53 protein-coding genes (1 of these 53 running past the window's edge) are annotated in these 57,004 nt (G+C 72.9%); 12 read left to right on the forward strand and 41 right to left on the reverse strand.

Going from position 1 to position 57,004, the window contains the following annotated elements; translation table 11 throughout:
- Positions 1-7: 7 nt before the first annotated feature.
- The 3 genes from QUG98_RS12730 to QUG98_RS12740 form a co-directional block, all read right to left on the reverse strand.
- The gene (locus QUG98_RS12730) at positions 8-748 is read right to left on the reverse strand and encodes an efflux RND transporter periplasmic adaptor subunit (RefSeq protein WP_224441912.1); all 741 of its coding nucleotides are present in this window, start codon (positions 746-748) and stop codon (positions 8-10) included.
- Positions 745-2,679, reverse strand: a complete 1,935-nt coding sequence (locus tag QUG98_RS12735) for a glycosyltransferase family 2 protein (protein WP_289470890.1) — start codon at positions 2,677-2,679, stop codon at positions 745-747. The genes QUG98_RS12730 and QUG98_RS12735 overlap by 4 nt, the downstream gene beginning before the upstream one ends.
- Before the next feature lie 419 nt (positions 2,680-3,098).
- Positions 3,099-4,133: an aldo/keto reductase gene (locus QUG98_RS12740; RefSeq protein WP_289470892.1), complete on the reverse strand. Its 1,035-nt coding sequence runs from the start codon at positions 4,131-4,133 to the stop codon at positions 3,099-3,101.
- A 133-nt stretch (positions 4,134-4,266) separates the two neighbouring features.
- Here QUG98_RS12740 and QUG98_RS12745 point away from each other — a divergent pair, with 133 nt between their 5' ends.
- Positions 4,267-4,812 carry a TetR/AcrR family transcriptional regulator gene (locus QUG98_RS12745; RefSeq protein ID WP_289470893.1) on the forward strand — a complete coding sequence of 182 codons (546 nt, stop codon included), beginning with the start codon at positions 4,267-4,269 and terminating at the stop codon, positions 4,810-4,812.
- A 60-nt stretch (positions 4,813-4,872) separates the two neighbouring features.
- Here the strand turns inward: QUG98_RS12745 and QUG98_RS12750 are convergent, their stop codons facing one another.
- Positions 4,873-5,793: a LysR family transcriptional regulator ArgP gene (locus QUG98_RS12750; protein WP_289470894.1), complete on the reverse strand. Its 921-nt coding sequence runs from the start codon at positions 5,791-5,793 to the stop codon at positions 4,873-4,875.
- Positions 5,794-5,863: 70 nt separating this feature from the next.
- Between QUG98_RS12750 and QUG98_RS12755 the strand changes: the two genes are divergently transcribed.
- A complete protein-coding gene (locus tag QUG98_RS12755; RefSeq protein WP_289470895.1) occupies positions 5,864-6,646 on the forward strand; it encodes a LysE/ArgO family amino acid transporter in 783 nt (260 codons plus the stop codon).
- Positions 6,647-6,750: 104 nt separating this feature from the next.
- Here the strand turns inward: QUG98_RS12755 and QUG98_RS12760 are convergent, their stop codons facing one another.
- The 5 genes from QUG98_RS12760 to QUG98_RS12780 form a co-directional block, all read right to left on the reverse strand.
- A complete protein-coding gene (locus QUG98_RS12760; RefSeq protein ID WP_289470896.1) occupies positions 6,751-8,226 on the reverse strand; it encodes an APC family permease in 1,476 nt (491 codons plus the stop codon).
- Between the two features lie 265 nt (positions 8,227-8,491).
- Complete coding sequence (locus QUG98_RS12765) at positions 8,492-9,364, reverse strand: hypothetical protein (protein ID WP_289470897.1); 873 nt, start codon at positions 9,362-9,364, stop codon at positions 8,492-8,494.
- 97 nt (positions 9,365-9,461) lie between these two features.
- Entirely contained in the window at positions 9,462-10,319 is an 858-nt protein-coding gene (locus tag QUG98_RS12770; protein WP_289470898.1) for an alpha/beta fold hydrolase, read from the reverse strand.
- A 199-nt stretch (positions 10,320-10,518) separates the two neighbouring features.
- A complete protein-coding gene (locus QUG98_RS12775; protein ID WP_289470899.1) occupies positions 10,519-11,067 on the reverse strand; it encodes a methylated-DNA--[protein]-cysteine S-methyltransferase in 549 nt (182 codons plus the stop codon).
- Positions 11,064-12,662, reverse strand: coding sequence for a DNA-3-methyladenine glycosylase 2 family protein (locus tag QUG98_RS12780; RefSeq protein WP_289470900.1), 1,599 nt, complete (start codon positions 12,660-12,662; stop codon positions 11,064-11,066). The genes QUG98_RS12775 and QUG98_RS12780 overlap by 4 nt, the downstream gene beginning before the upstream one ends.
- Before the next feature lie 287 nt (positions 12,663-12,949).
- Between QUG98_RS12780 and QUG98_RS12785 the strand changes: the two genes are divergently transcribed.
- Positions 12,950-13,513 carry a molybdenum cofactor biosysynthesis protein gene (locus QUG98_RS12785; protein WP_289470901.1) on the forward strand — a complete coding sequence of 188 codons (564 nt, stop codon included), beginning with the start codon at positions 12,950-12,952 and terminating at the stop codon, positions 13,511-13,513.
- Between the two features lie 120 nt (positions 13,514-13,633).
- Here QUG98_RS12785 and QUG98_RS12790 read toward each other — a convergent pair whose 3' ends face one another.
- From QUG98_RS12790 to folE, 6 genes are all read right to left on the reverse strand, one after another.
- Positions 13,634-14,179, reverse strand: coding sequence for a type 1 glutamine amidotransferase domain-containing protein (locus QUG98_RS12790; RefSeq protein WP_066657169.1), 546 nt, complete (start codon positions 14,177-14,179; stop codon positions 13,634-13,636).
- An 89-nt stretch (positions 14,180-14,268) separates the two neighbouring features.
- Complete coding sequence (locus tag QUG98_RS12795; RefSeq protein ID WP_289470902.1) at positions 14,269-14,922, reverse strand: HAD-IA family hydrolase; 654 nt, start codon at positions 14,920-14,922, stop codon at positions 14,269-14,271.
- A 208-nt stretch (positions 14,923-15,130) separates the two neighbouring features.
- Positions 15,131-15,835 carry a hypothetical protein gene (locus QUG98_RS12800; RefSeq protein WP_289470904.1) on the reverse strand — a complete coding sequence of 235 codons (705 nt, stop codon included), beginning with the start codon at positions 15,833-15,835 and terminating at the stop codon, positions 15,131-15,133.
- A 43-nt stretch (positions 15,836-15,878) separates the two neighbouring features.
- Complete coding sequence (locus QUG98_RS12805; protein WP_289470905.1) at positions 15,879-16,628, reverse strand: pyrimidine reductase family protein; 750 nt, start codon at positions 16,626-16,628, stop codon at positions 15,879-15,881.
- Positions 16,625-17,563 (reverse strand): dihydropteroate synthase, encoded by a 939-nt coding sequence (folP, locus tag QUG98_RS12810; RefSeq protein WP_289470906.1) that lies wholly within the window; start codon positions 17,561-17,563, stop codon positions 16,625-16,627. The genes QUG98_RS12805 and folP overlap by 4 nt, the downstream gene beginning before the upstream one ends.
- A complete protein-coding gene (gene folE, locus QUG98_RS12815; RefSeq protein ID WP_289470907.1) occupies positions 17,560-18,189 on the reverse strand; it encodes a GTP cyclohydrolase I in 630 nt (209 codons plus the stop codon). The genes folP and folE overlap by 4 nt, the downstream gene beginning before the upstream one ends.
- Before the next feature lie 148 nt (positions 18,190-18,337).
- On the opposite strand from folE, the gene QUG98_RS12820 reads away from it, so the two are divergent.
- Positions 18,338-19,810 carry an NCS2 family permease gene (locus QUG98_RS12820; protein WP_289470908.1) on the forward strand — a complete coding sequence of 491 codons (1,473 nt, stop codon included), beginning with the start codon at positions 18,338-18,340 and terminating at the stop codon, positions 19,808-19,810.
- 161 nt (positions 19,811-19,971) lie between these two features.
- On the opposite strand, the gene QUG98_RS12825 is transcribed toward QUG98_RS12820, so the two are convergent.
- The 5 genes from QUG98_RS12825 to QUG98_RS12845 form a co-directional block, all read right to left on the reverse strand.
- Entirely contained in the window at positions 19,972-20,448 is a 477-nt protein-coding gene (locus QUG98_RS12825) for a hypothetical protein (protein WP_289470910.1), read from the reverse strand.
- Between the two features lie 64 nt (positions 20,449-20,512).
- Positions 20,513-20,737, reverse strand: coding sequence for a hypothetical protein (locus QUG98_RS12830; protein WP_289470911.1), 225 nt, complete (start codon positions 20,735-20,737; stop codon positions 20,513-20,515).
- Positions 20,738-20,861: 124 nt separating this feature from the next.
- A complete protein-coding gene (locus tag QUG98_RS12835; RefSeq protein WP_289470912.1) occupies positions 20,862-21,326 on the reverse strand; it encodes a prevent-host-death protein in 465 nt (154 codons plus the stop codon).
- Between the two features lie 39 nt (positions 21,327-21,365).
- Positions 21,366-22,643, reverse strand: a complete 1,278-nt coding sequence (locus QUG98_RS12840) for an MFS transporter (protein ID WP_289470913.1) — start codon at positions 22,641-22,643, stop codon at positions 21,366-21,368.
- Entirely contained in the window at positions 22,640-23,212 is a 573-nt protein-coding gene (locus QUG98_RS12845) for an ArsR/SmtB family transcription factor (RefSeq protein ID WP_289470915.1), read from the reverse strand. The genes QUG98_RS12840 and QUG98_RS12845 overlap by 4 nt, the downstream gene beginning before the upstream one ends.
- Before the next feature lie 115 nt (positions 23,213-23,327).
- Here QUG98_RS12845 and QUG98_RS12850 point away from each other — a divergent pair, with 115 nt between their 5' ends.
- Complete coding sequence (locus tag QUG98_RS12850; RefSeq protein ID WP_289470916.1) at positions 23,328-23,843, forward strand: DUF1697 domain-containing protein; 516 nt, start codon at positions 23,328-23,330, stop codon at positions 23,841-23,843.
- Between the two features lie 16 nt (positions 23,844-23,859).
- On the opposite strand, the gene budC is transcribed toward QUG98_RS12850, so the two are convergent.
- The 3 genes from budC to QUG98_RS12865 form a co-directional block, all read right to left on the reverse strand.
- Positions 23,860-24,627, reverse strand: coding sequence for a meso-2,3-butanediol dehydrogenase (gene budC / locus QUG98_RS12855; protein ID WP_289470917.1), 768 nt, complete (start codon positions 24,625-24,627; stop codon positions 23,860-23,862).
- Positions 24,628-24,856: 229 nt separating this feature from the next.
- Positions 24,857-27,367 (reverse strand): glycoside hydrolase family 65 protein, encoded by a 2,511-nt coding sequence (locus QUG98_RS12860; protein WP_289470918.1) that lies wholly within the window; start codon positions 27,365-27,367, stop codon positions 24,857-24,859.
- An 87-nt stretch (positions 27,368-27,454) separates the two neighbouring features.
- Positions 27,455-28,216 (reverse strand): HAD family hydrolase, encoded by a 762-nt coding sequence (locus QUG98_RS12865; RefSeq protein ID WP_289470919.1) that lies wholly within the window; start codon positions 28,214-28,216, stop codon positions 27,455-27,457.
- 217 nt (positions 28,217-28,433) lie between these two features.
- Between QUG98_RS12865 and QUG98_RS12870 the strand changes: the two genes are divergently transcribed.
- Positions 28,434-29,804, forward strand: a complete 1,371-nt coding sequence (locus QUG98_RS12870; RefSeq protein ID WP_289470920.1) for an APC family permease — start codon at positions 28,434-28,436, stop codon at positions 29,802-29,804.
- 75 nt (positions 29,805-29,879) lie between these two features.
- Here the strand turns inward: QUG98_RS12870 and QUG98_RS12875 are convergent, their stop codons facing one another.
- From QUG98_RS12875 to QUG98_RS12925, 11 genes are all read right to left on the reverse strand, one after another.
- A complete protein-coding gene (locus tag QUG98_RS12875; RefSeq protein ID WP_289470921.1) occupies positions 29,880-30,602 on the reverse strand; it encodes an alpha/beta hydrolase in 723 nt (240 codons plus the stop codon).
- Complete coding sequence (locus tag QUG98_RS12880) at positions 30,599-31,714, reverse strand: bifunctional GNAT family N-acetyltransferase/class I SAM-dependent methyltransferase (protein WP_289470922.1); 1,116 nt, start codon at positions 31,712-31,714, stop codon at positions 30,599-30,601. The genes QUG98_RS12875 and QUG98_RS12880 overlap by 4 nt, the downstream gene beginning before the upstream one ends.
- A 61-nt stretch (positions 31,715-31,775) precedes the next feature.
- Positions 31,776-33,875, reverse strand: a complete 2,100-nt coding sequence (locus QUG98_RS12885) for a glycosyltransferase family 39 protein (RefSeq protein WP_289470923.1) — start codon at positions 33,873-33,875, stop codon at positions 31,776-31,778.
- Positions 33,876-33,952: 77 nt separating this feature from the next.
- Positions 33,953-34,474, reverse strand: coding sequence for a helix-turn-helix domain-containing protein (locus QUG98_RS12890; RefSeq protein ID WP_289470924.1), 522 nt, complete (start codon positions 34,472-34,474; stop codon positions 33,953-33,955).
- An 82-nt stretch (positions 34,475-34,556) separates the two neighbouring features.
- Positions 34,557-35,258 (reverse strand): response regulator, encoded by a 702-nt coding sequence (locus QUG98_RS12895; RefSeq protein WP_289470925.1) that lies wholly within the window; start codon positions 35,256-35,258, stop codon positions 34,557-34,559.
- Positions 35,255-37,747 carry an ATP-binding protein gene (locus tag QUG98_RS12900; protein WP_289470926.1) on the reverse strand — a complete coding sequence of 831 codons (2,493 nt, stop codon included), beginning with the start codon at positions 37,745-37,747 and terminating at the stop codon, positions 35,255-35,257. Before QUG98_RS12900 ends, QUG98_RS12895 begins: the two co-directional genes overlap by 4 nt.
- A 113-nt stretch (positions 37,748-37,860) precedes the next feature.
- A complete protein-coding gene (gene kdpC, locus QUG98_RS12905; protein ID WP_289470927.1) occupies positions 37,861-38,466 on the reverse strand; it encodes a potassium-transporting ATPase subunit KdpC in 606 nt (201 codons plus the stop codon).
- A 3-nt stretch (positions 38,467-38,469) separates the two neighbouring features.
- Positions 38,470-40,581, reverse strand: coding sequence for a potassium-transporting ATPase subunit KdpB (gene kdpB / locus QUG98_RS12910; RefSeq protein WP_289470928.1), 2,112 nt, complete (start codon positions 40,579-40,581; stop codon positions 38,470-38,472).
- A gap of 11 nt (positions 40,582-40,592) precedes the next feature.
- A complete protein-coding gene (gene kdpA, locus QUG98_RS12915) occupies positions 40,593-42,284 on the reverse strand; it encodes a potassium-transporting ATPase subunit KdpA (RefSeq protein WP_289470929.1) in 1,692 nt (563 codons plus the stop codon).
- Positions 42,284-42,373 carry a potassium-transporting ATPase subunit F gene (locus QUG98_RS12920; protein ID WP_058729515.1) on the reverse strand — a complete coding sequence of 30 codons (90 nt, stop codon included), beginning with the start codon at positions 42,371-42,373 and terminating at the stop codon, positions 42,284-42,286. Before QUG98_RS12920 ends, kdpA begins: the two co-directional genes overlap by 1 nt.
- Positions 42,374-42,604: 231 nt before the next feature.
- Positions 42,605-43,552, reverse strand: a complete 948-nt coding sequence (locus tag QUG98_RS12925; RefSeq protein WP_289470930.1) for a helix-turn-helix transcriptional regulator — start codon at positions 43,550-43,552, stop codon at positions 42,605-42,607.
- Positions 43,553-43,614: 62 nt separating this feature from the next.
- On the opposite strand from QUG98_RS12925, the gene QUG98_RS12930 reads away from it, so the two are divergent.
- The gene (locus QUG98_RS12930) at positions 43,615-44,034 is read left to right on the forward strand and encodes a VOC family protein (protein WP_289470932.1); all 420 of its coding nucleotides are present in this window, start codon (positions 43,615-43,617) and stop codon (positions 44,032-44,034) included.
- A gap of 19 nt (positions 44,035-44,053) precedes the next feature.
- On the opposite strand, the gene QUG98_RS12935 is transcribed toward QUG98_RS12930, so the two are convergent.
- Positions 44,054-44,980 carry a putative RNA methyltransferase gene (locus QUG98_RS12935; protein WP_289470933.1) on the reverse strand — a complete coding sequence of 309 codons (927 nt, stop codon included), beginning with the start codon at positions 44,978-44,980 and terminating at the stop codon, positions 44,054-44,056.
- Positions 44,981-45,014: 34 nt separating this feature from the next.
- On the opposite strand from QUG98_RS12935, the gene QUG98_RS12940 reads away from it, so the two are divergent.
- From QUG98_RS12940 to QUG98_RS12960, 5 genes are all read left to right on the forward strand, one after another.
- On the forward strand, positions 45,015-45,770 hold the full coding sequence (locus QUG98_RS12940; protein WP_289470934.1) for an SDR family NAD(P)-dependent oxidoreductase: 756 nt from the start codon (positions 45,015-45,017) through the stop codon (positions 45,768-45,770).
- 82 nt (positions 45,771-45,852) lie between these two features.
- On the forward strand, positions 45,853-46,464 hold the full coding sequence (locus tag QUG98_RS12945) for a CG0192-related protein (RefSeq protein WP_289470935.1): 612 nt from the start codon (positions 45,853-45,855) through the stop codon (positions 46,462-46,464).
- 89 nt (positions 46,465-46,553) lie between these two features.
- A complete protein-coding gene (locus QUG98_RS12950; protein WP_289470936.1) occupies positions 46,554-47,213 on the forward strand; it encodes a 4'-phosphopantetheinyl transferase family protein in 660 nt (219 codons plus the stop codon).
- Between the two features lie 46 nt (positions 47,214-47,259).
- A complete protein-coding gene (locus tag QUG98_RS12955; protein WP_289470937.1) occupies positions 47,260-50,610 on the forward strand; it encodes a thioester reductase domain-containing protein in 3,351 nt (1,116 codons plus the stop codon).
- A 143-nt stretch (positions 50,611-50,753) separates the two neighbouring features.
- On the forward strand, positions 50,754-51,692 hold the full coding sequence (locus QUG98_RS12960; protein ID WP_289470939.1) for an aldo/keto reductase: 939 nt from the start codon (positions 50,754-50,756) through the stop codon (positions 51,690-51,692).
- Between the two features lie 112 nt (positions 51,693-51,804).
- On the opposite strand, the gene QUG98_RS12965 is transcribed toward QUG98_RS12960, so the two are convergent.
- The 6 genes in view from QUG98_RS12965 to QUG98_RS12990 are tightly spaced (at most 57 nt apart) and all read right to left on the reverse strand, a layout consistent with a single transcriptional unit that may run on beyond the window.
- The gene (locus tag QUG98_RS12965; protein ID WP_289470940.1) at positions 51,805-52,008 is read right to left on the reverse strand and encodes a hypothetical protein; all 204 of its coding nucleotides are present in this window, start codon (positions 52,006-52,008) and stop codon (positions 51,805-51,807) included.
- A 57-nt stretch (positions 52,009-52,065) separates the two neighbouring features.
- Positions 52,066-52,311 (reverse strand): hypothetical protein, encoded by a 246-nt coding sequence (locus tag QUG98_RS12970; RefSeq protein WP_289470941.1) that lies wholly within the window; start codon positions 52,309-52,311, stop codon positions 52,066-52,068.
- Positions 52,312-52,367: 56 nt separating this feature from the next.
- Positions 52,368-54,071: a serine/threonine-protein kinase gene (locus QUG98_RS12975; protein ID WP_289470942.1), complete on the reverse strand. Its 1,704-nt coding sequence runs from the start codon at positions 54,069-54,071 to the stop codon at positions 52,368-52,370.
- A 10-nt stretch (positions 54,072-54,081) separates the two neighbouring features.
- Positions 54,082-54,981 carry a phosphatase PAP2 family protein gene (locus QUG98_RS12980; RefSeq protein WP_289470944.1) on the reverse strand — a complete coding sequence of 300 codons (900 nt, stop codon included), beginning with the start codon at positions 54,979-54,981 and terminating at the stop codon, positions 54,082-54,084.
- A gap of 52 nt (positions 54,982-55,033) precedes the next feature.
- Positions 55,034-56,719 (reverse strand): bifunctional 3'-5' exonuclease/DNA polymerase, encoded by a 1,686-nt coding sequence (locus tag QUG98_RS12985; RefSeq protein ID WP_289470945.1) that lies wholly within the window; start codon positions 56,717-56,719, stop codon positions 55,034-55,036.
- A 47-nt stretch (positions 56,720-56,766) separates the two neighbouring features.
- A protein-coding gene (locus tag QUG98_RS12990; RefSeq protein WP_289470946.1) for a hypothetical protein crosses the window boundary here: on the reverse strand, positions 56,767-57,004 show its 3' portion. The gene runs 11 nt beyond the window's last position; only the last 238 of its 249 coding nucleotides appear in the window; its start codon lies beyond the right edge, outside the window — the gene reads right to left on this strand; it ends in the stop codon at positions 56,767-56,769.

The raw sequence follows: 57,004 nt of genomic DNA on the forward strand, positions 1-57,004 counted from the left end.
GCACCGCCTAGAGCCCGATCTGGCGCGAGAAGTCGCGGACGGCGTCGGTGACGCCCGCCAGCGTGCCGTCGTCGCGCAGGTGCAGGGTCGCGTCGACCGGCGTCCCGGGGCTCGTGATGCCCGTGGACGGCGAGGCCGACAGCTCGGGGCTCTCGACGTCGACGGTGGTCTTCGCCCGACCGGCGTCGTTCGTCTCCACGCTCACGTTCTTCACGGTGCCGGTGATGGTGCGGTCGTCGGGCAGGCGGAGCTCGACCTCGGCGCCGTTCTGGATCCGGCCGTAGTCGCGGGGCGTCACGGTGAAGTTCGAGGTGACGAAGAGGCTGTCCGCCTTGTGGATCGTGCCGAGCTCGGAGCCCGCCTGCACGTACCCGCCGGTCTTCACGTCGATCTTGGCGACGGTGCCGGACACCTCGGCCTTGAACGTGATGAACCCGTCCTCGCCGATGTCGTACGCGCTCGTCTGCGTGTCGGCGCCGACGACGCCCTTGCGGATGTCCTGAGCGAGCTGCAGGCTCTGCACCTGCAGGAGCTTCTCGCCCTTCTCCACGGAGTCGCCCTCCTGGACGTACTCCTCGGTGACGGTGCCGCCGTAGTCGGTGCCCACGGCGTACTCCTGCGCGGCGATCGCGGCCGAGGTGCTGGCCACGGCGCTCTGCCGCTGGTTGAAGACGAGCGTGCACGCGGCGACGATCACCAGGACGACGACGAGGCCGCCGAACAGTCGGAGTCGGTTGGTCCAGGTCATGCGCGGGGTCCGTCCTGCATCTGCATCGCGACGCCGGCGATCGCGGCGCGCTGGGGTTCGAGGGTGTCGGGTCGGACGACGGTCGTCCGGACGGGGCTGGCGGGCGCCTGCGCGAGCAGCACGGCCGGACGGACCGGCTCGACGCGGCCGCGCTGGCGGTCGGCGACGCGGTTCCGGGCCTGCTCGCGGAAGGCCGCCACGATGAACGCGGCGAACACCAGGGTGTTCGTGATGTTCCAGGCCGTCGCGAGGGTGAACTGGCCGTTGCCGGTGTCCCGCCAGACCGCGACGACGCTCGTCAGGGCGAGGAACACGAAGACGAGCACCTGCGGGACGATGAAGTTGAACGGCGACGGCGTCCTGCCGCGGTCCGCACCGGTGACGTGCCAGGCCTGCTCCTTGCCGCACAGGACGTTCCAGAGCGCGCTCGCGTAGATCGGGAACGACACGGCGGCGAGCAGGAGCGTCTCGTAGCGGAACGAGCCGAGGGCGTAGAAGGCCAGGACGACCTGCATGAGGTAGAAGCCGAGGTAGAACAGCACCCACTCGCCGGCACCGATCGACAGGTTCATCGGGCGCAGGTCGAAGAAGATCTCGAGCGGGGGCACCAGGAGCAGCAGGCCGGGGACGATGCCCGTCAGGTAGAAGCTCGCGGTGACGAGGTACTGCAGGCGCTGGTCCATCGTCAGGCGGTGCTTCGGGTTGAACGGGAAGTGCGTCAGCAGGATCTCGAACCCGCCGGTCGCCCAGCGCAGCTGCTGCTTCGTGAAGCCCTCGATGGTCTCCGGGGCGTCGCCGACGGCCAGGGTCATCGGGATGAACACCGACTTCCACCCGCGCTCGTGCAGCATCAGGCTGGTCCAGACGTCCTCGGACTTCGAGTCCGTGTGCATGCCGCCGACGTCGTCGATCGCGCTGCGGCGGAAGATGACGTTCGTGCCGACGCAGAACGCCGCGTTGAAGCGGTTCCGGCCGGGCTGGATGAACTTGTAGAACACCGTCTGCATGTAGCCGGCGCCGCGCGACACCAGGTTGTGCAGGTTGCCGTACGTCTGCGGCGTCTGCACGAACGCGATCGTGTCGTCCGCGAAGAACGGCACGGTCTCGAACAGGAACTCCGGCTCGGGGACGAAGTCGGCGTCGAACACGGCGTAGTAGTCGCCCTTGGCCAGGGTGAGCGCGTGGTTGATGTTCCCGGCCTTGGCGCCGTGCGACGACAGGCGACGGACGTACCGTGCGCCGAGCTGGGCGGCGAGCGCCTGCACCTCGTCGCTCCGACCGTCGTCGAGCACCCAAGTGCGGTGCTCGCCGCGCATCGCCACCGCGGCGCGGACGGTCGCGGCGATCTTGGACAGCTCCTCGCCGTAGACCGTGATGAACACGTCGACCACCACCCGGCGTCCGCGCACGTGCATCGGCCAGCGGTGCGGCTGGTCGGTGAGGCCGTCGCGCTCGATCGTGTCCCGGTCGAACAGCGTGTCCTGCGTGTGGTGGAACGCGAAGTCCCGCGGGTCGGCACCACCGGACAGGATCGTCCACATCGACAGCAGCGCCTGGCCGACGAGCACGCTCTCCGCGACGATCACCAGGCCGTAGGGCAGGAAGTCGCCGCGGTTCGCCGGGTCGAGGAGGAACACCGCGTAGGCCATCACGCCGAGGGTCGCGACGAGCACGATGAGCACCATGACCGGGCTGTGCGCGCGGCTCTCGGAACGGGGCCGCACGTGCGGGACCTGCTCGGTCGGCCGACGACGGCGGGCACGCTCGCGGTCCCGCGGGGTGAGCGGCTGCGGGAGCTGCTGCGGGAACGGCTGCTGGAGCGGCTGCTGGACGAGCTGCGCCACGTCGGGTGACTGCGGTGGAGCGCTCCGGTGGTACTGCGGAGCACTGGCGTCCGGGCGCGAGCGACGGACGTCCGTGGGTGCGGACATGAGGGTCTCCTGTCGGGTCGGGAGAGACTCACGGCCCGCAGGCATGGACGCCGACGGGTCGAGAGACGGGCGTCGGCGACTGTGGCGACATGGGTCCGGATCCTTCGGGGTCCGGCTCGGCGGGGGACCAGGGATCCTCTGCCGGGAGGTCGCAACCGAGGGTGCGGTCGCGGTGTTCGGTGTGTCGAGAGCGGTCGTGCGGCGACGGCCCGTGCCGTCGGTCGTCTGCGACACTACGACCCGCTCTGCTCGCTCGTGTGTCCGTCCTGTGAATCGCGCAGGACCCCGCCGCTTCTTGCGGTTTCCCGCAACGCCGCGGTGCGGGATGCGGGTGGGCCGGTCCACTTCCGGTTCTGGTCCTGGTCCTGGTTCCGATTCCGGTTCCGGTTCCGCGGGACGGGCGTTCCGCGGGCAGGAGGTCAGGCGGCGGAACGCTCGGCGACGGGGCGACGACGGAGCTCGGGTCGCAGGAGCGCGGGCGGCTGGTACTGCTGGTCGAGCCGGGTGACGTCGGTGCCCGGCGGCACGATCGCGTCGATCCGGTCGAGCACCTCGTCGGAGAGCGCGACGTCGGCCGCGGCCAGCAGGTCGTCGAGCTGTTCCACCGACCGCGGTCCGATCAGGGCGCTGGTGACGCCCGGGTGCGCGATGGCGAACGCGAGGGCGAGGTGGGTCGTGGGGATGCCGGTCTCCTCGGCGAGGGCGACGACCTGCTCCACCGCGTCGATCCGCCGGTCGTCCTGGTCGTGGCGGAACATGCCCGCCCGCGACAGGTCGTTCTGCTGGCCACGACGGAAGCGCCCGGTCAGCATGCCGCCCGCGAGGGGGCTCCACACGAGTGCGCCCATGCCGTACCGCTGGGCGACCGGCAGGACCTCGCGCTCGATGCCCCGGCTGAGGATCGAGTAGGTCGGCTGCTCGGAGCGGAAGCGCTCGAGCCCGCGGCGCTCGGACGTCCACTGCGCCTCGACCTGCATCGAGGCCGGGAAGTCCGAGGACCCGATGGCGCGGACCTTGCCGCTCCGGACGAGGTCGGTCAGGGCGGACAGGGTCTCCTCGAGGTCGACCGTGTCGTCGGGGCGGTGCGCCTGGTACAGGTCGATGTGGTCCGTCTGCAGGCGGCGGAGCGAGTCCTCGACTGCCGTGGTGATCCACCGACGGGAGTTCCCGCGCCGGTTCGGGTCGTCGCCCATCGGGCCGTTGAACTTGGTGGCGAGGACGACGTCGTCGCGCCGCCCCTTGATCGCCTTCCCGACGAGCACCTCGGACCCGCCCTGCGAGTAGCGGTCCGCGGTGTCGACGAGGTTGATGCCGGCGTCGAGCGCACGGTGGACGATGCGGATCGAGTCCTGCTCGTCGCCGTTGCCGATGCGGCCGTCGGTGCCGAGCATCATGGCGCCGAGCGCGAAGGGGCTGACCTGGATGCCGGTGCGGCCGAGGGTGCGGTACTGCATGGTGGTGCCTCCTGTCGGTGGCGCTCCGGTACCGGCTGTCGTAGGCTGACGTGAAGCGGAACGCTCTTCCGGAAGCATACGGAACGGCTTTCCGTTTCTGCAAGCCCATCTCGCGACCCCGAGCGGAGACACCGTGCGCGCCGACGCCCGCCGCAACCTCGACGCCCTCGTCGACGCCGCTCGGCAGGTCTTCGCCGACCACGGCGTGGACGCTCCCGCCAAGGTGGTCGCCGATCGCGCCGGTGTCGGCGTCGGCACGCTGTACCGGCACTTCCCGCAGCGCTCCGACCTCGTGGTCGCGGTGTTCCAGCAGGCCGTCGAGGAGTGTGCGGACGCCGCCGCGGAGCTCGCCGCCCACCACGCTCCCGACGAGGCCCTCGCACGCTGGCTCCAGCGGTTCACGGGGTTCGTCGCCACGAAGCGTGGCCTGGCCGCCGCACTGCAGTCCGGCGACCCGGCGTTCGAGGGACTGCACCCGTGGTTCATCGGCCGGCTCGGCGGCGCGCTGACCGGGCTGCTCGACGCCGCCTCGGCCGCGGGGACGATCCGCAGCGACCTCGACGCCACGCAGCTGCTCCGCGCGGTCGCGGACCTGTGCCACGGGGCGCCGACGACCGAGCAGAGCCAGCAGCTGGTCGGGGTGCTCGTCGACGGGCTGCGCTGGCGGGCGACCGTCTGACCCGCAACCGCCGGAGGCTCCGGGTGCGCCCGGAACCGTGGCCGTCCGCCGCTCCGGCGTTCAGCCCGGCTGGTGCAGCCGCTCGCGCGCGGTCGTCCGCACGGCCTCGGTCACGCGCTCGAGCAGGGGTGACGCCAGGTTCCACCGCTGCCACCACAGCGCCACGTCGGCCCGTCGCCCCGGCGTGAGTTCGACGAGCGCACCGCTGCGCAGGCCGTCGAGGCACTGGGCCTCCGGCAGCATCCCCCACCCGAAGCCGAGCGACACCGCGCGTGCGAAGTCCGCCGAGGTCGGGACGAAGTGCCGCGGCCCACGCGGGGCGTGCCCGAGGACCCGGCGGAGGTACCCCTGCTGCAGGTCGTCGTCGCGGTCGTAGTCGACCAGCGGGACGGCGTCCAGCCGCGTCGTCATCTGCCTCTCGGACACCGCTCCGGCGAGGTACCGGTCGACGAACGCGGGCGACGCCACGGCCCGGTAGCGGTCGACGCCGAGCGGCACCGACGAGCAGCCCTGCACCGGGTCGGCCTCGGCGGTGACCGCGGCCATCACCGTGCCGGCGCGCAGGAGTTCAGCGGTGCGGTCCTGGTCCTCGCGGTGCAGGTCGAACACGACCTCGGTGTCGACCCACACGAGGGCGAGGGCATCGAGGAACCAGGTGCCGAGCGTGTCCGCGTTGACGGCGAGCGGGATCGACGGCACGGCCGGACCGTCGACGTCGCCGACCGCGCCGAGCGCCCTGGCGGTCTCGTCCTCGAGCAGCCGGGCCTGGCGTGCGTGCCGGAGGACGACCTCGCCGTCGGCGGTGGGCACGACCGGGGTCGTGCGCTGGAGCAGCACCCGACCGAGCTGCTGCTCCATCGCCTTGATCCGCTGCGACACGGCCGACGGCGTGATCGCGAGGGCGCGGGCCGCGGCGTCGAGCGTGCCGTGGTCGACCGCGGCGAGGAGTGTCTCGAGGTGGTCGCGCTGGAGACGGAGCATGCAGGGGAGCTTACGGCGCTGCAGGAACGTGAGCTGGACTGAAGCGCCGGGCGCTCCTAGCGTCGGGGTCGTGACCGCACTCGTCCCCCTGCTCGCCGGCCTCGGCACCGGCCTGGCCCTGATCGTCGCGATCGGTGTGCAGAACGCGTACCTGCTCCGGCTCGCCGTCAGCGCTCCCGTGCGCGTCGTCGCCGCCGCGGTCGCCGTCTGTGCCGTGTCCGACGCGGTGCTCATCATCGCCGGGGTCCTCGGCGTCGGTGTGGTGATCGAACGGTTCCCCGTCGCGCTCGTGGTGGTGCGGTTCGTCGGCGCGGCGTTCCTCGTCGTGTACGGGGTGCTCGCGGCCAGACGGGCGTTGCGTCCCACCGGGCAGGCGATGGCGGTCGAGCAAGAGGCTGCGGACGACGGGGTGGCGGTGCCGACGGTCGCTGCGCGGACGACGGTCGCCCGGGCGAGAGCCGCGCACGGGACCGCCGGAGCGGCGGGGCGGGGTGCGGAGGAGCCTCCCGGCCGGAGCTCGGCTCCCGTGAGCCGGACCGCCGCCGCAGCACGCGCGGTCCCGACGCTGGGTGCGGCGGTCGCGACCATGCTCGTCTTCACGTGGGCGAACCCGCACGTGTACCTCGACACGCTCGTGTTCCTCGGCTCGGTGGCGAACCAGCAGGGCGTCGACGACCGCTGGTGGTGGACCGTGGGGGCCGTCGCCGCGAGCTGCCTGTGGTTCGGCGCGCTCGGGTTCGGCGGACGACTGCTCCGTCCACTGTTCGCGAAGCCGCTCACCTGGCGGGTCTTCGACGGGCTCGTCGCCGTCGTGATGCTGTCGTTCGGCGTCGCGCTCGCCGTCGGCGCGTAGGCGCGCGACGGCACGACGGCGATACTGCACCGTGGAACGGACACAGCACCACGGAAGATCGTGGTGCCGTGTCCGGAACCTGGTTCCGCGGGAGACGGGTACCGCTACTGCAGGCCCTTGCCCACCCGGCTGTGCCGACGGCTGTAGCCGAAGTAGATCGCGAACCCGATCGCCAGCCACGCGATGAAGCGCAGCCAGGTCTCGACCTCGAGGTTGAGCATGAGCCAGAAGCACAGCACCGCCGAGAGGATCGGCAGCACCGGCACCCACGGCACCCGGAAGGCCCGGGGTGCGTCCGGACGGGTCTTGCGCAGCACCACGATGCCGATCGACACGAGCACGAAGGCGGAGAGCGTCCCGATGTTGATCATGCCCTCGAGGCGCTCGACCGCGGTGAACCCGGCGATGAATGCCACGACGACGCCGGCGACGACCTGCACCCGGACGGGCGTCTGCGTCTTCGGGTTCGTCTTCGAGAACCAGCGGGGCAGCAGACCGTCGCGGCTCATCGAGAACACGATGCGCGACAGGCCGAGCAGCAGGACCATGACGACCGTCGTCAGGCCGATGAGCGAGCCGATGGCGATGATGCCCGCGGCCCACGGCAGGCCGACGATGTCGAAGGCCGAGGCGAGGGACGGTGCTTCCTCGTCGGCGAGGCGCTGGTAGGACACCATGCCGGTGATGACGATGCTGACGCCGACGTAGAGCAGCGTGACGATGCCGAGCCCGATGAAGATGCCTCGGGGCAGGGTCTTCTGCGGGTTCTCGGTCTCCTCGGCGCTCGTCGCGACGACGTCGAAGCCGATGAACGCGAAGAACACGAGCGAGGCCGCGGCGAGCAGACCGAACACGCCGTACTGCGCGGGTGCCTGACCGGTGACGAACGAGACGAGCGACTGGGTCAGGACGCCGCCCTCGGCACCCTTGGACGGCTCCGCCGGCGGGACGAACGGCGCGAAGTTCGCGGCCTTGACGAAGAACGCACCGGCGACGATGACGAAGACGACGATCGCGACCTTGATGACCGTGATGACGGCCGAGACCCGCGACGACAGACGCGTCCCGAACGCGAGCAGCAGCGTGAAGACGCCGACGATGAGGACCGGGCCCCACGTGAAGCCGATCGGGCCGAGCTGGATCGTGTCGGGCAGGTCGATGCCGAAGACCCCGAACGCGGTGCTCAGGTAGATGCCCCAGTACTTCGCGATGACGGCGCTCGCGGTCAGGGTCTCGAGGATGAGGTCCCAGCCGACGATCCACGCGAGCAGCTCGCCCATCGTGGCGTACGTGAAGGTGTACGCGGAGCCGGCGACCGGGATCGTCGAGGCGAACTCGGCGTAGCACATGATCGCGAGACCGCAGGTGACGGCAGCGAGCAGGAACGAGATGATGACGCTCGGTCCGGCGAAGTTCGCGGCGGCGTTCGCGCCGACCGAGAAGATGCCGGCGCCGACGGCGACCGCGATGCCCATCGCGGCGATGTCGAACGTCTTGAGCGACCGCTTGAGCGAGCGGCCCTTCTCCTCGGAGTCGGCGAGGGAGGCCTCGATCGACTTGATGCGGAGCGGTGATGCCATGGGGGTTCCCGTCAAACGGCTGGCGGTGGACCCCGGAAGGGTACTGGTGTACCACCCCGGCTCGCAAACGGTGTGGACCCGGTCTCGGGCCGGAACCACCAGCCGTCCGGACGGGAGGCGCGGCTGGGGTCCGCCCCGCGCGTCGCGAGACGACGGCGTCGCGGCGAGACACCGCCGACACAGCGAGACGCCGCCGGATCCGGGACCGTCTCGTGGCGCGCAGGGCGTCTGGTGCCGACGCCGGCGTCCCGCGCTGCGGTGCCGGTCAGGCCCCGCGACGCCAGTCGGCCAGGAAGCGCGCGCCCGCCTCGTCGTGGATGACCCCGTCGGGGGCGGTGAGCACCGGGTACGGCGTCTCCGGGACCCCGTCGGCCGGCCGGACGTCCACGTGTGCGACGTCGTGTCCGTTCGCGTGCAGCCAGTCCGCCATCGCGTAGTCGCTCCGCGAGTCGCCGACGGTCCGCCACGTCACCGGCAGCTCGCCGTCCTGCGCGAGCAGCTCGAGGGCGCGCTCGGCACCCATGTCCTTGCCGGACCGGTCGGACTCCACGTCGGTGGAGATGATCGTCGGGTCGACGCGCCACTGCACGGCGCCGTCGGCGTCGGGGCGGACGTCGTCGAGCCGGCGGACACCGAGCCCGCGCCGCTCGAGCGCCGCCACCGCCTTCGCGTCGAACTCGGCCTGGCGGGCGAGGTAAGCGGCGTTCGGTACGTCGACGCGCTGCTCGATCGACACCATCGCGTGCTTCGTCTCGTCGAAGAACACCAGGTCGGCGTACTCGTCACGGACCAGGTCGCGCATCTCGTCGGCGAAGTCCCGCGGGAGCGCGAGGTCCTCGGCGATGACCAGGTCGCTCATCCCACCCTCGTGCTGCGGACCGATCGAGCACCAGACCGCGCCCTTCTCGCACACCGCGTGGACCCGGCCGCCCTCTGCGAGCCCGCCGGCGATCAACGGACCGACCACCTGTTCGCGGATGAACGCGTCGCTGCGGCCCGTGTTGAAGACGATCGGGACGCCCTCGGCGGCGAGCGCGACGAGGTCGGTCACGATCGACGGGATCGCGATCGTGCGGGTCACCGGGCTGGCGATGGGCCCGTCGACGTCGAGCAGCAGGCCGAGGCGGGGAGCAGTCACGACCCCATCCTCTCGCACCCGCGCGGCCTGCCCGTCCGAGTCGACCGGGCCGACTGCCGTGCCCCGCCCGCGAGCGGATCCCCGCTGGCCGGGGTGGTCAGCCCTCCGTCGGCATCCCGACGAACCGGTCGACCAGGTGTCGGAGCACCCCCGGCTCCGGCACGTGACCCTGGCCGGGAACGACGAGGTGCCGGGAGCCGGGGACCGCCTCGGCCAGCGCGACCGAGGCCTGGCGCATCCACTCGGGGCCGCCGTCACCCGAGGCCACGAGCACCGGCACCCCGACCGACGCCGCGACCCGCTCGGGGACGGAGAGCCCGTTCAACACCCGGACGTCGCGGGAGAGCACGTGCGCGTCGGCCAGGAGCGACCGCCAGAGCCCGGGCTTCAGACGGGCGGCGGTGATGTGCGGGATCGGGACGCCGAGCACGCGGGACAGGAACGCCCGCACCGCCTGCGCCCGCCGTCCGGCGGCGACGTGCCCGTCGAGGAAGTCCGCGAACAGCACGTCGTCGCCCTGCGGGTCGACCGAGGCGCGGTAGGGCGGCTCCCAGAGCACCGCACGCCCGAACGGCACGCCCGCTGCCAGGCCCCGCAACACCACGCCGGCACCGACGCACCACCCCACGGCATCGACCGGACCGCCGACCGATGCCGCGACCGCCGCCAGGTCCTCGACCTCGCGCTCGACCGACCACGGCGCCGTGTCCCCGCTCGCACCCCGGCCGCGCCGGTCGTAGGTGACGACGCGGTAGCGGTCGCGGAGTGCCGCGACGATCCGGTCGGTCGCCGGGCTGCCGTGGTGGTCCCACGCGCCGCCGACCAGCACCAGGGCGGGCCCGGAGCCGCTCTCTGCGACCGCCAGCGCCGTGCCGTCGGCCGACACGACGGTGCGGTCGAGGTGTCCGGGGTCCCGCTGGGGCTGTCCGGGCGGGGCGTGCTGGTCGGCGGGCATGGGTCCTTCCGAGGTGTGCGACGGCGCTGCGTCGGGTCCTGCGGATGGACCGTGCGGGTCGGTACCCAGAGCATGACAGTCCGGGCCGTGAGCGTCACCACCCGCAACCAGGGGGAGCGCTCCACGTTCCCTGTGCACTCTGCTCGGACGGCTCCCTCAGCGAGCGCTGCTGGTCGCCCCGCGAGCGCGGCCCGCCGGATCAGACGAGTGCGGTCACGCCGACCGACTCGCGCTCGAGCAGGGACCGCTTCACGTCGAGCCCCCACGCGAAGCCGCCGAGCGTCCCGTCGGAGCGGAGCACGCGGTGACAGGGCACGAACAGCGCCGGGGCGTTCCGGGCGCAGACGCTCGCCGCCGCGCGGACGGCCTCGGGTCGGCCCATCGCCGCCGCGAGTTCGGTGTACGTCAGGACCGTGCCGGCCGGGATCGCGCGGAGCTGGCGCCACCCCTCGGCGAAGAGTTCCGTACCGTGCTGACGGACCGGCACCCGCATCGCCGCCTCGACCTCGCCCGCGTAGAACGCCTCGACCGCGTCGGCCGACCGCACCCGACCGTCGGTCAGTCGACCGGGGCGGTGCCGTTCAGCCAGCCGTGCGAGCAGCCGTGCGGAGTCGTCGGTCCATCCCGATGCGAGCACGTGCCCGTCCGCGTCCTCGAGCACCGTGAAGGGGCCGTCGGGGGTGTCGAGCGTCTGCAACGTCGCCGCTGGTCCGGTCGTCGTGGGGTCGGTCGTCGTGGGGTCGGTCATCGTCTCTCCTCCTGCTGCTGGTGGGTCGCCGCTGCCGTCTCCGCCGCCGCACTCGCGCGGTCGACGATCGGACGCCAGCAGTGCATCGTCAGGTAGCTCCGCCACGGCGCCACCCGCTCCGACCGTAGGGAGAGCTCGCGGGCGTCACCGGGCAGACCGAGTTCCTGTGCACCGTTCCGCACCGCGAGGTCACTGTGCAGGAACACGTCCGGATGGTGTCGGACCCGGAGGGCGACGTAGTCCGCCGTCCACGGCCCGATGCCCTTGACCGCCAGGAGTCCGGTGCGCAGCTCCGCGAGGGACTGTCCCGCGTCGACGACGAGCGACCCGTCGACGAGCGCCGCTGCGACGCGCAGGATCGTGTCCACGCGCGCCGCTGGGCCCCGGAGGACCTCGTGCCCGCGGGACGCGATCGTCGCCGCGGTCGGGAACAGCAGACCGTCCTCGGCCAGGCCGGGCTCGACCGGCTCCCCCAGGGCGGCCACGAGCCGGGTCTGCGCGGTGCGGGCGGCGACCACCGAGACCTGCTGCCCGATCAGGGTCCGGACGACGACCTCGTGCGCGTCCACGGCGCCGGGCAGGCGGATGCCCGGGACCCGTTCCACAGCGGGGGCGAGCACGGGGTCCGCCGCGAGGACCGCGTCGACCGCCTCGGGGTCGGCGTCGAGGTCGAACAGTGCCCGCACCCGCGCCACGAGGGTCGGCAGGTCGGAGAGCGTGGTGAGCCGGACGCGCAGGGCGACCCCGGTGCGCCTCGCGCCCCGGCCGGCCCCGTCGACGGCGGGGGCCGAGGCGGTGAAGCGGGCCGGGCCTCCCGGCAGGGTGACGAGGCGGCCGTAGGCGGTCACGCGACCGGAGGCGTCCCGCTCGACGTGCTCGAGCCCCGGCAGGGCGTGGAGCGCGTGCCAGTCGAGCAGTCCCTGCAGGTCGAACGGCGGGCGGGCTGGGAGGTGCACGTGCAGCCAGCCGTCGTCGGCCGACGCCGGGCCGTCGGTCCGGCGCGCTCGGAGCTCGGAGGGGGTGAGGGCGAAGACCTCACGGACGGTGTCGTTGAACTGCCGCACGCTCGTGAAGCCGGATGCGAAGGCCACGTCGGCCACCGGCAGGTCCGACGACGTCAGCAGCGTCCGGGCGGTCTGGGCGCGGTGCGCCCGGCTGAGGGCCTTCGGCCCGGCCCCGAGCTCCTCGGTCAGGATCCGGTTGAGCTGCCGCTCCGAGTAGCCGACGCGGGCCGCCAGACCGGGCACGCCCTCGCGTTCGACGACACCGTCGAGGACGAGTCGGACGGCGCGGCCGGCGACGTCCTCGCGGAGGTCCCACTCCGGGCTGCCCGGCGTCGCCTCGGGGAGGCAGCGCTTGCAGGCGCGGAAGCCGGCGAGGTGCGCCGCGGCGCTGGTGCGGTAGAAGGTGACACCCTCGGCGCGCGGGGTCCGGGCGGGGCAGCTCGGACGGCAGTAGATGCCGGTGGAGTGCACGGCCGTGACGAACTGGCCGTCGAACCGGGCGTCGCGGGAGGCGACCGCCCGGTGACGCTCGGCGTGCAGCGCGTCGGGCCCGTCGGGCCGCGGCTCGGTGCGTGGTAGTGGGATCGTCACGTCGTCAGCCTGGCACGGGCCACCGACAGCCGCTGGCGGGAATCGGACACGGCAGTGGGGCGGTGCAGGCGGCCGTCGGCTGGCGAGGGCGTCGAGGCGACGGCGTCACATCGAGACGCGCCGACCGCATCGAGACGCCGCGAGATCCGGCGGCGTCTCGTGGCCCGCGCGGCGTCCCGAGCACACCCCGGCGTCTCGCACACACGCCGGCGTCCCACACACGTCGGCGTCTCGCGCCCGCCCCGATCCCACGGTACCGGCCGGGAGGCACGACTACCGTGGGCCCCGTGACCTCCGTCGACGACGTGGCCGGCCCCGGCGACCTGCCCTTCCGCACGGACGTCGAGGTCGCGCTGCTGCTCGTCTCCCCGCGCCACCGGTACGAGGGGCGCCCGGCGGACGGTGCGCTGCCCGCCGAGGGTCCGGAGCTGCGCGACCGGATCGACCTCCGGGCGGGGCTCGGCATCGTGGGGGACCGCTACTTCGCCGCGCGGGCGCACGTCCACGCCACCGTGACCGTGATCGGGCTCGAGGGGCTCGACGCCGTGGGCGAAGCGGTGGGCGCTGCGATCGACCCCGCGGCGACCCGGCGGAACGTGTACCTGCGCGGCGCCGACGTCGAGGCGCTCCGGGGCGAGCCGTTCTCGCTCGAGAGCCCGGGGTCCGGCGGCCCGGTGCGCTTCCGGGGGTACCGGCCGGCGAACCCGTGCGCGTGGATGGACCACGAGGTGGTACCGGGTGCCTTCCGGGCGATGCGGGGACGCGGCGGGGTGCGCTGCGACCCGGAGTCCGACGGCGTGCTCGCCCTCGGGCCCGCGGTGCTCCGCACGGCACGCCCGGTCGCGCTCTGACCGGACCCGGCGTCTACGCCGTTCCGCCCGTCCCGCCCGTTCCGCGAAACGCAACGTGGGCGGCACCTCGCAGCGATGGAGCGCTGCGACGTACCGCCCAGGTTGCGTGGTGCGAGCGGGTCAGGCGGTGAGCGCCTGCTCGATCGCGTCGACGAACGCCGGCAGGTCGTCCGGGTTGCGCGACGTGATCAGACCACCGTCGACCTGGACCTCCTGGTCGACCCACTCGGCGCCGGCGTTGCGCACGTCGGTCTGCAGCGAGGGGAACGAGGTGATGGTCCTGCCCTGCAGGACACCGGCCTCGATGAGCGTCCACGGGCCGTGGCAGATCGCAGCGACCGGCTTGCCCGCCTCGGCGAACGCCTTCACGAGCGCGACCGCGTCCGAGTCCTGGCGGATGGTGTCCGCGTTGATGGTGCCACCGGGGACGACGAGCGCGTCGTAGTCGCCCGCACCGCTGACACTGCCGATGGTGGTGTCGACGGACACCGACTTGCCCGGGTCCTTGTCGCCGACGAGGGTCTCGATCGAGCCCGACTCCTGCGCCGCCACCGTGACGTCGGCACCGCGCTCGCGGAGCTGGTCGGTGGGGACGACGATCTCGTCCTGCTCCACGCCGTAGTTCGTCGCGATGACGAGGATCTTCTTACCGTCGAGGGCTGCCATGGTCGCTCCTTCCGCTGCCGGGGGTCTCCCGGCGCGACGACCACGGTCGTCCGCTCGCCCTGGGGACGTTCGCAGTCCGGAGCCGACGTTCAGCCCCGGATGCGGAAAGCGGACCCTTCGCGGACGACCTCGATGCCGTCGTACCCCGCGATGCGCGGCAGGCCCTCGGTGACCGGTCCCTCGAGCGCCCCGACGACGACGGTCGTCGCCCCGGAGGCGACGGCCGCCTCGACACCCGCGGGAGCGTCCTCGAACGCCAGGCAGCGCTCGGCGGGCACCCCCAGCAGGGCGGCGCCGCGCAGGTAGCCCTCGGGGTGCGGCTTGCTCCGCTCGGCATCCTCGGACGGCACGAGCGCCTCGGGCACGGGGACCCCCGCGGCGGTCATCCGCTCCACCGCGAGCGCCCGCGGAGCACTCGTGACGAGGGCGACGGGCACGTCACTGTCGAGCAGGCGGCGCACGAACGCCGCCGCTCCCGGCACCTCGACGATGCCCTCGGTGTACCCGATCTCGGCGGCGATCATCGTCTCGACGATGGCCCGCTGCTCGTCCGGGGACAGGTGCGGCAGGAAGCGCTGCACGGTGTCGATCGTCTGGCGGCCGTGCGAGAAGCCGAGGATCTCGGCGGGATCGATGCCGTGCTCTGACCCGAAGCGGCTCCAGGCGTCCTCGACCACGGCGGTCGAGTCGACGAGCGTCCCGTCCATGTCGAACAGCACCCCGGACACCACGACGTCGATCACGCGTCCGACCCTAGCCGCTACCGGTCACCCGATCGCCGGTTCCGGATGATCACCGCACCCGCAGCGACGATCAGCGCCAGGGTCGTGATCCACACCACCGCTGGGACCTCTCGGAGCGCGGGGACCATGCGGCCGCTCACCATGACGACCGCAGCGCAACCACAGAGCACGGCAGCGGCGATGGAGCCGCGCCGGGTCGATCGGCGATTCACCCTCGGCTCGCCTTCCCGGCGCAGAAGGAGATCGTCCCGCTGGTCGCCGCGCCGGCAGCAGTGATGCAGGCGATGCAGCCGACACCCGCCGTGACCAGGCACGCTGCAGAACACGCGATGGTGAGGGCCGTGATGGCCCATGCTGCGACCCCGGCGCTGTTCAGGCACGACGAGAACCGGCTCCACCAGGTCGAGCGCGCCGCCGGTTGGGCTGTGACGTCACGATCGAGACCGGCGATCCCGTTGATCCAGGTCTGCAGGCGACCCGAGTCGGCCGTCGTCGGCGTCAGGACCAGCTCGCTCCAGGTCCTGACGCGCCCGCCGTCGAGGACGGCCGTGACGCTGGACTCGGGCAACACGTCCGCACCCTCGGCGAAGGGCAGCCGGAGGACCGTCCCGTCGACCGTCACGAAGGCCTGCGCTCGTGCGAGGTCGAGGGGGAGTCCGCTCGAGGACGTCCGTCCCGAACCGGACCAGACCGCCACCGCCGCCGTGGTCTCGCTGTCGGAGAGCGCATCCCAGGACTGCGCCTGCTCGACGAGGTCCCGGATGCCCCGCTCGGTCGAGGTCGTCGAGGACCCCGGGGCAGCGGCCGCTGGGTCGGGCGCAGTCACGAGGCCGCTGACGAGGGCGACGAGGACGGCTCCCGTTGCGACGAGTGGCCGGGCGGTCAGGGGCGGGGAGAAGGAGATCGCAACCATGCCACGAGCCTACTGGAATGTGACGTTTCAGTACGGGTGTTCGTCACCGTTCGTCACGGTCGCGCACCCACCTCGTCAGCAGCACGCCTCCGTCGCCGAGCAGCACGTGCGCAGGCCGCATCCGCCGCAGCTCCGGCGAGGACCCGGTCGCGATCCGCGGTCCCTCCCCGCCCTCGAGCGTCGGGTCGACCGTCAGCGTCAGCTCGTCGACCGCATCGCCGGCGACCAGCGCTCCGAGGAACGACGGCCCGCCCTCGCAGTGGATCCGGTCGAGCCCCCGGTCGGCCAGGGCGGCCCGCAGCGCGTCCACGTCGACGGACTCGTCTCCGCACTCCACCACGTCCGCGACGTCCGCGAGCGCCCGCCCCGACGAGGACGAGGCACCGGACCCCGACGTCAGCACGATCGGCCGCACCGGTGCCTCGGTGAACACCCGCGAACCCGCGTCCATCGACCCCGAGTTCGTGACGATCGCGAACACCGGGTGGTCGGACATCCCGTGCGCCCGACGCCACGCCACGTCCTCGTCGTGCAGCACCATCGGCCCGTACTCCTCGTCGCGCACCGTGCCGGCAGCGACGAGCACCACGTCGGCGACCCGGCGGAGCAGGTCGAAGATCCGCAGGTCGTCGTCCCCGCCGAGCGAGGCCGTGCGACCCGACGCGGACGCCGAGCCGTCGAGCGTCGTGACGAAGTTGACGCGCAGCCAGGGGCCTTCGGGCACGTCTGCGGTGTACAGGTCGAGCAGGTCGTCGTCGGACAGGTCCGCGACGGACGGGGGCAGGACGGTCACGTGTTGTGCCTCGCTTCCACGGGTTCGCGCCAGCCGAGGACCGCCTCGACCATGCGCATGGCGTCGACGCTCTCGACGACGTCGTGCATCCGGACGATCCGGGCACCGAGCATCGCGCTGACCGTGGCCGCAGCGAGCGACCCCGGCAGCCGTTCGCCACGGGGGCGTCCGAGCGACTCCCCCACGAAGTCCTTGTTCGACACCGCCGCGAGCACCGGGTACCCGAGCGCGACGACCTCGGGCAGCCGCCGGGTCAGCTCGAGCGTGTGCACGGTGTTCTTGTTGAGGTCGTGCCCGGGGTCGACGATGATCCGCGACTCGGGGATGCCTGCGGCGAGCGCCCGGTCGACCCGCTCGCGCAGGAAGTCGACGACCTCGCGGCCGATGTCCGCGTACCGGGGCGGTTCGGGCAGCTGCTGCCGCGGCGGTGCAGTGGAGTGCGTGATGACGATGGTCGCGTCGGAGTCGGCGACGACGGACGCCATCCGCGGGTCCGACAGGCCGGTGGTGTCGTTGACGACGCTGGCGCCGACGGCGATCGTCGCCGCCGCGACCTCGGGCCGGAAGGTGTCGACCGAGATCACCACGTCGGACTGCTCGGCGAGCTGGGACACGACGGGCAGCACCCGGTCGATCTCGTCGTCCGCGGACAGCTCCGGCCCCGGGGCGAACTTCACCCCGCCGATGTCGACCCAGTCGGCACCCTGGTCGGCGGCACGGACGGCCGCCTCGACGGCACGGTCGAGGGCGAAGGTCGCACCCTTGTCGTGGAACGAGTCCGGGGTGCGGTTCACGATCGCCATCACCGCGACGCGGTGGTCGAAGTCGAAGGTACGGCGCCCGATGGTGCGGACCGGGTCGCGCAGGTCGGGCACCACCCAACCCGGTGCGGAGGACGCGGCACGGAGGCTCGTGGTCGGCTGCTCGGTCGTCATGCGTCCGCCCCGTGGTCGGTCCCGACACCCGTGGCGGCGCCGGCGCCGGCACCGGCACCGATCAGGGCGATCGCCTCGGCCCGTCCGGCCGCGTCGGCCAGGCTGCCCGTCGCCGCGACGGTCACCGTCGACGACCCCGACTGCCGCTCGCCCCGCGCGGTGACGCACTGGTGCGTGGCGTCGAGCACGACGAGCACGCCGTCCGCGTCGAGTCCCTCGGCGACGGCTGCGGCGACCTGCTCGCCGAGCCGCTCCTGCAGCTGCGGGCGCGAGGCCACGGCGTCGAGCACGCGGGACAGGGTCCCGAGGCCGATGAGCTGCTCCCCCGGAGCGTAGGCGAGGTGCGCGACCCCGATGAACGGCAGCAGGTGGTGCTCGCACATCGAGCGGAAGCGCACGTCCCGGACCACCACGAGCTGCCCGCGCTCGCCGTCCTCGGAGGGCACGGCGCCGGAGCGGGCGATCGCAGTGGCGTCGACCCCCATGCCGGCGAAGAACTCGGCGTACGAGTCCGCGACACGAGCCGGGGTCCGTTCGAGCTCGGGGCGGTCGGGGTCGTCGCCGACGGCGAGGAGGAGCTCACGCACGGCGGCTTCGACCCGCGCGCGGTCCAGACGTTCGTTCACGCACTCATCCAACACCGTGGACTGGCCGGAGAACGCGGCCCCCTGTCGGCCGCACCGTCCCCCGGCGCGGTGATCCGCGCCTCCAGGCCGGTGCCCGCGCAGCGACACGCGAGCCGCTCGGACTCCCAGCCTTCTGTAAACTCGTTCGGTGAGCGCCCAGCAGACCGACACCCCGCCCCGGAACCGCTTCGCATCCGGCCTCGACCGCTTCTTCTCGATCACGCAACGCGGGTCGAGCATCCCCCGTGAGATCCGTGGTGGTCTCGTCTCCTTCGTGACGATGGCCTACATCGTCATCCTCAACCCGCTGATCCTCGGTGGGTTCAGCCAGGACCAGGCCCCGCAGGACGTCCTCGGCGGCTGGTTGCAGAACGCCCAGGTCGCCGCCGCGACCGGCCTCGTCGCCGGTGTGATGACGATCGCGATGGGCCTCGTCGCGAACCTGCCGTTCGGCATCGCAGCGGGTCTCGGCATCAACTCGTTCCTCGCCGTGAGCGTCGTGCACCAGGTCACCTGGGCCGAGGCGATGGGCCTCGTCGTCATCAACGGCGTGGTCATCGTCATCCTGGCGCTGACCGGCATCCGGACGATGATCTTCACGGCGGTGCCCGCGCAGCTCAAGGCCGCGATCACCGTCGGTATCGGCCTGTTCATCGCGTTCATCGGTCTGGTCGACTCGGGGTTCGTCCGCACCACGAAGAACGCCTCGCCGCCGCTGCAGCTCGGTGAGGACGGCTCCGTCGGGGCCCTGCCCACGATCGTGTTCCTGATCGGCCTCGTCGTCATCGGCACGCTGATGGCCCGCCGGGTCAAGGGCGCGCTGCTCATCGGCATCGTCGGCACGACGATCGTCGCGATCATCCTGCAGGCGATCTTCAAGGTCCCCACCTCGGTCGACTCCCCCACCGGGTGGAACCTCAACGCGCCCGGCCTGCCGAACGCCCTGTTCGCCCTGCCGGACCTGTCGCTCGTCGGGCACGCGGACGTCTTCGGTGCCTTCACCCGCATCGGCCCGGTCGCCGCGTCGATGCTCGTCTTCACGCTCGTCTTCACGAACTTCTTCGACGCCATGGGCACGATGACCGGTCTCGCCAAGGCCGCCGGCGTCGCGAAGCCCGACGGCACCTTCCCCCGCCTGAAGTCGGCGCTCGTCGTCGAGGGTGCCGGTGCCATCGCCGGTGGTGGCGCCTCGGTGTCGTCGAACACGGTGTTCATCGACTCGGCGTCGGGCATCGGCGAGGGCGCCCGCACCGGCATGGCGTCGGTCGTGACGGGTCTGCTGTTCCTGGCGTCGATGTTCCTCACGCCGCTGACCCAGGTCGTCCCGCTCGAGGTCGCCGCAGCCGGGCTCGTCGTCGTCGGTGCGCTCATGGTGGCGCAGGTGAAGGACATCGAGTGGACCGACTTCGGGGCGGCGCTGCCGGCGTTCCTGACGATCGTCGTGATGCCGCTGACCTACTCGATCGCGAACGGCATCGGCGCGGGCTTCATCAGCTGGGTGCTCATCAAGCTGCTGTCCGGCCGCGGCCGTGAGGTCTCGTGGCTCCTCTACGTCGTCGCCGCGGGCTTCCTGCTGTACTTCGCGCGCGGGCCGCTCGAGGCGCTGCTCGGCGTCGGGTAGCGCTGGGGTCGGTCCGGCCCGCTCCGTCCCGTCCCGTCCCGTTCCGTCCGGCCCGTTCCGTTCCGTTCCGCGAAAGCGACAGTCCTCGACCAACCGTTCGTCGAGGACTGTCGCTTTCGTGCATCACACGGCCCGGGTCCGTCCGGACGGGAGGCCCGGGCTCAGTCCCGCAGGTCGGCCGGCTTGGCCTCGTGGCGACGTCGGCCCGCGGTGCGCCGGTCCTCCTTCATGCTCGCCTCGTACAGGTGGCGCTTGCCGCCGACGAGCTGGTCGCGGGCGGTCTGCTCGAGCTCCTTGGCGAGGGCGTAGTAGTTGTCGTCGTAGTCCTCGACGATCTGGAACGTCCAGCGTCCGTCGATGACGTTGCGGCCGACGAGCTCGGTGTCGATTCGCTCGGCCAGTTCGGTGTGCCCCGCCTTCCGGAGCTGCTCGACGGCCTCGCCGAGGTTGAGGTCCGCGGTCCCGGTCAGCCTGTGGAACCCGTAGAGCAGGCCCCGTGCGTGCTCGAGCACCTCGAGCGCAGCCGACAGCGTGCCGAGGGCCTCGACCGTGGCCTCGGACACCCCCTCGGGCACCACGTGTGCGTCGTCCGGTCCCTGTCCGTCGGTTGCCTGGTCGTCGTCGCGCTCGTCCGTCATGCTCCTCGTCTACCGGAGCGTCGCTCGGGTCGCTCCGAGCAAGTGCGGGACCGACGTGGGTGCGTCACTTCGTGGCGTTCGGGTGATGGGTGTGCACGGCGATCACACCGACCACCCGCTCCGCCTCGTCCACGGTGAACCAGATCCGGGCGCCACGCTTGAGCTCGATCTGTCGCCGAGTCCATGCGCGCCCGGAGTGCACGACCGTCCCTAGTTCACCGCGGAGCGCGTGGCACGCCAGGTCCTCGGTGGGGGGGTCGCTCGTCAGACGGTCCCAGGCATCCGCCACGGCGTTGCGCTAGGTCGCCACGAGGTCACGCCACCCCGATCCTGCCGCCCGGGTCAGGAACACGAGCGAGTACTCGGTGGTGCGGACCGGTCGCGGCACCGTGGTCCGACGTGCCACGGGGCGGTCAGGGGCGCTCGGCGGCGATCGGCTCGTCGAGGAGTTGCGGTTCCGGACGATCCCAGCCGGCGGCGATCGCCTCGGCGGAGTTCCGCCACGCCTGCATCTCCAGCAGGAGCGTGCGCGGTTGACGTAACGAGAAGGATCCGCGAGCGATCTCGGTGATCTCCTTCGCGAAGCGGACCTGGTCGCCGGCGCTGAGGAGCTTCAGCCACGGGTAGGGGATCGCGAGCCGGTCCTGCAGCGGGAGCTCGACGTTGACGGTCATCGCGGCGATCAGCTGCGCAGCGATGTCCAGCACCGCATCGTCGTCGTCGGAGCGCTCCTTGGTCGTGAGGACGAGCGGCTTACCGTCACGACGAGTCACCTCGAGCGGCTCGACCTCGGCCGCTGCGAACACGTCCTTCGCGTGGCGGGACAGGTCGGACGACTGGACTGAGCGCCGGCGACGAGGGGGAGCAACGAGGGTCATGGACCGAGACTATTCAGAACGCGTTCTGAACACAAGGCCTCAACGCGCCGTCGTGGGCACTGCGGAGCCCACTGCCGGTGCGTCCGTGACGACCGGACGGCGCTCCATGAGCCGCCAGGACCCGCCGAGCAGCGGCGAGAGCGTCACGACCGTGTAGACCACCGCCACGACACCGAACGTCGTCGTCACCCCGATGCCGTCCGCAGCGATGCCGCCGAACAGCCCACCGAGCGGGATCCCAGCCCACGATCCCGCCGACAGGAGTCCGAACACGCGGGCCCGCATGTGCGACGGGATGCGCTCGAGCTCCACGGCCCCGAGGATCGGGTTGAGCGCACCGGCCGCGAGCCCCGACACGACGCAGGCGCCCAGCACCCACGGCAGCCCGAGCCCGAGTGCCGGAACCACGAGCGACGGCCCGCCGGCCAGGACGAAGCACACCACGAAGGTGATCCGACGCGGCACCCGGTGCGCGACGTACCCGAACAGGAGCGACCCGAGGAAGGCCGCACCCCCGTACGTCCCGCTGATCAACCCGAGCGACTGCGCGCCGTCCAGCAGTCGGTCCGCGTACAGCGGGAGCAGCGCGGTGGAGCGGGCCGCGTCGAGCAGGTTCGTCACCAGCACGAGCGCGATCACGAGCCGGAAGAGCGGGTCCCGGGCACAGAAGCGGAGACCCGAGGCCAGGTCTCGCCAGTACCCGGAAGAGGGTTCGGCGGATCCTGCGCCCGGTTCCGGGTGCACCGTCGCTCCCCGCAGCGTGACGGCAGCGAGCAGCGCCGCGGCTGCGAAGACCGCGGCGGTCACGGCCAGTGCGGGCAGCGGGCCGACGGCACCGATGAGCAGCCCCGCCGCGGGTGCCCCGAGCAGCACCGAGAACCGGACCGACGCCTCGAAGTGCCCGACGGCGCGTTCGAGCGGGATGCCCGCAGCGGTCGCGAGCCCGGGCAGGAGCACCCGCCGGCCGGACTCCCCCGGGGTGTCGAACAGGCCACCGAGGAACACGAGCGCGAGCAGCGCCCACGCCGGCAGCCCGACGGTCCACGCCAGGAGCGGGATCGCGGCGAGCGTCGCAGCGCTGACCAGGTCGGACGCCACGCTCGACCGGACGAACCCGAAGCGCTCGACGAGCACACCGCCGAACGCCCCGCCGAGGACGATCGGGACCGTCGCGGCGAAGGCCGCGATGCCGACGTCCGTCGCCGACCCGCCGCGGGACAGCACGACGAACGGCACCGCGATGGTCGTCGCGACGTTGCCCGTCCGCGACACGACCTGCACCGCGAGCAGCGATCGCAACCGCCGGTGCGCGTTCACGGTCGGGCCGACCGGTAGCTCTGGACGACCGCGGTCACGCGCTCGGACCCGTCGCCCGGCTCGTGCTCGGCGCTCCGTGCCTCCCACCGGTCGAGCACACCCTGCAGCTCGCTGCCGAGGGCCTGCAGCTCGTCGACCGTCAGCCGGAGGGACCGGTCGCTGCTGTGCGAGGCCGCGACCCACTCGCGTCCGAGCGCCGGCACGTGATCGATGAACGCGCGGTACTCGTCGGCGTACGCCTGTGCGACGGCGTGGTCGAGCGCGACGCCGGCGACCATCCGCTCCGGGTCGTCGAACCCGTCCGCGAGGTTCCACGACGTGTGCTGCGCCACCGCCCGCCACCAGCGCTCGCGCCGGTCGGTCCCGAGCTCGGGAGCGGGCTCGATGAAGCCGGCGTCGGCGAGACGCTTGCAGTGGTAGCTGATCGTCCCGGGCGCCTCGTCCACCTGGTCGCCGAGCATCGCGGCGGTCTGCGGACCGCCGGTCCGCAGCAGCCCCACGATCCGCAGCCGGGTGGGGTGGGAGAGCGCGCGCATCTGCGCTGCATCGTCGAGTCGCTGCACGTCCATGGTTCGACGATATGTCCACAAGAGCCGTTGTGCAACAGTTCTTGCGCAATTGTTCTTGTGGACAGGTCGGGGGGGGGGCTGGCCCGACCTCCGCCGTGCGCGCTACGGTCCCGGCATGGCCAGGTGGGTCGCGCTGCTGCGCGGGGTGAACGTGAACGGCATCACGATCCGGAACGCCGACCTCGCGGCGCTGTTCCGGGAGCTCGGGTACGCGGACGTGCGGACGGTCCTGGCCTCGGGCAACGTCGACTTCACCGCACCCGGCGGTGCGTCGGCGGTGCAGGCTGCCGTGGAGCAGGGTCTGCGGGACCGGTTCGGGTACGACGCCTGGATCGTCCTCGTCCCGCACGATCGACTGGCCGCGGTCGTCGACGGCTTCCCGTTCGAGTCCGCGTCCGACCGGCACGACTACGTCGTGTTCGGGTCCGACGACGCCGCGCTCGACGAGCTGGTCGCCGACATTGACACGGACGACACCGTGGAGCGGGTGGACCGCGGCGACGGTGTCGTCTACTGGTCCTGCCCGAAGGGCTCGAGCACGGACACGGTGTTCGCGAAGCGGGCCGCCGCCGCACGCTTCAAGCGCACGACGACGACCCGCAACGTGAACACTCTGCGCAAGCTGCTCTGAGCCGCGCGACGGGCCCTCAGGACTGTGCGGGCTGCCCGTTGCTCGCTGTGGTGCCGCCGTCGACCGGCAGCACCGCGCCCGTGATGTACGACGCTGCGTCGCTCGCCAGGAACAGCACCGCCGCAGCGACCTCCTCCGAGCGCCCACCACGACCGAGCGAGACCCGCTCGGCGAACTTGTGCTGGAGTTCCTCGTCCTCGGCCTGCTGCTCGGTCATGTCCGTCCAGATCAGTCCCGGCGCGACGGCGTTCACCCGCACCCCGAACTGCCCGTTGTCGAGCGCGGCCGCCTTCGTGAAGTTCGAGACCCCGCCCTTCGCGGCGTTGTACGGGCTCATCCGCCAGTCGGCGTCCATGCCCGACACCGACGACGTGTTCACGACCGACCCCTTGGACTCCCGGAGGAACGGCAGCGCGGCCCGCGTGCCGTAGAACACGCTCGACAGGTCGGTCTCGATGACCCGGTGCCACTCGTCGGGCTCGATGTCGGTGATGTCACCGGAGGTGAAGGTGCCGGCGTTGTTCACGAGCACGTCGATGCGGTCCCACCGGTCCACCGCGTCCGACACGATCGTCTCCCACGCTGCCGGGTCGGCCACGTCGGCCTGCAGCGCGACCGCACGACCGGTCGGCAGGCTGTCGGCGACGGCACGGACCTTCTCCTCGACGCTGTCGACGAGCAGCACGTCCGCGCCCTCGTCGACGAACGCCCGCGCGGTGGCCTCGCCGATGCCGGACCCGGCCCCCGTGACGATCGCGACCTTGCCCTCGAACCGCTTGTCCATGTGTGTCTCCTCTCGATGCACTGCTCGTGCCGCAGGAGACGCCGTCGGCCCGGGGGCACGGACGACCACGCTGCCCGTTCCCGGCTGGACGCACGTGCAGGCGGACGCGCAGGCGGTGCGCGGGTCGGCACCGGCGGCGCGGAGGCGGCAACAGGCAGCAGGCAGCAGGCAGGAGCGAGCAGGAGGCGCGGCGCGGGACGGACCCGCACCGCGCCTCCTGGCCGGACCGTCAGGCGGTGGTCTCGTCGACGTCCAGGTCGCGGTCGAGCGAGATCATCGGGATCGACGCGGTGATGACGGAACCGTCCGCCCGCAGGGTGCCCTGGATGTCGCTCGTGGTCGGCGCGTGCCCGGTCATCCGCGGCCCGTGGTGGGCCAGCGGCACGACCGTCGGCGCACCGGCGGTGACGTCCCACTGCTGGTTGTGCACCCACGCGGTGAAGCCCTCGCCGGTCTCCACCGTGAAGGTCATCGCGTCCTCCTCCAGGTCGACCCGGACCCGCGACCCGTGCACCTGGATGCGGTAGGTCAGGCGGTCCCAGTCCTTCGGCAGCCGCGGGTTGAAGGTCATCCGGCCGCCGTGGTCGCGCATGCCGCCGAAGCCGTTCACGAGCGCACCCCAGATGCCGCCGGTCGACGCGATGTGCACGCCGTCGGAGGTGTTGCCGTGCAGGTCGGCGAGGTCGACGTAGAGCGCGGTGAGGAAGTACTGCGCGGCCAGGTCGTGGTAGCCGACCTCGGCCGCCATGATCGACTGCACCACGGCGGACAGCGTCGAGTCACCGGTCGTCAGGGCGTCGTAGTAGTCGAAGTCACGGCGCTTCTCGGCCGCCGTGAACTCGTGGCCCTGCAGGAACAGCGCGAGCACGACGTCGGCCTGCTTGAGCACCTGGAACCGGTAGATCACCAGCGGGTGGTAGTGCAGCAGCAGCGGCCGCTTCGACTCGGGGGTGTTCTCGAGGTCCCAGAGTTCCTTGTCGAGGAACTGGGCGTCCTGCGGGTGGATGCCGCGGTGCGGGTCGAACGGGATCTCCATCGACTCGGCGGCGTGCTCCCACGCGGTGACCTCGTCGTCGACCAGCCCGGTGCGCCGGACCATGCGGCCGTACTCCTCGGGGTCGTCGGTCGCGAGCTGCCGGCAGGCGTTGACCGCGAACCAGAGGTTCGCCCGCGCCATGACGTTCGTGTAGAGGTTGTCGTCGACGACCGTCGTGTACTCGTCGGGCCCGGTGACGCCGTCGATGTGGAACTTCTTGTCGCCGTTCGACCGCCAGAACCCGAGATCGGACCACAGCCGGGCGGTCTCGACCAGGATGTCGATCGCGCCGCGCTTCAGGAAGTCCGTGTCGCCGGAGGCCCGGACGTACTGCATGAGCGCATGCGCGATGTCCGCGTCGATGTGGTACTGCGCGGTGCCGGCCGCGTAGTACGCCGACGACTCCTCGCCGTTGATCGTCCGCCACGGGAAGAGCGCCCCGCGCTGGTTCAGCTCACGTGCCCGCGACCGGGCGGCGTCGAGCATGTTGTACCGGAAGCGGAGGGCGTTCCGCGCGACGATCGGCGCCGTGTACGACAGGAACGGCAGGACGTAGATCTCCATGTCCCAGAAGTAGTGACCGCCGTACCCGGAGCCCGTGACGCCCTTCGCCGCGATGCCGTGCCCGTCGGTGCGGGCGGTGGCCTGGGCGAGCATGAACAGGTTCCACCGGACGGCCTGCTGGATCGCCGGCTGCCCGGGGATCTCGACGTCGCTGCGGGTCCAGTAGTCGTCCATCCACGCGCGCTGCTTCGCGAAGGTCTGCTCGACCGTCTCGGCGCGCGCGCGGTCGAGCGTGCGGTCGCACCGGTCGGCGAGCTCACGCGCCGGCACCCCGCGGGACGTGTGGTAGACCATGTGCTTCACGAGGCGGATCGGCACCCCGGCACGGGCCTGCACGCGGTACACGTGCTTGGCGAGGTCGTCCTCGATCGACGAGGCCTCGTCCCAGGGGTTCTCGGTCTCCAGGTGGTGCTCGACACCGACGCAGATCGTCATGCCCGAGCTCGCCGCCTGGTACCCGAGCAGCGACCGCCCGCCCGTGCTGCGCTTGATCACGGGCTCGAGCACGCGCTCCGTGAACGCCTCGGCCTTGCGGGGGTCGAAGGCGTTCGCCGCGGCGCGCATGCCCGCGTGGTACTCGTCCTGCACGTCCTGCCGGTTGAGGACCTGGCTCGAGAGCAGGATCGACGCGTCGCCGTCGAGCACGGTGACCTCGTAGTCGATCACGGCGAGGTGCCGGTCGGTGAACGACACCAGGCGCCGGGCGCGGATGAGCACGCGCTTGCCGGACGGCGTCGACCACTCGGTCTCGCGGTACAGGTACCCACCGCGGAACTCGAGCCGCCGGGTGTGCCGCAGGATGTCGGCCTCGGCAAGCACGAGCGGCTCGTCGTCGACGTAGAGCCGGATGACCTTGGCGTCGGGCGCGTTGATGATCGTCTGCCCGGTCTTCGCGAAGCCGAAGGCGTCCTCGGCGTGCCGGATCGGCCAGGTCTCGTGGAAGCCGTTGACGTACGTGCCGTACTGCACGCCACCGCGGCCCTCGTCGAGGTTGCCGCGCAGACCGAGGTAGCCGTTGCCGACGGCGAAGTTGGTCTCGGCGACGCCCTGCTCGTCCGGCGCGTACTCGGTCTCGACGAGCGCCCACTCGTCGACCGGGTAGCGGACGCGGTCGAGGGGGTCGGAGGTGATGGGGTTCATGGCGTGTGCTCCGTGGGAGGGAGGAGTCGTGAGGTGGTCGGGACGGTCGGGCCACGCCGTCGGGGCCGTTCCGGGTGGGACGGGACGCTAGTCGGTGCGCGGCGCCGGGAGCTGGTCGACCAGTTCGGCGAGGTCCTGGACGACGACGTCGGCGCCGTGCTCGCGCAGCGCGTCGGCGCCGGCACCGCGGTCGACGCCGACGACGAGCCCGAAGGCGCCGTTCCGGCCGGCCTCGACGCCGCTCGTGGCGTCCTCGACGACGACGCACTGGGCCGGTGCCAGCCCGAAGCGCCCGGCGGCGTCGAGGTAGGTGTCCGGAGCGGGCTTGCCGGCCAGGCCGTCCTGGCGCGCGACGAGCCCGTCGACGACCACTCGGAAGTGGTCGAGGATGCCCGCCGTGCGCAGGACCTGCGTCGCGTTCGCCGAGCTCGACACGACGGCGACCTGCATGCCGGCGGCGATCGCGGCGACGAGGAAGCGGAGCGACCCCGGGTAGGGCTCCACGCCGTGCTCGGAGAGCTCGGCCGTGAACTCGGCGTTCTTCCGGTTGCCGAGCGCGCACACGGTGTCGCTGCCCGGGGCGTCGTCCGGCGACCCCTGCGGGAGGTCGATGCCCCGCGACGCGAGCAGCGACCGCACGCCGTCGTAGCGGGGCTTGCCGTCGATGTGGTCGAAGTAGTCCTGCTCGCTGTAGGGCGCGACGCCGCGGTCCGCCAGGAACGGCGTGAACAGGCGGCTCCAGGCACGCATGTGCACGTCGGCCGTGGGCGTCAGCACGCCGTCGAGGTCGAACAGGAGTGCCCGCGTGTCGGCGAGTCGTGCGGGCGTGCGCCGGTCCGGCATCGTCATCGGGGTTCCTCTGGTCTCGCTGGCGGTCCGCCTGGCGGCCGAGGGTCTCGGCGGGCGGTTCGGCTCCGATCGAGTCTAGGACCGCTCCAGCCCGGGCGTTCAGGCTCGCGGGGAACCTGTGGAGAACCGTTCACCCGGGCGTGGACCGCGCCGTGCGGACCTTCCGGGAGCGCTCGGACCGTCCCCCGTCGAGGTTGGGCGCGACGGAAGGCGCCACATGACGAAGAACAGCGCGACCAGCGACACCAGCGCTCCCCCGCAGCACGGCTCGGGCTCGAAGCTCGAGCAGGCGATCACCGGCCCGCTCCTGTTCCTCTTCATCCTCGGCGACGTGCTCGGCGCCGGCATCTACGCCCTGATGTGCACCCTGTCGAAGGACGTCGGCGGGGCGCTCTGGGCACCGCTGGTCCTCGCGCTGCTGCTGGCCCTGCTGACCGCGGGCTCGTACGCCGAGCTCGTGACCAAGTACCCGAAGGCCGGCGGCGCCGCGGTGTTCGCGGAGCGGGCGTACGGGACGCCGGTCGTGTCGTTCCTCGTCGGCTTCAGCATGCTCGCCGCCGGCGTCACGAGCGCCGCCGGCCTGTCCCTGGCGTTCGCGGGTGACTACCTCGGCACCTTCGTCGACCTGCCGCCGGTGCCGACTGCCATCGTGTTCCTCGCGCTCATCGCCTGCCTGAACGCCCGGGGCATCTCGGACTCGCTGAAGAGCAACGTCGTCATGACGATCATCGAGGTCTCCGGCCTGGTCATCGTCATCGTCGTGGTCGCGGTCATGCTCGGCGGCGGAGGCGGGGACGTCTCGCGCGTCGGTGCCTTCCCCGCGGAGGCGAATCCCGCGCTCGCGACCCTGAGCGCCGCGATCGTCGCCTACTACTCGTTCGTCGGCTTCGAGACCTCGGCGAACGTCGCGGAGGAGGTCCGCGAGCCCCGCCGCGTCTACCCCCGCGCCCTCTTCGGAGCCCTGGCCACCGCCGGCGTCGTCTACGTGCTCGTCGCCCTCGCGAGCTCGATCGCCCTGCCCGCGTCCGAGCTCTCCGACTCGAGCGGTCCACTGCTGGCCGTCGTGTCGGCCACCGGCGTGCCGATCCCCGACTGGGTGTTCAGCACCATCGCCCTGGTCGCGGTGGCGAACGGCGCGCTCCTCACCATGATCATGGCGAGCCGCGTCACGTACGGCATGGCGGAGCAGCGGCTCCTGCCCGCCCTGCTCGCGAAGGTCCTGCCGAACCGGAGGACCCCGTGGGTCGCCATCGTCGCCACGACGGTCGTCGCGATGGCCCTCACCCTGGTGGGCGACGTCGGCACGCTCGCCGAGACCGTCGTGCTCCTGCTGCTCTTCGTGTTCATCAGCACGAACGTCGCGGTCCTGGTGCTGCGGAAGGACCGGGTCGAGCACGACCACTTCCGCGTGTGGACGTGGGTGCCCGTGCTCGGGGTGGCGTCCTGCGTCCTGCTGCTCACGCAGCAGAGCGGGCAGGTCTGGCTCTACGCCGCACTGCTGCTCGCCGTCGGTGTGGTGCTGTACTTCGTCGCCCGCGCGACGGGCCGCCGCAACGGTCGCGACCACGAGGCGGGCCGCATCCACTGACGGGCACGGACCACGAGACGGACGGGAGGCGCGACACCAGCGGGTGTCGCGCCTCCCGTCCGTCGTCCACCCGGGTCAGCCGAGGGTGCGCACCCAGTCCTCGATCGCCGCGCTGATCTGCGCCCGTGCGTCCGCGCGCGGGATCGTCGCGGTGCGGTCACCCGGCTGGTCGCCGTAGGCGCCGAAGTCGGCGTGGTTCGCCCCCTCGATCTCGACCGAGGTCGCCGTGGTCGGCAGGAGGTGCCGGGCGGCGGCGACCTTCTCCGGTGTGGAGAGCCCGTCGCGTGAGCCGGAGACGCTGAGGACCTGGACGGACGACCCGGCGATGTCGTTCGCGCAGTAGCTGCCGAGCAGGAGCAGCCCGTCGGCGTCCTGCGCGAGCTGGCACGCACGGACCCCGCCGAGCGAGTGCCCACCGACCGCCCATGTGCGGACACCGGGAGCGTGCGCCTCGAAGGTCGAGAGCGGCCGGGTGTCGAAGAACGCCAGGTTGAGCGTCGGCTTCGTGATGACGACCGTGGTGCCCGAGGCGACGACCTGCCGGAACGTGGCCATGTAGGCGTACGGGTCGACCTTCGCGCCCGGTATGAACACGATCCCCGTGCCGTCGTCACCGTTCGTCGGGGTCATCACGATGCTGTCGCCGACGTCACGCACGGCCACGCGGTCGTCGCGCCAGACCTGCAGTGCAGCGCTCCGGGTGCCCTGCATGACGATGTGCGCGTACACGAGGAAGACCACCGCGAGCAGTACCACGACGGTGACGACCCAGGCGGTCCAGCGGAGTGCACGGTTCACGATCGGTCCTCCTCGTCGCGTCGGTCCTCGTCCGGCCGACGGGCCGTGACGGTCAACCAGCGCTCCTCGGCGCCGGGGCGGGTGGTCTCCCGCACGTCGACGGCCACCCAGCCGGCGCCCGTGACGGCCTCGGCGAGGGCGTCCTCGTCCCAGTAGGTGAACCAGCGGGGGTCGTCGAGCTTCCGGTCGCTCCAGCCGTCGCCCTGGCCGTCGCCGTCGCCCCGCTTCACCGTCGCCGCGAGGACCCCGCCGGGGAGGACCGCACGTCGGGCACGCTCGAGCACCGCGCCGGTGTCCGACCGTGGGACGTGCAGCAGCACGGCGTTCGCGAAGACGGCGTCGTACGGCCCGCCCCAGCCGTCGCGGCGCACGTCGAGCACCCGGGCCCCGTGTCCGGCGGCACGGAGGCGGTCGACGAACGCCGTGGTGCCGTCGGTGCGGTCGACCCGGAGCCCCGCAGCCTCGAGGGCGTCGGCGTCCCGCCCGGGGCCGGAGCCGAGCTCCAGGACGTGGGCGTGGGCGGGCACGAGGGCGAGCAGGTCGTCGACGAGTCCGGCGCGGTGGTCGTCGGTCCGTTCCGTGTAGCGGTCGGCACCGCGCTCGTACGCGAGGAGCGTCCGCTCGGCGGTGAGGTCGCGGCGCATGACCGTCTCGTGCCGACCGTCCGGCAGCCGGTCGCCGGGGGTGTCCGTCGCGGTGAAGCCGATGCGCTCGTACGCCCGGCGGGCGCGGTCGTTGTCGGGCATCACGGAGAGCTCGAGGTGCTCGATGCCCTGCGCGGCGAGCGACCGGGCGATCTCGTCGACGAGCAGCGCGACGAGCCCCCGGCCGCGGGCGTCCGGGGCGACCCACATCGAGATGAGCTCGGCGAGCGCGGAGTCGTCCGGGTCCGGGACCCCGCTCGCCATCCCGACGGGGACGTCGTCCTCGACCGCGAGCATGTCGACCGCTCCCGGCAGCGACAGGCGAGTGCGCCAGCGGTGCTCCGGGGCGTCCTGCCAGTCCTCGAGGCGGGAGCCGAACGCCTGTGGTGCGTCCGCGAGGGCGGCGAGGCGGACCGGCCGCCAGACGGTCCAGTCCTCCGCGGTCACCCGGCGCAGTTCGATCGTCACGGATCGACGGTACCGCCCGCGTTCATCCGGTGGACGCGGGCGGTACCGGCGGTCTCCGTGGTCAGGATGCGGGCGTGAGGTCGTACATCGTCACGCCGTCCACCGTCGTCGCCTCGGAGTGGGCGGCGACCCACTCGGCGATCTGCTCGGCGGCGTCGCTCCCGGTGCTGCTGCCCGCGCCCGACTGCGATGCGCCGCCGATGAACCAGTGCACCTTCCCGGCCGCGACGAGGGCCCGGAACTCCGAGAGGGTCGGCGCGGGGTCGGTGCCGTTGTAGCCGCCGATCGCCATGACCGGGTCGCCGGTGGCGAGCTGGTAGGTCGCGGCGCTGTTCGACCCGACGGTCGCCGCGGCCCACGTGTACTCGTCGGCGTCGACGGACAGCGCGTCGACGACCTCGTCGGACACCTCGGTCGAGCCGCCGAGCAGGTTCGTGCCGCCGCCGGGGGCGTTCCCGCCGCCGGTGCCGCCCGGTGCCCCACCGGTGCCACCCCGACCGGCGGGTGCTGCCTGGCCGCCGGGCGCCGCCTGGCCACCGGGTGCTCCCTGGCCGCCGGGCGCTGCCTGACCGCCGGCACCGCCCTGTCCACCGGGGCCGCCCCGGCCGACGGGCATGCCGCCGCGACCGCCGCCGAACCCGCTCGTCGTGACGCTCGGCCCTGCGGACGGCAGTGCACCGGTGTGCCCGACCGTGGTGGTCTGCACCGAGAACGCCGTCGGCCCGAGCAGCGCCGCGACGAGCACCGTCGCGACGGTCGCTCCGGCGAGGACACGCCCCCGAGGGCGCAGCACGACGAGCGCCGCCCCGACCACGGTCGCAGCGAGCACGACCCAGCGGATCCACGGCTGCCACGACGACGCCTGGGAGAGCAGGACGAACGACCAGGCGCCGGAGACCGCCACGACCGCCGCCGCGACGATGCGCCAGGCGAGCACGGGACGGCGCTGCCAGAGGAGCCCGGCGCCGATGCCGACCAGCCCGGCGATGTACGGCGCGAGCGCCACCGTGTAGTACGGGTGGAAGATCCCGCCCATGAAGCTGAAGACCAGCCCGGTGACGAGCAACGAGCCGCCGAGCACCAGGACGGTCGCGAGCCGCGGGTCACGGCGGCGGCGGACCCCGATCGCGACGAGGGACACGGCGAGCAGCACGAGCGCGGTCGGCAGCAGCCAGGTCACCTGCGTGCCGAACTCCGAGCCGAACAGCCGGGTCAGGCCGGTCGAGCCCCACGACCCCGCTCCGGTCGTCCCGCCCGGCACGACGCTCCCCGTCTCGTCGCCCGTGACCCGCCCGAGGCCGTTGTAGCCGAAGGTGAGCTCGAGGAAGCTGTTCGTCTGCGACCCGCCGACGTACGGTCGCGCCGAGGCCGGCACGAGCTCGACGATCGCGACCCACCACCCGGCGGAGACCACCACGGCGAGCGCCGCTGCGAGCAGGTGCCCGATCCGCCGGAGCACCGGGCGGGGCGAGGCGACGAGGTACACCCCGACCAGGGGCGGCAGCACGAGGAACGCCTGCAGCTGCTTCGTCAGGAACCCGAGCCCGACGAGCACCCCGGCCCAGACCACCCACCGCATCCGCCCGGACTCGATGCCGCGCAGCGTCAGGGCGATCGCCCCGACGGTGAGCAGCACGAGCAGGGCGTCCGGGTTGTCGTAGCGGAACATGAGGGTCGCGACCGGTGTCGTCGCGAGCACGGCCCCCGCCGTCAGGGCGGCATCGGCCGAGAAGCGGCGGCGGACGATCCGGTACAGGACCGCCACCGACGCCACGCCCATCAACGCCTGCGGCACGAGGATCGACCACGAGTTCAGCCCGAACAGCCGGACGGAGATGCCGATCACCCAGAGGAACGCGGGCGGCTTGTCGACCGTGATCGCGTTCGCGGCGTCGGAGGAGCCGTAGAAGAACGCCTCCCAGCTCTGGCTGCCCGCCTGCACGGCCGCCGAGTAGAACGCGTTCGCCCAGCCGTTCACGCCGAGGTTCACGACGTACAGCACGCCGGTGACCAGCAGCAGCCCGAGGAACGCGGGGCGCTCCCACCGCGCGGTGTCCGCACCGCCGCGGACCAGCCCCGCCAGCCGCTCTCGGAGCGCCGGTCGGTCTCGGGTCGGTGGTGGCAGGAGGCGCGGGCGCTCGGCGGGGATCGTGTCGGTCATGCCCCGAGAGTGCGATCCCCACGTGCGCGGATCGTCGGCGCAGCCTTGGACGCCCCTAAGGGACGACCGGCGTCGGCTCAGCGCGCGACACGGACCGGCACGTCGGTCGCCGACGACAGCGGCCAGCGCCGGTCGAGCCGCGCGCCCAGCACGGTGTCGAGCAGGAACCGCCCGACCGGCCGCCGGACCGCCCAGTAGGCCCCGACGAGCAGGAACACCAGTGGGGACCACACGTGCAGGACGAGGAGCAGCACGGTGACGATGCCGAAGACGACGCCGACAGCAGTCGAGAACGACCAGAACCCCGCCACGAACCGGTCGCGTGCGGCCTGCTGCGTCGCCGCCGCCGCGGCAGCGGCCTCGGTCCGCTCGTCGAGTCCGCGGACGCCAGGGTCGAGCTCCGCGGGGTCTTCCTGGGCGAAGAGCTCCCGCACGGGGACCTCGAGCGCCCGGGCGATCGCGGACAGGGTCTCGAGGCTCGCGTCGTTCCCGCCCTCGAGCCGTTGCACGGTCCGGACGGCCACGCCGCTCGCCTCGGCCAGGCGTTCCTGGGTCCAGCCACGCTCGCGTCGGAGGGTGGCGATCCGCATCTCGTTCATGGTGCCGAGCCTAGGAACGACGGGGGCGACAGCACCACGACACGGACACGACGACCACACGCCACCTGCCCGCCACCGCCCGTCACGCCCCGGTCGGGTCGAACCGGTAGCCCATCCCCGACTCGGTCACCAGGTACCGCGGGTGCGACGGCTCCGGCTCGAGCTTCCGCCGCAGCTGCGCCATGTACAGCCGCAGGTAGCCGGAGTCGTTGCCGTGCGTCGGACCCCAGACCTCGGTCAGGAGCATCTCGCGGGTCATCAGCCGACCGGGGTTCGTCACGAGGACCTCGAGCAGCCGCCACTCGGTCGGGGTGAGCCGGATCGTCGGGCCCGTCGACGGCGTGACCTGCTTCGCGACGAGGTCCACGACGAGGTCGCCGATCGTCACCGTCGGCGTCACACCCGCACTCGCCGCGGCCGTGGCCTGCCGCCGACCGAGTGCGCGGAGCCGGGCGAGCAGCTCGTCCATCTGGAAGGGCTTCGTCACGTAGTCGTCCGCCCCGGCGTCGAGCGCGTCGACCTTGTCCGACGAGTCGGTCCGACCGGAGAGCACGAGCACGGGCACCTGCGACCACGCGCGGATGCCCTCGAGCACGCCGATGCCGTCGAGCCGGGGCATGCCGAGGTCGAGCATCACGATGTCCGGGCGCTCGGTGATCACCGCGTCGATCGCGGCCCGGCCGTCCCGCGCGGTGACGACGTCGTACCCGCGGGCGGCGAGGGTGACGGACAGGGCCCGGACGAGCTGTGCGTCGTCGTCGGCGATGAGGACCTTCGTGCTCACTTGACATCCACTCCCAGGTGTCCGGCGATCGGCAGCCGCACGACGACGGTGAGCCCGCCGCCGGGGGTGTCGTCGACCTCGATGGTGCCGCCCATGCCCTCGGTGAAGCCGCGCGCGAGCGCCAGCCCGAGTCCGAGTCCGGTTTCGTTGTCGGTGTCGCCGAGTCGCTGGAAGGGCTGGAACACCTCGCCGCGTCGGTCCTCGGGGATGCCCGGGCCGTGGTCGGCGACGCGCAGCTCGACGCCGCCACCGAAGGCGCTCGCCGCGACGCGGACGCGCGTGCCCTCCGGCGCGTAGCGGCTGGCGTTGGCGAGCAGGTTCACCACGACGCGCTGCAGCAGTCCGTGGTCGGCGAGGACGGGCGGCAGGTCGGCGGGCAGGTCGAGGTCGACGTCGTCCGGGCCGAGTTCGAGCTCGTCGAGCGCGGGGGCGACGACCGTCTCGAGGGCGGTCGGCAGCGGGGTGACGGCGAGGACACCAGCCTGCACGCGGCTGACGTCGAGCAGGTCGGCCAGCAGCACCGCCAGCTGGCGGAGGCTCTCGTCGGCGGTGGTGAGCAGCGCCTCCCGGTCGGCCGGCGAGAGCTCGATGTCGGAGGCGTGCAGGGTCTGGACGGCGGCGGACGCCGCCGCGATCGGTCGGCGCACGTCGTGCCCGACGGCCGCCAGGATGGCGCTCCGGACGCGGTCCGCCGCAGCGATCCGCTCCGCGTCGACCGCGGTGCGGGTGAGGCGCCGGTGTTCGACGGCGGCGTCGAGCTGCTGCTCGACGACGCGCAGCAGCCGGCGCTGGGTCGGGTCGTCGGGGGCGCCGGAGAACTCGAGGACGGCGCCGGACGGGAGGCTCGTGGTCGCGTCCGGCGCGTCGGCGAACGTCCCCGACGTGGCCGGCACCTCGTCGCCCTGACGGATCCGCACGCCGGTGAAGCCGAAGGCCTCGCGGGTCCGGTCGAGCAGCGCCTGCAGGGCGTCGTCGCCGCGGAGCACGCTGCCGGCGATCCCGACCAGGAGCCCGGACTCGGCGGCTGCACGACGTGCCGCGCGGCTGCGACGGGCGGACCGGTCGACCACGAAGCTGACCAGCACGGCACTGATGACGTACATCACGAGCGCCACCAGGTGCCACGGCTGCTGGACGGTGACCATGTAGAGGGGTTGCACGAAGAAGTAGTCGAGGCTCAGCCCGGACAGCACGGCGGTGAAGACGGCCGGCCACATCCCGCCGATCAGCGCGACGACGAGCACGAGCAGCTGGTACGACAGCACGTCCACCGTGATGGCGTCGGGGTCGTTGCCGAACGACAGCAGCCAGGTCAGCAGCGGGCCGAGCAGCAGCGAGACCGCGAACGCGGCGGCGATCCGGCCGCGCGACAGGCTGCCGCCGAGCTTCGGCAGGGCGAAGCCGCCGCCCGCCCGCTCGTGGGTGACGACGTGCACGTCGATGTCACCGGACTCGCGGACGACCGTGTTGCCGATGCCGGGACCGGTGAGCGCGGCGGCGAGGCGGCTGCGGCGGCTGACGCCGATGACGATCTGGGTCGCGTCGACCGACTTCGCGAACCGGACCAGGGTCGACGGCACGTCGTCGCCGACCACCTGGTGGTAGGTCCCGCCGAGTTGTTCGAGCAGGGCGCGCTGCTTGCCGAGCGCTCCCGGGTGCCGCTCGCGCAGCCCGTCGTTCGTCGTGACGTGGACGGCGGCGAGCTCCCCGCCGGCGCTGCGGGCGGCGATGCGGGCGCCGCGGCGCAGCAGGGTCTCGCCCTCCGGGCCGCCGGTCAGCGCGACGAGCACACGCTCCCGGGTCTCCCACCGGTGGTCGATGCCGTGCTCGGCACGGTAGGCCTTGAGTGCGTCGTCGACCTCGTCGGCGAGCCAGAGCAGGGCGATCTCGCGCAGGGCGGTGAGGTTGCCGAGGCGGAAGTAGTTCGACAGTGCCGCGTCGATGCGGGCGGCGGGGTAGACCAGCCCGTCCGAGAGCCGTTCGCGCAGCGATGCCGGGGACAGGTCGACGACCTCGATCTGGTCGGCGGCGCGGACCACGGCGTCCGGGACGGTCTCGCGCTGCACCGTCCCGGTGATCTCGCGGACGACGTCCCCGAGGGACTGCATGTGCTGGATGTTGACCGTCGAGATGACGCTGATGCCTGCGGCGAGGAGCACCTCGACGTCCTGCCAGCGCTTCTCGTTGGGGCTGCCGGGGGCGTTCGTGTGGGCGAGCTCGTCGACGAGGGCGACGTCGGGTGCGCGGGCCACGACCGCGTCGAGGTCCATGTCGTCGAGTGCGACGCCGCGGTGCTCGACGATCCGGCGGGGCACGAGCTCGAGGCCGTCGACCAGCGCGGCCGTGGCGGCTCGCTCGTGGGTCTCGACGACCGCGACGACGACGTCGCGGCCCTCGGCGCGGAGCCGGTGGCCCTCCTCGAGCATCGTGTAGGTCTTGCCGACACCAGGAGCGGCGCCGAGCAGCACCCGGAGTTTCCCGCGCTTCACGTGCTCATCCTCTCGCGCTTCGGTGGGGTGGTGGGCGGGCGGAACCTGGTTCCGGACACCACACCACGAAGTTGCGCGGTGCTGTGTCCGGAACCTGGTTCCGTCGCAAGGGGTCAGCGCGCGGCGGCCAGGGCCAGGTTCAGCTCGAGGACGTTCACGACCGGCTCGCCGAGGAACCCGACCTGCCGCGACTCGGTGTGCTGCTGCACGAGCGCGCGGACGGTGGACTCGGAGAGCCCCCGGGCCTCGGCCACCCGGGACACCTGCTGCAACGCGTACTCCGGGCTGATGTCCGGGTCGAGGCCGGAGCCCGACGCGGTCACCGCATCGGCGGGCACCTCGGCCGCGCTGACCCCGTCGGCCTTCGCCACGGCCGCCCGGCGCTCCTCGATGCTCTTCAACAGGTCGGGGTTGTTCGGACCGAGGTTCGAGCCGGACGAGGCGTTCGCGTCGTACCCCTTCTCGCCCGCGGCGCTCGGACGCGACTGGAACCAGCGGTCGGCCTGGTCCCCCATGAAGGACTGCCCGATGAGGGACGAGCCCACGACCTTGCCGGAGGAGTCGGTGACCATCGATCCGTTCGCCTGGTCGTGGAAGGCGGCCTGGCCGACGCCCCACACCGCGAGCGGGTAGGCGATGCCGAGCACGACGGTGGACAGCAGGGTGAGGCGCACGGCCACACCGGTGGAGCGGAAGAAGGAACGTGATGAGGAAGCCATGGTCTAGAACCCCGGGATGAGACCGACCACGAGGTCGATCGCCTTGATGCCGATGAAGGGGACGATGACGCCGCCGAGCCCGTAGACGAGCAGGTTGCGTCCGAGGACGGACGACGCCGAGGCCGCGCGGTACTTGACGCCGCGCAGCGACAGCGGGATGAGCGCCACGATGACGAGCGCGTTGAACACGACGGCCGACAGGATCGCCGACGACGGGCTGTGCAGCCCCATGATGTTCAGCGCCGCCAGGCCGGGGAACGCCGCCTGGAACATCGCCGGGATGATCGCGAAGTACTTCGCGACGTCGTTGGCGATCGAGAACGTGGTGAGTGCCCCGCGGGTGATGAGCAGCTGCTTGCCGATCCGGACGACGTCGATGAGCTTCGTCGGGTCGGAGTCGAGGTCGACCATGTTGCCGGCCTCCTTCGCAGCGGTGGTGCCGGTGTTCATCGCGACGCCGACGTCGGCCTGCGCCAGGGCGGGGGCGTCGTTCGTGCCGTCACCGGTCATCGCGACGAGGTTGCCGCCCTCCTGTTCCTTGCGGATGTAGGCGAGCTTGTCCTCCGGCGTGGCCTCGGCGAGGAAGTCGTCCACACCGGCCTCGGCCGCGATCGCGGCGGCGGTGCGGGGGTTGTCGCCGGTGATCATCACCGTGCGGATGCCCATCGACCGCAGTTCGGCGAAGCGCTCCGCCATGCCGTCCTTCACGACGTCCTTCAGGTGCACGACGCCGAGCAGGGCGACGGAGCCCGAGGCCGAGCGGCGCCCGACGACGAGCGGTGTCCCGCCCTGGTCGGAGATCTCGGCGACCGCGGTGTCGATCGCCGCGACGACGGCCGCGTCGGTCGATCCCGCCCACGCGAGCACGGCCGCCGCCGCACCCTTGCGGATCTGCGACCCGTCGGCCAGGTCGAGCCCGGACATGCGGGTCTGCGCCGTGAAGGGCACCTCGACCGCGCCCGCCGGGTTGCCCGGCGCGATGCCGTCCTGCTCGGCGAGCGTGACGATGGAACGGCCCTCGGGCGTGCTGTCCGCGGCGCTCGACAACGCGGCGGCCTCCATGAGCTCCGCCTCGGTGATCCCGGGGACGGGCACCACACGCGAGGCCTGACGGTTGCCGTACGTGATCGTTCCGGTCTTGTCGAGCAGCAGCGTCGTGATGTCCCCGGCGGCCTCGACCGCACGGCCGGACATCGCCAGGACGTTGTGCTGCACGAGCCGGTCCATGCCGGCGATGCCGATCGCGGAGAGCAGCGCCCCGATGGTGGTCGGGATGAGGCAGACGAGCAGCGCGATGAGCACCGGCACGCTGACGGTCGCACCGACCAGCCCGGCGATCGGCTGCATCGTCAGGCAGACGATCACGAAGACGATCGACAGCGATGCGAGCAGGATGTTCAGCGCGATCTCGTTCGGCGTCTTCTGCCGTGCGGCGCCCTCGACGAGCCGGATCATCCGGTCGATGAACGTCTCGCCGGGGGTCGAGGTGATGCGGACCACGATGCGGTCGGACAGCACCCGGGTGCCGCCGGTGACGGCGCTGCGGTCGCCGCCGGACTCGCGGATGACGGGCGCCGACTCACCGGTGACCGCCGACTCGTCGACGCTCGCGATGCCCTCGACGACGTCGCCGTCGCCGGGGATCACCTCGCCGGCGACGACCACCACGACGTCCCCCTTGGCGAGGTCCACCGAGGCGACCTCCTCGGTGTCGTTCGACAGCGCGGCGGCGTCGGACGCGTCCCACCGCAGGACCCGGCGGGCGCTGGTGGTGGAGCGGGTCTTCCGCAGGGTGTCGGCCTGGGCCTTGCCCCGGCCCTCGGCGACGGCCTCGGCCAGGTTCGCGAAGACGACGGTCAGCCAGAGCCACACCGCGATCGCGGCGGTGAACACCGACGGCTCGACGAACGCGGTCACGGTGGTGAGCGCGGCGCCGACCTCGACGATGAACATGACGGGGTTGCGCCACATCAGGCGCGGGTCGAGCTTGCGGAGGGCGCCGGGCAGGCCGGCCGCCAGCTGTCGGGGTCCGAAGGCGGACGATCGGGTGACCGGCCGGGAGGCGCTGGTCGCCTCCGCCTCGGCGGTCGCGGTGGTCGTGGTGTCGTGTGTCATCGATGCGGCTTTCATCGTGCGAGCGCTTCGGCGAGGGGGCCCAGGGCGAGGACCGGGAAGTAGGTGAGGGCGGTGACGATCACGGCGACCGCACCGAGCAGGCCGACGAACAGCGGCCGGTGCGTGGGGAGCGTCCCCACGGTGGCGGGCACCTTGTCCTGCGCGGCGAGCGACCCGGCGAGCGCCAGGACGAGCGCGATCGGGACGAACCGGCCGAGCAGCATCACGACGCCGAGCGCGGAGTTCATCCACGTCGTGTTCGCGGTGAGCCCACCGAAGGCGGAGCCGTTGTTGTTCGCGCCCGAGGTGAAGGCGTAGAGGAGCTCGGACAGCCCGTGGTTGCCCGGGTTGAAGATGCTCGTGCCGAGGACCTGCTCGCGGACGCCCGGGATCACCAGGGACAGTCCGGTGCCGAGCAGCACCAGGGTCGGCGTGACGAGGATGTACAGCGCGGCGAAGGTCATCTCGCGCGCACGGATCTTCTTGCCGAGGTACTCCGGCGTCCGTCCGACGAGCAGACCGCCGATGAACACCGTGATCACGGCGAGCACGAGCATGCCGTACAGGCCGGAGCCGACACCGCCGGGGCTGATCTCGCCGAGCATCATGTTGAGGAGCGCCATCATGCCGCCGATCGGCGTGAAGCTGTCGAACATGCCGTTCACCGCACCGGTGGACGTGGCGGTCGAGGTCGTGCCGAAGAGCGTCGTGCCGAGGATGCCGAAGCGCACCTCCTTGCCCTCCATGGCCGCACCGGCAGCCTGCGTGGCGCTGCCGCCGCCGGCGAGCTCGGCGATCGACATCACCGAGAGCGACACGAGGAAGATCGCGCCCATCACGGCGAGGATCGCGTAGCCCTGGCGGTCGTCGCCCACCAGCCGCCCGAAGGTGCGGGGCAGCGAGAACGGGATGACGAGCATGAGGAAGACCTCGACGAGGTTCGTCCACGCCTGCGGGTTCTCGAAGGGGTGCGCCGAGTTCGCGTTGAAGTAGCCGCCACCGTTCGTGCCGAGCTCCTTGATGGCCTCCTGCGACGCGACGAAGCCGTCGGGGATGTGCTGGGTGCCGCCGGCGAGGGTGGTGACGTCGATGCCACTGCCCCACGACTGCACGACACCGCCGGCGACCAGGACGATCGCGAAGACGAAGGCACCGGGCAGCAGGAGCCGACCGGTTCCGCGCACGACGTCGACCCAGACGTTGCCGAGCGTGCCCGACTTCCGTCGTGCGAACCCGCGGACCAGGGCGACGGCGACCGCGAGGCCGACCGCGGCGGACAGGAAGTTCTGCACTGCGAGGCCCGCCATCTGCACGGCGTAGCCCATCGTCGCCTCGGGCGAGTAGGACTGCCAGTTCGTGTTCGACACGAACGACGCGGCGGTGTTGAACGCGAGCGACGGTCCGACGTTCGGCAGCCCGAGGTCGCCGGGCAGGACGACCTGGATGCGCTGGAGCAGGTAGACGAGCAGTACGCCGACGGCGCTGAAGAGCAGCACGCCGCGCAGGTACGCCGGCCAGGACTGCTCGGCGTCGGGGTCGACACCGATCACGCGGTAGACGCCGCGCTCGATGCGGGCGTGCTTCGTCGGCGTGTAGACACGCGCCATCCAGTCACCGACCGGGCGGTGCGCGACCACCAGGAGCAGGACGAGCGTGGCGACCTGGGCGATGCCGGCCCAGGTGTCGGCCGGGGAGCCCGCCATCAGAAGCGCTCCGGGTGGACGAGGGCCCACACGAGGTAGACGACCGATGCGATGCCGAGGACGGCGGCGGCGATGGTGACGACGATCACAGCCGCTCCACCCCCTTGGCGATGAGTGCCACCACGCCGAACACGGCGAGGACACCGGCGACGACGAAGACGTCGAACACGAGGGACTCCGATGAGGTTGCTCGAGGGTCCGACGCCGGACGGCGCGGACCGCACCACGGGTGGTGCGGTACCGATGCTGGATCCGGTGTGGCGCCTCCAGGCCGGTCCTAACGGGTTCCTGACGGCGTCCTGACGGACGCATGCACCGCCCTAACGCACCGCCGCGCGCTCGAGCCGCTCCGCCGATCGGCGCACAGCGGCACGCAGTTCCTCCGGCCCCTCGACCACGAACGGCACCGTCAGCGCGGCGACCGCGCCGGCGAGCCCGTCCCACGACCACGAGCCGAGCGTCAGCCGCCGACGGCCGTCGTCGAGCGCCTCGAGCACGGCGTCCTCGGGCAGGAACGGTGCGACGCGCTCGGCGTCCAGCCCGGTGAGCAGGACGGCCCCGCGGCACGGCCACACGTCCTGTTGGTCGGACCCCTTGAACCGGGACGACACGAACGCCGCAGCGTCCCCACCGGGAACGGGGCGCGGGCTGAACGGGAGCCGCGTCCGCATCCGCGGTGCGATCCGGTCGACCCGGTAGGTGCGCCAGTCGTCGTGCTCGGGGTCCCACGCCAGCAGGTACCACCGGCCGTACCGGGCGACCACCGCGTGCGGCTCGACCCGATGCGGCGTGTCCCGCTCGCCGTACCCGAACCGCAGGACCTCGTGCCGGTGCACGGCCTCGCTGACGGCGACCAGCACGTCCGGGTCGACCCGCGGTCCCGACGACCCGACGACGGCGTCCACCAGGTCGACCCGCTGCCGGAGCCGGTCCGGCATCACCTGCCGGACCGTGGCGAGCGCGCGGACGGCGGACTCGGCGATGTCCGCGCCGGAGGCCGGAGCGACCGCGAGGGCCAGGGCGATCGCCACCGCCTGGTCGTCGTCGAACAGCAGCGGCGGCAGGTCCGATCCGGCGGCCAGGCGGTAGCCACCGGCCGGGCCCCGGACGGAGTCGATGCGGTAGCCGAGGTCGCGGAGCCGGTCGACGTCGCGGCGGAGCGTCCTGGGGCTCACGGTCAGGCGCCCGGCGAGCTCGTCGCCCGTCCACTCTCGGTGCACCTGCAGCAGCGAGAGCAGGGCGAGCATGCGCGAGGACGGTCCGGCCATGTCGTCCATCGTCCGTCGAGAAGCGGTCACGATCTGACCGCAACACCGTCGACACTCGACCCATGAGCATTGAGACCACGACCCACATCAACTTCGACGGACAGGCACGGGAGGCCCTCGACTTCTGGGCATCCGCGTTCGGCGGCACCGTCACCGCCGCCACCTACGGCCAGATGGGCGCATCGCAGGACCCCGCCTGGGCGGACCGCATCGTGTTCGGCCAGGTCACGACCGACGCCGGCTTCCGGATCATGGCGTTCGACGTCTGGCCCGACCAGCCGTACGACCAGGGCGCGAACGCCTTCTACGTGTTCGTGCACGGCGACGACGCCGACGAGGTCACCCGCTACTGGGAGGCCCTGTCCGACGGTGCCGAGGTGCGCCAGCCGCTCGCCCCGTCGCCGTGGGCCCCGCTCGCCGGTCAGCTCCGCGACCGGTTCGGCGTGGTGTGGCAGCTCGACGTGGCGGCACCGCAGGCCTGAACGATCGACGCGCGGACCGTCAGCGCGTGGGCGGTCCGGCGACCGTCCACGTGCTGACCGTCACGGCCGCCGTCACGCTCGTCGGCGCGAACACCCGGTCCGGGTCGACGTGGTGGTGGCTCGGACCCATGTGCACCACGTCGTGCACGTCCTCGGCGGACAGGTCCATCGTCCAGGTCAGGTCCTCGGACGACCGCTGCGTGAAGGTCGGCTCGAGTGAGTCCCGCAGGCGCCGCTCCTTCTCCGGGTCGACGGCGATGGTCGCCTCGGCCAGCTCCGCGAGGTGCCCGGTCCGCGGGGTCACCACGGCGAGCACGCCCGCCGGGTGCAGCACCCGGGCGTACTCCCGCTGGTTGCGCGGGGCGAAGACGTCCAGCACGACGGCCGCCGCGTCGTCGACGACCGGGAGGCGCTCGGTGACGTCCCCGACGACCGCTCCCGCCCGCGGGTGCACGCGTGCCGCACGTCGGATCGCGACCGCGGACAGGTCCAGCGCGACCCCGAGGCGGGCAGTGACGGAACCTGCCGGAGCCGAGCCGGGCCTCCCGTCCGGCGCGGTCGCGTCCGGTGCCGTCGCGTCCAGTGCGGTCCCGTCCGAGGCGCCCGCGACCGGTGCGGTCTCGTCCAGCGCATGCGCCAGGTACGTGCCGGGGCCGGAGCCGACGTCGAGCACGACGCCCGGCGCCCCCGTGGCCACCACGACCGCGGCGAGCGCCCGCTCGACCGGTGCGTAGTGCCCGCGACCGAGGAACCGGATTCGCGCGTCGACCATCTCCGGGGTGTCCGCGGTCAGGGCGCGGCGCTTCGCGGGCAGGAGCGTGAGGTGGCCCTGCTTCGCCTCGTCGAACCGGTGTCCGGTGGCGCACCCGACCTGCCCGCCGTCGACGCGGGCGAGTGGCTCGGCGCAGACGGGGCAGGCGAGCACGGGGAGCAGGTCGTCGCGCACCGTCCCAGCGTACGGGCGTCGGTAGCCTGGCCGGATGGCACTGGAGCAGCTCTTCGGCCTCGACGGTCGTCGTGCACTGGTCACCGGGGGCAGTTCCGGCATCGGGCGGGCGATCGCGCTCGCCCTGGCGGACGCGGGCGCCCACGTGGTGGTCGCGGCGCGCACGCGAGATGCGATCGACGAGACCGTCGCGACGATCACCTCCTACGGCGGGTCCGCCGTCGGAGTCGTCGCGGACCTGTCGACCCGATCGGGAGCCCACGCGCTCGCGGACGCCGTCGGCGAGGTGGACGTCCTCGTCAACTCGGCGGGCATCAACCTGCGGCCGCCGATGCCCGACCTCGACGAGGGCACGTGGGACGCGACGATGGCCGTCAACCTCGACGCACCCTTCGTGCTCGGCCAGCGGCTCGCGCCCGGCATGGCCGCACGGGGGTACGGCCGCATCATCGGCATCAGCTCGCAGCAGGCGCACCGCCCCTTCGCCGCGAGCGGCGCGTACGGGGTGTCGAAGGCCGGCCTGGAGGCACTGGCGCGCTCCCAGGCGGAGGCCTGGTCGGGCAGCGGGGTCACCTCGAACGTCCTGGTCCCCGGTTTCGTGCAGACCGCGCTCAACCGGCGGCTATCCGCCGATCCCGAGCGGGTCGCGGCGCTCGCCGCGCGGACGCTCGTCGGCCGGAACGGCGAGCCGTCGGACTTCGCGGCCGCGGCGGTGTTCCTGGCCGGACCGGGCTCCGCGTACGTCACCGGACAGTCGATCGCGGTCGACGGCGGCTTCTCGGTGCACTGACCGTCGCGCACCGATCCAGCGCACGGAGGTCGATGCGGCGGGCCGACGGCAAGAGTCGAGGTCTGCTCGGTAGCGTCGGCGCATGGCCGTCATCCACCGCGCAGAACTCCGACCGTCCAAGGCCGAGGCCCTCGCCGCCTGGCTGCCCGCGCAGCCGTGGAGCGGGCTCACCGCCGGCGCCACCGTCGAGGTCGTCACCCGCTTCCGGTTCGACGACCCCGAGGGCGAGGTCGGCGTCGAGGAGATCATCGTGCGGACGCCCGAGGGACGGCTCCTGCACACGCCGCTGACCTACCGCGGCGCTCCGCTCGACGGGGCCGCGGCCTGGCTGGTGTGCGAGATGGACCACTCGGTGCTCGGCCGCCGCTGGGTGTACGACGCCGTCGCCGACCCGGTCTACGCCGACGTCCTGCGCCGCGCCATCGCCACCGGCGGGCACGAGGCGGAGCTCGAGCGCGCCGACGGCTCCGGACGGTTCGACAAGGAGGGCACGGCGACGGGCAGCGGCTCGGCGCCCGACTCCCCCACGGTGACGACGGCCTCGGCCACCACGGACGGCACCGAGACGACGGTGCACACCGACCACGGCGACCTCGTCGTGCTGCGGGTGATCGGACTGCCCGTGCCGGACGGCGAGACGCTGACCGCGACGTGGGGCGACCGCTCGGCCGTCGTCGCGGTGCTGCCCGTCTGACGGACCCGCCGCCCGGCCCTTCGTGACACGCCCCGTCCGCAGCGTGCCCCGTTCGGGGGACTCGGAGCTTCCCGGCGTGTGATTGCAATGTGCAACTTCAAGGCGGGACGGACTGGGCGGGGCTGCTCCCTGCCTCGGTGGTCGTCGCCGCCGTCGACCACGACCTGAACGGACCGCTCACCGACGAGGAACGCGCCGCGGTCGCGCACGCCGTCCCGGCACGTCGCGCCGAGTTCCGGACCGGCCGCGTGCTCGCCCGTCGCGCCCTGACGGCGATCGGCACCCCCGCGACCTCGTTGCCCGTGCACCGGAGCGGCGCCCCGCGGTGGCCCGACGGCGTGGTCGGCACGATCACCCACTGCCCCGGCGTGCGCGCCTGCGCGGTCGCCCGGCGCGACGAGCACGCCGGCATCGGCATCGACGCCACCCCGGCATGCGCGCTGCCGTCGGGGGTGCTCCGGCGCATCGCGGACGTCTCGGACGACCGTGTCGCACGGGGTCTCGCCGCGCTCCGCCTATCCGGGGTTGAGAGTCCGGACAGCGTGCTGCTGGCTGCAGCCGAGGCCGTCGCGAAGGCCCGCACGGCCGCGCACGACGGCTGGTTCGGCATCGACGGTGCCCACGTCGAGCTGCGCCCGGACGGGAGCTTCGCGGCAGGGGCACGACGCGGACCCGCGTTCGCGGCGGCCGGGCGGTGGGCAGTGGACCGGGGGACGGCGAGGGCGGGCATCGTGCTCGCCGCGCGCTGAGACGCGGCGCGCGGGGGCGCGCCGGACGAACGAGGAAGGAACCACCATGGTGCATCAGGACGAGGACACCTCCGTCGAGGCGGTGTTCGACCGGTACGCCGACCGACCGGCGCTCCGACAGCGGGACGGCGACGTCGTCACCGACACGAGCTTCCGGGAGCTCCGGGACCGTGCGCGGGCCCTCGCGGCGGTGCTCGGCGAGACCGTGACCCCGGGCGACCGGATCGCGGTCCTCGGTCCCCCGAGTGCCGACGTCGTGACGCTCGAGCTCGCGTGCTCGCTGCTCGGCGCGGTGAGCGTGCCGCTGCAGTCCAGCGCGCCCGTCGAGCAGCTCCGTGCGATCGTCGACGAGACGACGCCGGTGTGGCTGGGCGTCACCGCCGACCAGACCGCGACCGCGCAGGCCGTCACCGAGGCCGCTGCCGCCGAGGTCCGCACCCTCCTGCTCGACACGGACGGCACGGCAGCGCTGCCGACGCTCGCCGACCTCGTGGCGCGCGGCCGGGCCATGCCGCAGCCGACCCCGTGGCGAGCGGCTCCCGACGAGGACCCGCTCGCCCTGCTGCTCTACACGTCCGGCAGCACCGGCACCCCGAAGGGCGCGATGTACACGCGGTCGATGGTCGAGCGGCTCTGGCACGCGCTGCCCCCGGACCACCCCGACGCGGTGACCGTCGGCTACGCCTACCTGCCGCTCAGCCACCTGACCGGGCGCGCGGCGCTGCTCGCCACGCTCGGTCGCGGCGGCACCGTGGCGCTCGCGACCTCGACCGACCTGTCGGCCCTGTTCGAGGACCTGCGGGTCTACGCACCGACCGAGCTCGTCCTCGTCCCGCGGATCGCCGAGATGGTCCGGCAGGAGGGCGCCCGCGAGGAACAGCGCCGGCTCGCAGCCGGCGCCGTCGGAACGGCCGGAGCCGTCGGAGCGGCCGGGGCCACCGACGTCGCCGCCGTCCGTGCGCAGGTGCAGGACGACCTCCGCACGCGCGCCTTCGGTGGACGCATCGCGCAGGCCGTCTGCGCCAGCGCGCCGCTCACCCCCGAGCTCCGGACGTACCTCGAGGAGTGCCTCGGCATCCCGCTGCACGACCTGTACGGCTCGACCGAGGCGGGCAGCATCCTGCGCGACGGCGTGGTGCAGCAGCCGCCGGTCACCGAGCACAAGCTCGTCGACGTCCCCGAGCTCGGCTACCGCACCACCGACCGACCGCTCCCGCGCGGCGAGCTGCTCGTGAAGAGCACCGCCGTGATCCCCGGGTACTTCCGCCGCCCGGACGTCACCGCCGCGGTGTTCGACGAGGACGGGTTCTACCGCACCGGCGACGTGATGGCGCAGACCGGTCCGGACACGTACGAGTACCTGGACCGCCGGAACAACGTCATCAAGCTCTCGCAGGGCGAGTTCGTCGCGGTCTCGGCCCTCGAGGCGACCTACGGCGGGACACCGGAGGTCCGGCAGATCGCCCTGCACGGGGACAGCCGGCACGCCTTCCTCGTCGCCGTCGTCGTCCCCACCGACCCGGAGGCGACCGAGGGCGACCTGCTCGCCGCCCTGCAGCGCACCGCCCGGGCGCAGGGGCTCGCACCGTACGAAGTACCCCGCGCCCTCGTCGTCGAACCGGACCCCTTCACGGTCGACAACGGCATGCTCTCCGACGCCCGGAAGCTCCTCCGTCCCCGGGTCACCGCCCGGTACGGGGACCGGTTCGCCGCGCTGTACGACGCGGTCGCCGAGCAGCAGAGCGGCACCCTCGTCGCGACGCTCCGCGAGCACGTCGGCGACGAACCGACCGTCGACACTGTCGTCCGTGCCGCCCGTGACCTGCTCGGCGCCGAGGTCAGCACGGAGTCCGCGTCGGCCGCCCGGTTCTCGGACCTCGGCGGTGACTCGCTGTCGGCGCTGACGTTCTCCGGGGTCCTCGAGGACGTGTTCGAGACCGAGGTACCCGTCGGCGTGATCACCGACCCGACGAACGACCTCGCCGCGGTGGCCGCGTACGTCGACCGCTCGGCCGCCGACGACCGCCCGACGGTCGCCCGCGTGCACGGCGCCGACCCGACGGTCCTGCGGGCGTCCGACCTGCGGGTGGACCGCCTGCTCGGCGAGGTCCCCACCCCGGTCGCACGCGCCCCCCGTGACCCGTCCGCGCCGCCCCGCACCGTCCTGCTCACCGGCGCAAACGGCTACCTCGGTCGCTTCACCGCGATGGACTGGCTCGAACGGCTCGCACCGGTCGGCGGCACGCTGGTGTGCGTCGTGCGCGGCTCGGACGACGCCGCTGCCCGTCGTCGACTGGACGCCGCATTCGCGGCCGATCCTGCGTTCGCCGACCGGTTCGCCGAGCTCTCGGGCTCGCTCGACGTGGTCGCCGGCGACGTCAGCGAGCACCTGCTCGGCCTCGGTGAACCGCGGTGGCGCGAGCTCGCCGCCCGGGTGGACCTCGTCGCGCACGCCGCCGCCCTGGTGAACCACGTCCTGCCGTACCCCGCGCTGTTCGGCCCGAACGTCGTCGGCACCGCCGAGGTCGTCCGTCTCGCGATCGCCGCCGGCAGCGTCCCCGTCACCTTCGTGTCGAGCGTCGCGGTCGCCGGCGGAGCCCGTCCGAGCGCGACCGAGGACGTCGCCCCCGACGCCCCCGCCGCACTCGACGAGCGGGCGGACATCCGGACGACGATCCCCGAGTGGACGATCGCCGACGAGTACGCGAACGGCTACGGCGCGAGCAAGTGGGCCAGCGAGGTGCTGCTCCGTGAGGCGCACGACGAGCACGGGGTCCCGGTCGCGGTGTTCCGTTCCGACATGGTCCTGGCGCACCCGCGCTGGCGCGGCCAGGTGAACCTGCCCGACGTGTTCACCCGCCTGGTCTGGAGCGTGCTCGCGACCGGCCTCGCGCCCGCGACCTTCGTGCAGCGGACCCCGGACGGCCGGGTGCAGCGCTCGCACTACGACGGCCTGCCCGCCGACTTCACGGCGGCGGCGATCGACGCGATCGGAGCATCGGTGGTCGAGGGCCACCGGACGTTCAACGTCGTGAACCCGCACGACGACGGCGTCTCACTCGACACCTTCGTCGACTGGCTGGTCGAGGACGGGCACGCGATCGAGCGCGTCGAGGACCACGCCGAGTGGGTCGACCGGTTCCGGTCGGCGCTCGAGGCGCTACCGGACGAGGACCGCGCGCGATCCGTGCTCCCGCTGCTGCACGCGTTCGCGGTGCCGGAGACCCCGCACGCGGGGTCCGCGATCCCGGCCGACGCGTTCGCGGCGGCCGTGCGGGCGGTGCGTCCGCTCGGGGCACCGGCGATCCCGTCGCTCGACCACGCGCTCATCACGAAGGTGGCGGACGACCTGACGTTCCTCGGTCTGCTCCGGCCGACCGCGACGCCCGCGCGCTGACCACCGGACGGGAGGCGCGGGGCCGGCCGGCACCGCGCCTCCCGTCCGTCACCCGGTCACGTCGAGCGCCGCTGCCGGACCGGTCCCGACGGGCACCGGCAGGGCCTGTCTGCGCACGGTGACCTGCTGGCAGGATCGAGCGCGTGAAGACACTGGAGTTGCCACAGACCGACCTCACCGCGTCCGACGTCGTCGTCGGCCTCATGCGGATCAACGACATGAGCGACGAGGACATCCGCGAGCTGTACACGGCCTCGCGCGACGCGGGCGTCACGATGTTCGACCACGCTGCCGTGTACGGCGTCTGGCACGGGTGCGAGCAGCGCTTCGGCTCGGCCGTCACCCTGTCGTCGTCCGAGCGCGACGCGATCCAGCTGCAGACCAAGGTCGGCATCCGCCCGACGCCGAACGGGGCGTACTTCGACTTCTCGTACGAGCACATCATCGAGTCCGTGCACGAGTCGCTGGAGGCACTGCAGACCGACTACGTCGACGTGCTGCTCCTGCACCGTCCCGATGCGCTCGTCGAGCCGGACGAGGTCGCCCGCGCCTTCGACGAGCTGCACGCCGCCGGCAAGGTGCACCACTTCGGGGTGTCGAACCACACCCCGGGTCAGGTCGAACTGCTCAAGAAGTCCGTGCGGCAGCCGCTCGCGTTCAACCAGGTGCAGCTGAGCATCACGCACGCCAACGTCATCACCCAGGGACTGACGGCGAACATGGCCGGACTCGACCAGTCGATCGACCGCGACAACGACATCCTCAACCACGCGCGCCTGCACGACGTGACGCTGCAGGCGTGGTCGCCGTTCCAGAAGGGCTTCTTCGACGGCGTCTTCCTCGGCGACCGCGAGCAGTACGCCGAGCTGAACGACGTGCTCGAGGAGCTGGCGTCGGCGCACGGGGTGACCCCGACCGGCATCGCGGTGGCGTGGATCACGCGGCACCCGGCGCACTTCCAGGTCGTCCTCGGCACGACGAACCCGCAGCGCGTGCGGGACTCGGCCGCGGGTTCCGACGTCGAGCTGTCCCGCGAGGAGTGGTACCGCGTCCTGACGGCGGCGGGGCACACCGTCCCCTGACCCGGCCCCGGCCGCGGGGCACCGCCCGTGCCTGACTCACGCACGTCGCGGCCTGACTGCGCGGGACTCGGCTGGATCGGCTCGGCTCGGCTCGGCTCAGCTCGGGCCGCGGTCAGCCGTCGGTGGTCGGGGCGCTCGGCACGCGGACCTCGGCGGGCGACACCCGGGTCGGGTCGGCAGACGCACCCCCGACCACGTCGAACGAGATGCCCAGCTCGGCGGCCGTCTCCTCGTCGAGCTCGAGCCCGTCCTCGCTGGCCTGGTCCTCTGGGATGGCGCGACCCTGCGACGGGTCCCACGCGTTCGCGAACGACATGCGCACGAGCATGCCGCCCTCGGCTGGCAGCGAGGTGTCAGGTGTCGACGGTGTTCGTCAGAGGTCGTCGGCGTGCAGGCGGTCGCCCGCCTGCGGCCGGCGGAAGACCGGACCACCGCCGGCCTCGTCCTCGTCCTCGTGCGAGACCGGCGAGGTGCTCGGGTCGACCGAGTCAGGGCCGACGTCGGCACCCCGGTCCTCCTCGACCTCGCGTTCGGTCTCGGTCTGGTCGTCGTGCGGGACGCCGTCGACGGGGAGGTCGGCGCCGGGCTGCTGCGGATCGAACGGTGTGCTCATCGACATGCGTCGAGCGTGCTCTCCGCCGGTGGACGACAGGTGGACGCTGTCCGCCCGCCGCGTCAGCCGCGCCCGGGCCCCTTCCCGGGGTCACCGGTGAGCGTCCCGACCGTCGTGTCCAGTGTCGTGTCCGCGGCACCGGCACCCTTGCCCTTGCCGCTGTTGCTCCCGGGCCCGTTGCCGTTGCTGCCCGCTCCGCCCTGGGGTGCCTCGACCGGGTTCGACGCGGGACCGCCCGGCTGCGGCCCGACGCTCGGGTCGTCGGCGGGCTGGCTGGGCTCCTGCGCGGGCTCGCTCGGTTGCTGGTCCTGGCTGGGTTCCTGCGCCGGCTCGCTCGGCTCCTGCGCGGGCTCGCTCGGCTGCTGCTCCTGGCTCGGCTGCTGCTCCGGCTCGCTCGTCTGCTCGTCCGTCGAGGTCGACGGCTCGCTCGACCCGGTGGGCGCAGGCGTCGGATCGTCCCGTCCGCCCAGTGCGAAGAGCGCGACGCCGATGCCGGCCAGCACGAGGAGTCCGACGACCACCGCGGCGATGATCCCCGCCCGTCGCCGCTTCGGTTCGTCCGCGCCCGCACCACCGCGCCCGGGAGCACCCGGCGCACCACCGGCACCACGCGCCGCGGCACCGCCCACCGCAGCACCACCGCCGGCAGCGGCCGCGGTGCCCGATCCACCGGTACCGCGCTGGGCACCGAGGACCGTCGTCGCGACGTCGTCCTGTGCGCCGGGTCGGTCGTACGCCCGGGTCGGAGCGTCGGCGCCGGCGGTGGTCGGCATCGCCCTGGTCGCCTGGTCCCCGTCCGCAGCACCGGGCATCGCCCGCGTCGCCTGGTCGCCGTCCGCGGCGTCCGGACCGCCGGCGCCGAGTGCGGCACCCGCCAGACCGGCAGCCGCGCCGGCCGCACCACCGGCGGCACGGGTCAGGGTGCCGGGACCGCCGGGCAACAGCTGCGTGGCCGGAGCAGTGCCGTCCCGTTCGAGTGCGCGGAGGCGTCGGGCCGCCTCGGCCGCGGTGGGCCGCTCGGACGGGTCCTGCGCCGTCATGACGTGCAGGAGCGTCCGCCAGGCGGTGGGCAGGTGCTGGTCGATCTCCGGACCACGCGTGAGTCTCGCGGTCGCGGACTCCACCGCGCTCCCGGGGAACGGTCGCTCACCGGTCAGGCACTGCAGCAGGACGAGCCCGAGGGCGTAGACGTCGGCCTGGCCGGTGACCTCGCGACCGAGGACCTGCTCCGGGGAGATGTACGCAGCGGTGCCGATGACGGTCCCCGTGCCGGTCACCCGGGCGGCGTCCCGGAGCAGGGCGATGCCGAAGTCGGCGAGCTTGACGTGCTCGCCGTCGCTCTCCAGCAGGACGTTCGCGGGCTTCACGTCACGGTGCACGATCCCCTGCGCGTGCACGGCGGCGAGCCCCTCGGCGACCTGGGCACCCATGCGGGCGGTCGTCGTGGTGTCGAGCGGACCCTCGCGCAGCCGGGTGTCGAGGTCGCTGCCCGGGACGAGCTCCATGACGAGGTACGAGTCGCCGTTGCCGTCATCGAGCGCGGCGTCGTAGAGCGTGACGAGCGAGGGGCTGCGGAGCGCGGCGAGGGTGTGCATCTCCGCCTCGGCCCGGGAACGTTCCCCGTGGTCGACGGCACCGATCCGGAAGACCTTGACGGCGACCTCGCGACCGAGTTGCTCGTCGACGGCGCGGTAGACCGAGGCCATGCCGCCGTGTCCGAGCGTGCCGGTGACGCGGTACCTGCCGCCGAAGACCCGTTCTTCCATGCGGGTGAACCTACCGTGGCGACCTGACCGGGCGTGCCGGTCCCCCGCCGCGGCGGACGGGTTCGGCGCCCCGGTGCAGGGCGGTCAGGTAGAGCCGGTGGGCCGTGATCACCAGGGCCAGCCAGGCCAGGCCGAGGGCCCACGCCGCGAGCACGTCCGTCGTCCAGTGGTGCCCGAGGAAGATCCGCGAGACGCCGATCGACAGCACGAAGAGCGTCCCGACGACGATCGTCCACACGCGGGTCACCGTGCGGGACTGCCGCAGGATGAGCAGGTACACGATCGTGCCGACGACGACCGTGGCGTTGAGCGTGTGCCCGGACGGGAAGGACGGCGAGTGCTCGTACGGCGGCACCGCGTCGGACAGCGGTGGGCGGGCACGGCCGATCAGGTCCTTGCCCGCGATCGTCATGAGGAGCGAGCCGCCGCTCGCCGCCACGAGCAGCACCAGCGGGGTCCAGGCCCGGCGCTGCACCGTGAGACCGACGAGGAACGCGACGGCGACGATCGGCATCCCGATCGTCCCGGCGATGTCGGTCCACCACGTCACCGCCCGGTCCGCGAACGGCGAGCGCAGGGTGAGCATCCAGTCGAGCACCGGACGGTCGAGCACGGCGACGTCGTCGGACTCCCGGACCGCGTCGTACACCTCGGACGCCGCCCAGGTCGCGGTCACCGCGATGCCGATGCCGACCAGGAGCGTCAGCACGAGGAGCGGGAGCGCCCCGTAGCGTCGGCCGAGCGCGGCCCAGGCCTCGGCGACCGCGTGCCCGACACGCGATCGCCACGAGGTGAGGTCGACCTCGCCGACGTGGCGGTCCGCGTCGACGGCGGAGCGCTCGTCCCGGTCGACCCGAGCGGCGGCCGCCCCGAGCGGGTCGGTCGGGTTCCCGTGGTCGGCGCGCTGCATCGTCCCACCCTGCCCGTCCGACGCTGCGAGCGCACGGCACGGGGAGCCGGTGTCAGTCCTTCGCGGAGCCGTAGTCGCGCACGGTGGACACGCTCAGCGGGAACACCACCGGGAAGTCCCGGAAGAGCAGCCGCCCGGCGTCGACCGCGGCCGCCCGGACCTGCTCGGCGACGAACGCCGCGTGCTCGACCGGTGTGTGCACCACGATCTCGTCGTGCACGAAGAACACCAGGTGCGGGCCGGCCGTCAGCGGACCGGGGAACCGCGTCGCGAGCCGGGTGCGGAGCGACCCCATCCACGCCAGCGCCCACTCGGCCGCCGTGCCCTGCACCACGAAGTTCCGCGTGAACCGCCCCCAGCTGCGCGCTCGTCCCTCGACCGCCCGCTGCTGCGCCGGGGTGCCGTCCACCGACCACGCGCGGTTCCGGGCGACGAACCAGGCCTCGTCGGGCACCGGCGACGTCCGGCCGAGCAGCGTCGTCACCGGCTCGCCGCGCTCCCCGGCGCGGGCGGCGCGGTCGACGAGACCGAGTGCCGCGGGGAACGCCCTGGCGAGCCTCGGGACGAGCCGGCCGGCGTCCCCCTGCGTGGCGCCGTACATCGCCCCGAGCATCGCACCCTTGGCCTGCTGCCGGGTCTCCACCGCCCCCGAGGCCACCACGCCGTCGTAGAGGTCCCGTCCGTCGCCCGCGGTCGCCATGGCCCGGTCGCCGGCCATCGCCGCGAGCACGCGCGGCTCGAGCTGCGCCGCGTCCGCCACCACGAAGGCCCACCCCTCGTCGGCGACGACCGCGCTGCGGACGGTCTTCGGCAGCTGCATCGCGCCACCACCGTCGGCCGCCCACCGCCCGGTGACGACCCCGCCGACGACGTACTTCGGGTGGAACCGCCCGTCCTGCACCCACTCGTCGAGCCAGGCCCACCCGTTCGCCGTGAGCAGGCGGGAGCGCTTCTTGTACTCGAGCAGCGGCGCGATGACCGGGTGCTCGAGCTCCTGCAGCTCCCACTTCCGCGTCGACGACACCATGAGTCCCGCCGCTCGGAGCGCCCGCAGGACGTCGGCGGGCGAGTCCGGGTTCAGACCGGGGTCGCCGAGGTGCGTGCGGATCTCCGCCGCGAGGTCCTCGAGCCGACGCGGCCGCACCCCTGCGGGCACCCGGGGTCCGAGCTCCTGTTCGAGCAGTCGCTCGTGCACGTCGGCGCGCCAGGGCAGGCCTGCGTGCAGGATCTCGGCCGCGACGAGCGCCCCGGCGGACTCCGCCGTCGTCAGGAGGCGGAGGGCCCCCGGGGTCGTCGACGTGGCGATCGCGTCGAGCTGCAGCCGGAACTCGGCGACCGGATCGGCCGCGTCGTCGGCCGGCCCGACGGCGAAGAGCGCGTCGTCGAAGAGCCGGGCCTGCGTGGGACGGGTGGGACGGGCCTCCTGGCCGGCTGCATCCCACGTGTCGACGGGAGCCGCTGCGAGGACGGTCCCCCGTGCGGCGAGCGCGCCCCGCAGGATGCGGCGGCAGAGTCGGAGGTCGACGCAGCGGCCGACGCGTCCGCCGGCCGCCAGGACGGCCGGGTACCAGCGTGTGGTGTCGTCCCAGACCCAGCGCACGTCGGGCGCGTCGTGCGCGGCGACGAAGGCCGGGAGGCCCGGCTCGTCCAGGCGCGTCGGCTCGCCGGCCGGCTCCCCCGCGTCGGTCAGGGGCGTCGCGGTGACGCCGCCAACGACGCGGTGGAGGACGAGGTGCACCCGACGATCATCCCCCGGACCACCATCCCCACCTGACCCCGGAGCGGTCAGTCGGCGTGGTGGGGGTCCTGCGCCGCGTCCGTGCGGGGGTCGGTGCCGGCGGCGTCGCCCGGGCGGACGGCTGCCGAGTCGGCGACGTCGATGCGGACGTCGCCGTCCTCGGCCCGGGTGACCTCGACGCGCGGGTCGGCGTCGTGTGCGTCCGACCCGGACATCCGGCGGAGGGTGTCCTGACGGCGCTCCTCGAAGGACATGTCGACGCCGTCGTCGAGGTGGTCGTGGTCC

It is taken from the genome of Curtobacterium subtropicum (assembly GCF_030362975.1).
In the GTDB taxonomy this organism is placed as follows: Bacteria; Actinomycetota; Actinomycetes; order Actinomycetales; family Microbacteriaceae; genus Curtobacterium; species Curtobacterium subtropicum.

Coding starts and splice junctions, on each gene's coding strand:
- QUG98_RS12860 (WP_289470918.1), bottom strand. CDS start 27,367: ATGAACCCCATCACCTCCGACCCCCTCGACCGCGTCCGCTACCCGGTC.
- QUG98_RS12790 (WP_066657169.1), bottom strand. CDS start 14,179: ATGGCAGCCCTCGACGGTAAGAAGATCCTCGTCATCGCGACGAACTAC.
- QUG98_RS12955 (WP_289470937.1), top strand. CDS start 47,260: ATGGTGCATCAGGACGAGGACACCTCCGTCGAGGCGGTGTTCGACCGG.
- QUG98_RS12740 (WP_289470892.1), bottom strand. CDS start 4,133: ATGCAGTACCGCACCCTCGGCCGCACCGGCATCCAGGTCAGCCCCTTC.
- QUG98_RS12730 (WP_224441912.1), bottom strand. CDS start 748: ATGACCTGGACCAACCGACTCCGACTGTTCGGCGGCCTCGTCGTCGTC.
- QUG98_RS12980 (WP_289470944.1), bottom strand. CDS start 54,981: ATGCAGCGCGCCGACCACGGGAACCCGACCGACCCGCTCGGGGCGGCC.
- QUG98_RS12970 (WP_289470941.1), bottom strand. CDS start 52,311: ATGTCGATGAGCACACCGTTCGATCCGCAGCAGCCCGGCGCCGACCTC.
- kdpB (WP_289470928.1), bottom strand. CDS start 40,581: ATGACACACGACACCACGACCACCGCGACCGCCGAGGCGGAGGCGACC.
- QUG98_RS12760 (WP_289470896.1), bottom strand. CDS start 8,226: ATGGCATCACCGCTCCGCATCAAGTCGATCGAGGCCTCCCTCGCCGAC.
- QUG98_RS12845 (WP_289470915.1), bottom strand. CDS start 23,212: ATGGACGTGCAGCGACTCGACGATGCAGCGCAGATGCGCGCGCTCTCC.
- QUG98_RS12890 (WP_289470924.1), bottom strand. CDS start 34,474: ATGAACGAGATGCGGATCGCCACCCTCCGACGCGAGCGTGGCTGGACC.
- kdpC (WP_289470927.1), bottom strand. CDS start 38,466: ATGGCTTCCTCATCACGTTCCTTCTTCCGCTCCACCGGTGTGGCCGTG.
- QUG98_RS12870 (WP_289470920.1), top strand. CDS start 28,434: ATGACGAAGAACAGCGCGACCAGCGACACCAGCGCTCCCCCGCAGCAC.
- QUG98_RS12925 (WP_289470930.1), bottom strand. CDS start 43,552: ATGGCCGGACCGTCCTCGCGCATGCTCGCCCTGCTCTCGCTGCTGCAG.
- budC (WP_289470917.1), bottom strand. CDS start 24,627: ATGGACAAGCGGTTCGAGGGCAAGGTCGCGATCGTCACGGGGGCCGGG.
- QUG98_RS12930 (WP_289470932.1), top strand. CDS start 43,615: ATGAGCATTGAGACCACGACCCACATCAACTTCGACGGACAGGCACGG.
- folP (WP_289470906.1), bottom strand. CDS start 17,563: ATGACGACCGAGCAGCCGACCACGAGCCTCCGTGCCGCGTCCTCCGCA.
- kdpA (WP_289470929.1), bottom strand. CDS start 42,284: ATGGCGGGCTCCCCGGCCGACACCTGGGCCGGCATCGCCCAGGTCGCC.
- QUG98_RS12945 (WP_289470935.1), top strand. CDS start 45,853: ATGGCCGTCATCCACCGCGCAGAACTCCGACCGTCCAAGGCCGAGGCC.
- QUG98_RS12940 (WP_289470934.1), top strand. CDS start 45,015: ATGGCACTGGAGCAGCTCTTCGGCCTCGACGGTCGTCGTGCACTGGTC.
- QUG98_RS12800 (WP_289470904.1), bottom strand. CDS start 15,835: ATGGTTGCGATCTCCTTCTCCCCGCCCCTGACCGCCCGGCCACTCGTC.
- QUG98_RS12975 (WP_289470942.1), bottom strand. CDS start 54,071: ATGGAAGAACGGGTCTTCGGCGGCAGGTACCGCGTCACCGGCACGCTC.
- QUG98_RS12885 (WP_289470923.1), bottom strand. CDS start 33,875: ATGACCGACACGATCCCCGCCGAGCGCCCGCGCCTCCTGCCACCACCG.
- QUG98_RS12965 (WP_289470940.1), bottom strand. CDS start 52,008: ATGTCGTTCGCGAACGCGTGGGACCCGTCGCAGGGTCGCGCCATCCCA.
- QUG98_RS12775 (WP_289470899.1), bottom strand. CDS start 11,067: ATGACCGACCCCACGACGACCGACCCCACGACGACCGGACCAGCGGCG.
- QUG98_RS12865 (WP_289470919.1), bottom strand. CDS start 28,216: ATGACGATGCCGGACCGGCGCACGCCCGCACGACTCGCCGACACGCGG.
- QUG98_RS12825 (WP_289470910.1), bottom strand. CDS start 20,448: ATGACGGACGAGCGCGACGACGACCAGGCAACCGACGGACAGGGACCG.
- QUG98_RS12750 (WP_289470894.1), bottom strand. CDS start 5,793: ATGCTCCGTCTCCAGCGCGACCACCTCGAGACACTCCTCGCCGCGGTC.
- QUG98_RS12770 (WP_289470898.1), bottom strand. CDS start 10,319: ATGCCCGCCGACCAGCACGCCCCGCCCGGACAGCCCCAGCGGGACCCC.
- QUG98_RS12835 (WP_289470912.1), bottom strand. CDS start 21,326: ATGACCCTCGTTGCTCCCCCTCGTCGCCGGCGCTCAGTCCAGTCGTCC.
- QUG98_RS12850 (WP_289470916.1), top strand. CDS start 23,328: ATGGCCAGGTGGGTCGCGCTGCTGCGCGGGGTGAACGTGAACGGCATC.
- QUG98_RS12735 (WP_289470890.1), bottom strand. CDS start 2,679: ATGTCCGCACCCACGGACGTCCGTCGCTCGCGCCCGGACGCCAGTGCT.